Here is a 55,264-nt window from a genome sequence, read left to right on the forward strand (position 1 = left end):
CGTATCGTTCAGGCGGCCAAGGGCGCGATGCTGACCGACGTGTTCGGCGCCGTCGGCCTGTCGATGAAGTACATGATGAAGCCGAAGGCGACGGTGAACTATCCGTTCGAGCGCAACCCGCAGTCGCCGCGCTTCCGCGGCGAGCACGCGCTGCGCCGCTATCCGAACGGTGAGGAACGCTGCATCGCCTGCAAGCTGTGCGAGGCCATCTGCCCCGCCCAGGCCATCACCATCGAGGCCGAACCCCGCGCCGACGGCAGCCGCCGGACGACCCGCTACGACATCGACATGGTCAAGTGCATCTACTGCGGTCTGTGCCAGGAGGCCTGCCCGGTGGACGCCATCGTCGAGGGACCGAACAGCGAGTTCGCCACCGAGACGCGCGAAGAACTGCTCTATGACAAGGCCCGACTGCTGGACAACGGCGACCGCTGGGAACGGCTGATCGCGAAGAATCTGGAACTCGACGCTCCGTATCGCTAAACCGTGCCGCGATTCCGCGAGGGATCGCCGCGCAAGACTTTGAAGGGGGCTTTGTCCCACCCATGCTGCAAGGCATAGCGTTCTATCTTCTGGCGACGGTCGCCGTGGTCTCGGGCCTTCTGGTCGTGACCGCGCGCAATCCCGTGCACTCCGTCCTGTGGCTGATCCTCAGCTTCTTCTCGGCCGCCGGCCTGTTCGTCCTTCTGGGCGCAGAGTTCCTGGCCATGCTGCTGGTGGTCGTCTACGTCGGCGCCGTCGCGGTGCTGTTCCTGTTCGTGGTCATGATGCTGGACGTCGACTTCGTCCGCCTCCGCGAAGGCTACGCCCGCTACCTGCCGCTGGCGGGGATCGTCGCGGGCGTGCTGCTGGCCGAGATGATCATGGTGTCGATCACCGTGGTGCAGGGCGGGGCGGCCAAGGCCGCGGCCGCGCCGGTCGTCGCGGGCGCCGACGCCACCAACATCGAGACGATCGGCCGGGTGCTCTACACGGACTACGTCTACTTCTTCCAGGCTGCGGGCATCGTGCTGTTGATCGCCATGATCGGCGCCATCGTCCTGACCCTGCGCCACCGCCCCGGCGTCCGCCGCCAGGACCTGGCCGCCCAGGCTAACCGCGAACGCGCCAAGGCCGTCGAGGTCAAGTCGGTCGCCACCGGCCAGGGCGTCACCCCCGAGGAGCTTCTGTGATGGACATCTCGCTCCAGCACTATCTGGCGGTCGCCGCCATGCTGTTCACCATCGGGGTGTTCGGCATCTTCGTGAACCGCAAGAACGTCATCATCATCCTGATGTCGGTTGAGCTGATCCTGCTCGCGGTGAACATCAACTTCGTCGCCTTCTCGACCTATCTCAACGACGTGTCGGGTCAGCTGATGGCCATGTTCGTCCTGACCGTCGCCGCGGCTGAAGCCGCCGTCGGCCTGGCGATCCTGGTGACCTTCTTCCGTAACCGCGGCGACATCGCGGTTGACGACGCCTCCGTGATGAAGGGCTGATCGGAACCGTGACTATCCAGACTCTCGTCACTCTCGGCGTCTTCGCTCCCCTGCTGGGGGCCATGATCGCCGGCTTCTTCGGTCGCAGGATCGGGAACATCGCCTCGCAGTCGGTCACGACCGGCCTGCTGTTCTTCTCGTGCGCGGTCTCGTGGATCGTGTTCAGCCAGTGGACCTGGGGCGGGCTCGAAGCCTTCACCGTCCACATCGCGCCCTTCATCCACGTCGGCGACTTCCAGTCGAACTGGTCGATCCGCGTGGACGCCATGTCGGCCACGATGCTGATCGTGGTGACGACGGTGTCGTCGCTGGTTCACCTCTATTCCTGGGGCTACATGGCCGAGGACGACAGCCGTCCTCGCTTCTTCGCCTACCTGTCGCTCTTCACCTTCATGATGCTGGCGCTGGTGACGGCCGCCGACTTCCTGCAGATGTTCTTCGGCTGGGAAGGCGTGGGTCTGGCCTCCTATCTGCTGATCGGCTTCTGGTACAAGAAGGACACCGCCTCGGCCGCCGCCATCAAGGCCTTCGTGGTCAACCGCGTCGGCGACTTCGGCTTCCTGCTCGGCATGATGACCGTCTTCTGGATGTTCGGCACGATCGAGTTCGCCAAGCTGTTCCCGCTGATCGCCGGCAAGGCCGGCACGGGCTGGGACTTCCTGGGCCACACCTGGTCGGCGCTGGATCTGGCTGGCCTGCTGCTCTTCATCGGCGCCATGGGCAAGTCGGCCCAGTTCTTCCTGCACACCTGGCTTCCGGACGCCATGGAAGGCCCGACGCCTGTGTCGGCCCTGATCCACGCGGCCACCATGGTCACCGCTGGCGTCTACATGGTCTGCCTGCTGTCGCCGCTGTATGAGCACGCGCCCGTCGCGTCGCTGTTCATCGCCGTCATCGGCGGGATCACTGCCATCTTCGCCGCCACCGTCGGCATGATGCAGAACGACATCAAGCGCGTGATCGCCTACTCGACCTGTTCGCAGCTGGGCTACATGTTCTTCGCCGCCGGCGTCGGCGCCTATCAGCCCGCCATGTTCCACCTGTTCACGCACGCCTTCTTCAAGGCCCTGCTGTTCCTGGGCGCCGGCTCGGTGATCCACGGCATGCACCACGAGCAGGACATGCGGAACATGGGCGGCCTGTGGAAGCTGCTGCCCATCACCTATGCGGTCATGATGATCGGCACCATCGCCATCACCGGCCTGGGTCTGCCCGGCGTCGGCGGCTTCGCCGGCTTCTATTCCAAGGATTCCATCCTCGAGAGCGCCTATGCGGCGGCGGCGACGGGCCACTCGGCTGCGGGCATGTTCGCCTTCGTCATCGGCATCTCGGCGGCCCTGCTGACGGCTTACTACTCGTGGCGCCTGGTCTTCATGACCTTCCACGGCACGGCCAAGTGGAAGGAAGAGGAGGGCGCGCACCACGGCGACGCCCATGCTCATGATGCGCACGGTCACGACGACCACGCCCATGACGATCATGCGCACGACGACCACCATCATGGTCCGCTGTCGCCGCACGAGAGCCCGGCGCCCATGATTCTGCCGCTGCTGGTGCTGTCGATCGGCGCCGTTTTCGCGGGCATGATCTTCGCCCCGCACTTCATCGGTCACCACGAGGCCGAGTTCTGGCGCGGCGCCATCTTCGTCGGCAGCGCCAACCACGTCCTGCACGAGAGCCACAACGTCCCGACCTGGGTGAAGTGGGCGCCGCTGATCGTGACGCTGACGGGCACCTTCGCCGCCTTCTGGATCTACATCCTCAAGGAAGGCGTCGCCAAGCAGTGGGCCGAGCGCAAGGGGCCGCTGTGGACCTTCCTCTACAACAAGTGGTTCTTCGACGAGCTGTATGACGCCGTCTTCGTGAAGGGCGCCAAGGCGCTCGGCGACTTCTTCTGGAAGATCGGCGACGTGAAGATCATCGACGGTCTCGGCCCCAACGGCGCGGCCTGGGCTTCGCTGAAATCGGGCGGCTGGCTGTCGCGCTTCCAGTCCGGTTTCGTCTACTTCTATGCATTCGTGATGCTGATCGGCGTGGCTGTGTTCCTTGCCTTCGCCATCTTCACGTGGGGAGCCTGAGCCTCGTGCCTCACATTCTGAGCATCGTCACCTTCCTGCCGCTGGTCGGCGCCGGCCTGCTGCTTCTGGCCAGCATGCTGAACAAGGGCGGTCAGGACGCCGCGGCTCCGGCCGCGCGCTGGATCGCGCTTGGCGCCACGCTCGTGGTGCTGGCCGTGTCGGTCCTGCTTGTCGCCCAGTTCGATCCTTCGAACCCGGCCTATCAGTTCGTTGAAAACTACGTCTGGTTCGCCGGCGCCGGTTATCACCTGGGCGTGGACGGGATCTCGATCCTGTTCGTCCTGCTGACCGCCTTCCTGATGCCGATCTGCATCGTGGCCAGCTGGAAATCGATCGAGACGCGCGTCGTCGAATACATGATCGCCTTCCTGGTGCTGGAGACCCTGGTCATCGGCGTCTTCACGTCGCTGGACCTGTTCCTCTTCTACATCTTCTTCGAAGGCACCCTGGTGCCGATGTTCCTGATCATCGGCATCTGGGGCGGGGCGAACCGGATCTACGCCTCCTACAAGTTCTTCCTCTACACCCTGCTGGGGTCGGTGCTGATGCTGCTGGCCATGCTGTGGATGGCCCATGAGACGGGCACCACCAGCATCCCCGAGCTGAAGAAGTACGCCTTCGACCCAGCCGTTCAGCCGATCCTGTGGCTGGCCTTCTTCGCCTCGTTCGCAGTGAAGATGCCGATGTGGCCGGTCCACACCTGGCTGCCCGACGCCCACGTTCAGGCCCCGACGGCCGGTTCGGTCATCCTGGCCGGCATCCTGCTGAAGCTGGGCGGTTACGGCTTCATCCTGTTCAACCTGCCGATGTTCCCGCAGGCGTCGCAGATGTTCACGCCCCTGGTCTTCACCCTGTCGGTGATCGCCGTGGTCTACACCTCGCTGGTCGCCTTCCGTCAGACGGACATCAAGAAGCTGATCGCCTATTCGTCGGTCGCACATATGGGCTTCGTGACCATGGGCATCTTCGCCGGCAACGACACCGGCGTGCAGGGCGCCGTCTTCCAGATGCTGAGCCACGGCCTGATCTCGGGCGCGCTCTTCCTCTGTGTCGGCGTGGTCTATGACCGGATGCACACGCGTGAGATCGCCTTCTACGGCGGCCTGACGGCGCGCATGCCTTGGTATGCGGCCATCTTCCTGATGTTCACCATGGCCAACGTCGGCCTGCCGGGCACTTCGGGCTTCATCGGCGAAGTCCTGACCATGACCGGCGCCTACAAGGTCTCGACCTGGACGGCCCTGATCGCGGCCTCGGGCGTCATCTTCTCGGCGGTCTACGCCCTGACGCTGTTCCGCAACGTCATGTACGGCGAGATCAAGAACCCGGCGCTGCAGACCATCACGGACATCGACAAGCGCGAACTGCTGATCTTCGTCCCGCTGATCGTCGGCACCATCTGGCTGGGCCTCTATCCCAACGCCGTCCTCGACTACACCGGGCCAAGCGTTGAGGCCCTGACGACCGCCTATCGCGCAGCCATCGGCGGGTGAGAGCATAATGACTGATCTGTCTTCCGCCCTGAACCTCGCCGCCCCGGAGCTGACCCTTGCGGTCGGCGGGCTGGTGCTGCTCATGCTCGGCGCCTTCACCGGCGAGAAGTCGACGCGCCTGATCTCGGGCCTGTCGATCCTGCTGCTGGCCGCCGCCTCGGTGCTGGCCGCGGTCGGCCCGCTGGGCACGGCCTTCAACGGCGCCTATGTGGCCGACCCGCTGGCCGTCTACGGCAAGGTCGCCATCTTCCTGTCGGCGGCGGTCGCCATCGTTCTGGGCGACGGCTGGATCCATCGCAACGGCATCGCCAAGTTCGAATTCCCCGTCCTGATCGTGCTGGCCTCGGTCGGCATGTCGATGATGGCTTCGTCAGGCGATCTGATCTCGCTCTACATCGGCATCGAGATGCACTCGCTGGCCCTCTATGTGCTGGCCGCCTATCACCGCGACAATCTGAAGGCTTCGGAAGCCGGCCTGAAGTATTTCGTCCTGGGCGCCCTGTCGTCGGGTCTGCTGCTCTACGGCGCCAGCCTGATCTACGGTTTCGCCGGCTCGATGCGCTTCGTCGACATCGCCGCCTTCGCCACGGCAAACCCGGGTCCGGGCCTGATCTTCGGTCTGGTCTTCCTGATCTGCGGCCTGGCGTTCAAGGTTTCGGCCGCGCCGTTCCACATGTGGACGCCCGACGTCTATGAAGGCGCTCCGACCCCGGTCGTGGCCCTGTTCGCCACGGCGCCCAAGATTGCGGCCATGGTCCTGATCATCCGCGTCCTGGTCGAAGGCTTCGGCGTCGCCCACGGCCAATGGGCCCAGGTCATCATCCTGATCTCTCTGATCAGCTTTGCCGTCGGTTCGTTCGGCGGTCTGATGCAGAAGGACATCCAGCGCCTGCTGGCCTATTCCTCGATCATCAACATCGGCTACGCCCTGCTGGGCGTGGCGGCGGGCACCCAGGCGGGCGTTCAGGCCACCCTGATGTTCATGACGCTGTACGTCATCGACCAGTTCGGCTTCTTCGCCGTCCTGCTGTCGCTGAGCCGCAACGGTCGTCCGATCCGCAAGATCGCTGATCTGGCCGGCCTGAAGAAGGATCGCCCGTTGACGGCGGTGGCCCTGACCATCCTGTCGCTGTCGGCCGTCGGCATCCCGCCGATGTCAGGCTTCTGGGGCAAGTTCTTCGTCTTCGGCGCCGCCGCCGACGCGGGCTACTGGATGGCCGGCGCCGCCGGTCTGGTCGCTTCGGTCGTGGCCGGCTTCTACTACCTGCGCATCATCAAGGTGATGTGGTTCGACGCGCCTGAAACCGATGTCGCCACCGACAAGTCGCCGCTGGAAGCCAAGTGGATCGCCCTCGCGGCCGCCGCCTTCTGCTTCCCGCTGGTGATCGTCGCCCTGACCTGGCTGGAGCCGCTGACCCGCGCCGCCGCCTCCGGCGTCGGGGTCGGGTAAGGGTCTTTGGCCGCGCCGGTCCTGATCCTCGAGGAAACCGACTCCACCAACGCCGAGGCGCGACGCCGCGCCGAGGCGGGCGAGGTCGGACCGCTATGGATCACGGCGCGGCGCCAGACGGCCGGTCGCGGCCGTCGCGGACGCAGGTGGGAGAGCGAGAGCGACAACCTCGCCTCCACCCTGCTGCTGCTGACGCGGAAATCGCCGGCCGAGGCGGCCCAACTGACCTTCGCCGCCTCCCTGGCCGTGGCCGACCTGCTGGATCGCTATGTCCCGCCGGCCCTGGTCACGATCAAATGGCCCAATGACGTCCTGCTGGACGGGCGCAAGACCTCCGGCATCCTGATCGAGTCCGGTCCGGCGCCGTCGGGCGGCCTGTGGCTGGCGGTCGGCATCGGCGTGAACCTGAGCCAGACGCCCGGCGAGACCGAACGTCCCGCCACCTGCATCGCCGAACACCTGAACCAGGGCGTGATCGCGCCTCCCTCCGTAGATGGGGCGGCCCAGGCCCTGGCCGAGACCTTCGGCGTCTGGCTGGATCGCTGGACGACGCTGGGCTTCCAGCCCATTCTGGACGCCTGGACCGCGCGGACGCCGGGTCTGCACGGCCCCTGCACCGCGCGGCTGACAAATGAAACCCTGACCGGCGTGGCGGACGGGGTGGAGGCCGACGGTTCCCTGCGCTTGAAACTGCCGGACGGATCGCTGCGTGTGATCTCCGCCGGCGATGTCTTTTTCGGAGAGGCCGCCTGATGCTGCTGGCGATCGAGCAAGGCAACACCAACACCCTGTTCGCCGTCCACGACGGCGCTGACTGGATCTTCCAGTGGCGCACGGCGACCGATCCGATGCGGACGGCGGATGAGTACGCTGTCTGGCTGCACCAATTGTTCGAGATGCGCGGGCAGGGCATGACCATGGCCGACATGGACGGCTGCATTATCTCCAGCGTGGTGCCGCAGTCGATCTTCAACCTGCGCAACCTGGCGCGACGCTATCTGAGCGTCGAACCCCTGGTGATCGGCGAGAACGTCGAACTGGGCATCGAGGTGCGCATTCCCAAACCCAGCGAAGCCGGTGCCGACCGTCTGGTGAACGCCATCGGCGCCCTGCAGGTCTATGAGGGCGACCTGCTGTTGATCGACAGCGGCACAGCCACCACCTTCGACGTGGTTTCGGGCGCCGACGAACGGGGCCCGGGCGCATTCGAGGGCGGGCTGATCGCGCCGGGAATCAACCTGTCGCTGCAGGCCCTGCATGAGGCGGCGGCCAAGCTGCCGCGCATCGCCATCCAGCGTCCGCCCGTGGTGATCGGGCGCGACACCGTGACCTCCATGCAATCCGGCGTCTTCTGGGGCTATATCGCCCTGATCGAGGGCCTGGTGGACCGCATCAAGACCGAGTGGGGCAAGCCCATGACGGTCGTCGGCACCGGCGGCGTCGCCTCGCTGTTTGAAGGCGCCACAAATTCAATCGACCGGTTCGATCCGGACCTGACCATCCGCGGCCTACTCGAAATCTGGCGGCGGAACTCCCATCTCTGAGACCTATGACCAAAAATAATCAAAACGACGAACTCGTCTTCCTGCCCCTGGGCGGCTCGAACGAGGTCGGAATGAACCTCAACGCCTACGGCTTCGGCCCGGCGCACGACCGCAAGTGGATCATCGTCGATGTCGGCGTGACCTTCGGCGATCCGTCCACCCCGGGCGTGGACGTCATCGTGCCCGATCCGACCTTCCTGGAAGGCGAGAACATCCTGGGCATCGTGCTGACGCACGCGCACGAGGACCATATCGGCGCCCTAGGCTGGCTGTGGCCGCGCATCAAGGCGCCGCTGTACGCCACGCCCTTCACCGCCTTCCTGATCCGCGAGAAGCTGCGCGACGCCAACATCCTCGATGATGTCGAGCTGAACGAGATCCCGCTGGGCGGCGACCTGAACCTGGGTCCGTTCGACGTGACATTCGTCACCATCACCCACTCGATCGCCGAGCCAAACGGCCTGGCCATCAAGACCCCGCTGGGTACGGTCCTGCACACCGGCGACTGGAAGATCGACAACGATCCGGTCGTGGGCGAGCGTACCGACGTCGAGACCATCCAGCGCCTCGGCGACGAGGGCGTGCTGGCCATGGTCTGCGACAGCACCAACGTCTTCGTCGACGGCGTGGCCGGTTCCGAGGGCGACGTGAAGGTGGCCCTTGCCGCCCTGATCAAGGACCTGAAGGGGCGCGTCGCCGTGGGCTGCTTCGCCTCCAACGTCGCGCGTATGGACAGCGTGATCCGCGCCGCCGAGGCCGCCGGTCGCCGCGTGGCCCTGGCTGGGCGCTCGATGCACCGCATCACCGCCGCCGCCAAGTCGGTCGGTATGCTGAGCGACGTCAAACCCTTCCTGAGCGAGCAGGATGCCCGCGTCTGGCCCGAGGACGAGATCCTGTATCTCTGCACCGGCAGCCAGGGCGAGGTTCGCGCGGCCCTGTCGCGCGTGGCCGAGGGCACCCATCCGTTCATCAAGCTGGGCAAGGGCGACCACTGCATCTTCTCGTCGCGGGTCATCCCCGGCAACGAGCTGTCGATCGGCCGCCTGCAGGACAAGATGGCCGACCGGGGGGTGCGCCTCTACACCGAGAAGGACCATCCCGGCATCCACGTCTCGGGCCATCCGTGCCGTGACGAACTGCGCCAGATGTACAACTGGGCGCGCCCGCAGATCGCGGTGCCGACCCACGGCATGCGTCGTCACCTGATGGAACACGCCAATCTGGCCAAGGACATGCAGGTTCCGGAAACCGTGACGCCGCGCAACGGCGACATGGTGCGCCTGGCGCCCGGACCCGCGGCCATCATCGACGAAGTGCCGTCGGGCCGCCTGTTCGTCGACGGCGGCATGCTGGTGGAGGAGGCGGGCGAGGCCCTGCGCGAGCGCAAGCATGCGGCGTCGAACGGCGTCCTGATCGTCAGCTTCGCCATGGACAAGCGCGGCAAGATCGTCAGCGACATCGACGTGCGCGGCATCGGCCTGCCGGGGGATGAGGATCGTCCGCTGGGCGATGTTCTGGACGATCTGGCCGAACGGGCCGAAAACGCCGTGCGCAACCTCAAGGGTGAGGCGCTTGAGGACGAAATGGTCATTGAACAGGCCGTCAGCCGCGCCTTGAAGAAGGCCAGCCAGCAGGTCTGGGATCGCCGCCCCATCGTCGAAACCGTGATCCTGAGGCTCTGATGGCCGACCGCCTCTATCTGCTGAAGCCCGACTGGCACGACGACCAGGGCGGCCCCTGGTTCTGCCCGCCGGGGGCGCGGATCGAGGGCGTTCTGGGCCTCTATCCGCGTCTGCGCGATCATCTGACCATCGCCTATCTGGACCACCCGCGCCCGCGCGCGGCCGTCGTGGCGGAAGTAGGGGAGGCGAACCAGAGCTGCCCCCTGCTGGTGCTGGACGGCGAGTTCGACTGGCCCGAGGCCCAGGTCAGCGAAGAGACCGGCGCCCGCTTCCTTCAGGACGACGCCATTCTGCCCTACTGGGCGGCCCGCTACGGCATCGGGCGGCCGCATCCGTAAGCTTTTTCCTCCCCATTTCGTGGGGAGGGGGACCACGAAGGGGTGGAGGGGGCGGCTCGAAGTTTGCCGTTGCGTCGCCCCCTCGGTCTCGACGGCTGCGCCGCCGATCCACCTCCCCATGAAATGGGGAGAAAGGGTGAGTTCACCCGCCCAGCGTGACCTTCCGATAGTTGTCCTTGTCCAGAGCCCCGATCTCGACCGAGATCTGGGCCGGGCCGTCATACGGCTTCACTCCCGCCAGCAGGGTCGCCTGCACCGCCTCGCCCAGGGCCGTCTTCTGTTCCTGGGTGCGGCCGGTCAGGATGCGAAGGTCGCAGTGGACCATGGCCTGGGCCGGGTCGCCGTCGGCGATGATCAGGTCGTCGCAGCGCACGATCCGCGTCTTGCACGCCTGGGTCGTCGCTCCGACCAGATCCACGCACAGGCGATGAATCTCCACCGCCAGGGCGCGCCAATCGGTCCCGTCGAAATGGGGGGAGTGTTCCAGGGTGATCTGTGGCATGAGAGCGTCCTTGTTGCGTGTCCCGCTTTAGCCCGCTGACGGCGGCGTCGAAAGGCGGGAGCGCGCGAACCGACGAAGACTGGACCCCCGCCCATGCCTCTTGGCCCCTTCACCCTCGTGGCCCTGTATCTGACCTCATGGTGGATCGTGCTCTTCATGATCCTGCCGCTGGGCTCGTCGAAGCAGGTGGAGACGCCGCCGACCGACGGCAGCCAGTGGGGCGCGCCGGCCAATCCGCAGTTGAAGAAGAAGTTCATCACCACGACCTGGGTCTCGGCCATCGTCTGGGTCTTCATCGTCCTGCTGGTCTGGCAGGGGTGGATGCCTCTGCCGGACTTCTCGCGCGGTCCTGCGCTCTAGCTTTCGCCCCATTCGCCCGGTTAAACCTCGGGCCAGACTGATTTTGCAGAGATTCCCGCCATGCGCCTGTCGCGCTACTTCCTGCCCACCCTGAAAGAAGCCCCCTCCGACGCCCAGATCGTGTCGCATCAGCTGATGCTGCGCGCGGGCATGATCAAGCAGGAGGCCGCCGGCATCTACGCCTGGCTGCCGTTGGGCCTGCGGGTGCTGCGCAAGATCGAGCACATCGTCCGCGAGGAGCAGGTCAAGGCGGGCGCCGTCGAGCTGCTGATGCCGACCCTGCAACTGGCCGACCTGTGGCGCGAGAGCGGCCGCTATGACGCCTATGGCCCGGAGATGCTGCGCATCACCGACCGCCATGAGCGCGAACTGCTGTACGGACCGACCAACGAGGAGATGATCACCGACGTCTTCCGTGCCTATGTGAAGAGCTACAAGGCCATGCCGCTGAACCTCTTCCACATCCAGTGGAAGTTCCGCGACGAGCGCCGTCCGCGCTTCGGCGTCATGCGCGGCCGCGAGTTCCTGATGAAGGACGCCTATTCCTTCGACGTGGACGAGGCCTCGGCTCGCATCGCCTACAAGCGCATGTTCGCCGCCTATCTGAACACCTTCTCGCGCCTGGGCCTGAAGGCCGTGCCGATGCGCGCCGACACCGGCCCGATCGGCGGCGACCTGAGCCACGAGTTCATCGTCCTGGCTGAAACGGGTGAGAGCGAGGTCTTCTGCGACCGCAAGCTGGTCGAGATGGCAGCGCCGGGTCACGACCTCAGCATCGAGCAGCTGGAAGGCGTGTTCAACGAGCGCACGGCCCTCTATGCCGCGACCGAGGAAATGCACGACGCAGCCCAGTTCGAGGCCCAGACCGCCGAGGGCGACCGTCTGTCGGCGCGCGGCATCGAGGTCGGCCACATCTTCTACTTCGGCACGAAATACTCGGTCCCGATGAAGGCCAATGTCCAAGGTCCGGACGGCAAGGAAGCCCCGGTCCACATGGGCAGCTACGGCGTCGGCGTGTCGCGTCTGATGGGCGCCATCATCGAGGCCAGCCACGACGCCGGCGGCATCATCTGGCCGGACTCGGTCGCGCCGTTCGACGTGGTGGTGATCAACCTGCGCGCTGGCGACGAGGCCGTCTCGGCCGCCTGTGAAGAGGCCGTGGCCAGGCTGGAAGCCCAGGGCAAGGACGTCCTCTACGACGACACGGACGAGCGTCCTGGCGGCAAGTTCGCCACCGCCGACCTGATCGGCGTGCCGTGGCAACTGACCATCGGGCCCAAGGGTCTGGCCGACGGCGTGGTTGAATTGAAGCGCCGCGCCACCGGCGAGAAGCTGAGCCTGTCGCTGGACGCCGCCCTGGAGCTGCTGACGAAATGACCGACGCCGCGACGGCTTCCGCCCGGCCGCCCGCCAAGCCCGCCGGTCCTTTCTCCGCCTGGGAGATCGGACTGGCGCTTCGCTACCTTCGCGCCAAGCGCAAGGAGGGCGGGGTCGCCCTGATCGCCGTCATCAGCTTCATCGGCATCATGCTGGCCGTGGCGGTGCTGATCAGCGTGATGAGCATCATGGCGGGCTTCCGCAGCGAGCTGCTGGGGCGGATGCTGTCGTTCAACGGCCATATGTACGTCCAAGGACCTGTGCTGAACTCGCCCGACCGCGAAGGGGCGCTGAAGCGGATCGGCGATGTGCCCGGCGTGGTGTCGGTTACGCCCCTGACGGAATCCCCCGCCATGTTCCGTGCGGGCGGTCAGATGACCGGCGGCATCGTACGCGGCGTGCGGCCCCAGGATCTGGCCTCGACCAGGTTCGTCTACGACAGCCTGCCCGCGGAAGCGCGGGCCGCCTTCGGCAAGGGCGAGTATGGCGGCGACAAGATTCTGATCGGCAAGGCTCTGGCCGATCAGATGGGCCTGACGGTGGGCAGCCCCATCTCCATCTATTCTCCGACGGGCGCCGACAGCGCTTTCGGCAACTTGGGCGGTCTGGAAAAGACCTATGTGGTCGGCGGCGTGTTCAGCTCGGGCACGGCCGACTACGATCGCGCCTTCATCTTCATGCCGTTAGAACAGGCCCAACTCTTCTTCGGCAAGGAGGGGGTCTGGGACGTCATCGAGATGAAGGTGGCCGAACCGGATCAGATCGAGAAGATGCTGACGCCGGTGCAGGACGCCGCCGGTCCCGGCAGCATCGTCACCGACTGGCGCGTTCGTCTGGCCGCCTTCTGGGGCGCGCTGAAGGTCGAGCGCGTGGCCATGAGCATCATTCTGGGCCTGGTCGTCGCCATCGCGGCCATGAACATCATCAGCGGTATCGTCATGCTGGTGAAGAACAAGACCCGGGACATCGCCATCCTGCGGACCGTGGGGGCCAGTCCGTCGTCGATCCTGCGCATCTTCTTCATGTCGGGTGCGGCCATCGGCATCGGCGGCACCATCGCCGGTCTGATCCTGGGTCTGCTGTTCTGCCTGAACATCGGCGCGATCCAGCACTTCCTCGAGGCCCTGCTGGGGGTCCAACTGTTCAACGCCGACGTCTACATGCTGGACGCCATCCCGGCCCTGGTCGATCCGTGGGATGTGACCTGGGTGGCGCTCTTCTCCTTCTTCATGAGCTGCCTGGCCAGCCTGCCGCCGTCGTGGAACGCGTCGCGGATCGACCCGGTGGAGGCCCTGCGCTTTGAATAGTTCGTTGAAGAGCGTGGCTCCGACGCTGCGCCTGCGCGGCATCATTCGCACCTATCCGACCGCCTCGGGCGGGCTGACGGTGCTGAAGGGCGTCGACCTGGACATCATGCCGGGCGAGGTCGTGGGCCTGATCGGACCTTCCGGTTCGGGCAAGTCGTCGCTGCTGCACGCCGCTGGCCTGTTGGAACGGCCGACCAATGGCCAGGTCATGATCGACGGCGAGGACGTCGGCGGCCTGGATGAACGGGCGCGCACGCGCCTGCGCCTGTCGCGCATCGGCTTCGTCTATCAATTCCATCACCTGCTGCCGGAGTTCGACGCGCGGGACAATGTAGCCCTGCCGATGCGCATCGCCGGTCATTCCGAGGCCGAGGCGCGTCGTCGGGCGGAGGCCCTGCTGACCAGTCTGGGTCTTGGCGAGCGCTTTACCCATCAGCCGGCCCAGTTGTCGGGTGGAGAGCAGCAGCGCGTCGCCATCGCCCGTTCCCTGGCCAATAATCCGCGGCTGCTACTGGCGGACGAACCGACCGGCAATCTGGACCCCGCCAATAGTCACGCCGTCTTCGATTCCCTGCGCGAGCTGGCCAAGACCACGGGCGTCGCCGCCCTGATCGCCACCCACAACATGGAGTTGGCGGGGCATATGGATCGGGTCTTCGCCCTGAAGGACGGCCATCTGGAAGAACGGGCGGCCGAGAGCCAAGCCTACTGAAGTCAGGCCTCGGCGCGCGTCTTGATGATGTTCAGGACGTTGCGATGGAAGTCGCCCAGGAAGACGCCGCCCCACCAGGCGGCGTAGCCGTTCATCGGCGTGCGGATCCAGTAGCGCGTGGTGAGAATCAGGTCGGATCCACCGTCCGCCGTCGGCTCGATGCGATACCGGCCTTCTTCCAGGCGCAGGTAGTCGCTGTCGACCGTCAGATGCTCGTCCAGGATCAGGCGCGAGGCTTGCGCTCCGATATGGAAGGTCCAAGCGAGTTCATGCTCGGGCTTCCAGGTCGTGACATGTTCCTCGAAGCGAACCCCCTTGGCCCATTCCAGGCTGCGGACCGCGCCCGCGCCCTGGCCGATCATGTGGGCGTCCCTGGGCCGTGGCACGCCAACCAGATCATGCGTGAAGTTCCAGCTTGCTCGCCGTCGGTGATGGTGCGGATGTCGGTGACATTGGCCCAGACTTCGGCGGGCGGCGCGTCGATATGGATGCGGCTGATCACCTCGCGCGTCTGGGCCTCTGGCGGGCGATCGGCTTCGATAGGGACGCCGATCAAGGGCAGGGCCAGCAGGCCCAGGCACAGAACCCGGCCGGCGCGCGCCTTCATGACCTGGCCGGCGATCAGGCCTGCGATCAGGCCCGAGCCATAGAAGATGGGCGCCGCCATCACCAGGCAGACCGACCCCTCCCGCAGCACCACGCCAGCCGCGACCAGCATGACGGTGACGGTGAGGGCCGACACGCTGAGATGAGATCCAGTCCCTTTCGCTCCCTTGGGGTCGGACACATAGACGCTGATGATACAGGCCATGACCGGCGCGCCCAGCAGGAAGCCGATGAGCAACATGCCAGAGTCGGGCGCCTGTATGCGCGTCCAGGCGTAGATGGTCAGGGCGTAGACCAGACCAAATCCCAGGGCGGCGAGCCAGGTCGCCTTTCGGGATGACGCATGCGGCGGCGCGATGGGCGACAGGTCAGGCTTTTCGCTTGTCATGCGGTCAGTATTGCAACGCCGGGGCCGGACGCGCCATGGCGATGGCGCGGTTCGCGACCGATGGCCGCGTCGGAGGGGCGGAGCCTATCGTCGTCATCTGCGTTGAGCGGGAGAGGGGACGACAGTCGCGCCCCGGCACGAGGTCGCCGTATCCATTCCTTGAACCAGAGACCTGAGGCAGATCGCATTCTTGGCGTCCGCCCATCCGATTATCGGTCGCCCATGGCGGGCGCGGGATCAATTGCGTGGGACTACGAGGTTTTGCCTCGGCGCGGCTACGGTATCATCGACTCATGATGAGTGAAGACAGGGTCTCAGTCAGGGCGGTGTCCTTGGAGCGGGGGACGGCGCGGCCGGTCGGTGAAATCGCGGTCATCGACGATGATCGGGCCCTTCTGGAACTGACCCTCATGGCGGTGCGCGACAGCGGCTATCGCGCCATCGGCTTCTCGGATCCGCTGGACGCCCTGATGTGGGCTTCCGACGCCGACCCGACCTGCATCGTGGCTGATCTGAAGATGCCGGGCGTCGAAGGACTGGACCTGGTCGCGGCCTTCTGCGCCCTGAACCGTCACGCGGTCATCATCGTCAGCGCCTTCGTCGACGTGCGCATGACGGTGGACGCCATGCGCCTGGGCGTCGACAACGTCCTGCCCAAACCGACGACGGGCGAAAGTCTGATCCGCGCCATCGAACAGGGCGCGGCGGCGTTGCAGGTCGCGCCGCCCCGAGAGGAACTGACCTTCACCCGGCGCGAAAGCCAGGTGGCGGAAATGCTGGTGGGCGGCATGACCACCAAGCAGATCGCCCAGTCCCTGTCCCTCAGTCCGCGCACGGTGGAGTTCTTCCGCGCCAGCCTGCTGCGCAAGACCCAGTCGCCCAATTCCGCCGCCCTGGCCTCGGCCCTTACGCGAATCGGCTTCCGTGCCTCGTGATCTTGACGAGAACAAAAAGGCAACATAGAACAAATGGGCAACCTTTGAACTGGGGATAAGCTCATGTCGCGTTGGGTGAGGGATCTGCTGTCGCTTGCGTCGTGCGGCGGCTTCGTCTGGATGATCTGGCAGGCGTCCTTTCTGGTGACGTGATCATCGGACAGACTCCCTGCATGATCAGCGCCCGGTGAACATGGACCGGGCGAGAGGCCTCGGTCGCCGAGGTCAGCGGAGTTGGAATTGACCGAAACGGCCGAAGCTCGGGGATTTGTCCATCTGCGGGTCCGCAGCGCCTATTCCTTGCTGGAAGGGGCGATAAAGGCAGGGAAGATCGGCAAGATGGCCGCCGAGGCGGGCATGCCGGCCGTGGGCGTCGCCGACCGCGCCAACCTGTTCGGGGCTCTCGAATTCAGCCAGACGGCCAAGGATGCGGGGGTGCAGCCTGTCGTGGCCTGCGCCCTGCCGGTCCTGGGTATCGGCGGCCAGGTCGCGGAGAGGTGGGCCAAGACCCCGACCGTGGTCCTGTTGGTTCAGAACGAGCAGGGATGGCTCAATCTCTGCGCCCTGTCCTCCGCCGCCTATCTCGACGCCGGCGAACTGGCCGAGCCGGGCGTGCCCTGGGGACAGATTGTGGATAAGTCCGAGGGGCTGATCCTGCTGTCCGGCGGACCGGACGGTCCGATCGACCCCTTGTTCGTCCAGAACAAGGGCGAGGACGCCGTCGCCGCACTCGAAGAGATGAAGCGTGTCTTCGGTGACCGCTTCTATGTCGAGCTTCAGCGTCACGGCCTGCCGCAGGAGACGGCGGCCGAGCGCGGTCTGGTCGAATGGGCCTATGCCAATGATACGCCCCTGGTCGCCACCAACGACGTCTATTACGCCAAGGCGGCTCAGGCGAAATCGCACGACGCCCTGCTGTGCATCTCCGACGGCGCATTCACCGGTCAGGAGGATCGGCGTCGCATCACCGGAGAGCACTGGTTCAAGACCGCCGAAGCGATGCGGGAACTGTTCTCGGACCTTCCCGAGGCCTGCGACAACACCATCGACATCGCGCGCCGCTGCGCCTTCCTGGTCAATACGCACAAGCCGATCCTGCCGCGCTTCGACACCGGCGCCGGTCGCTCCGAAGCCGACGAACTGGCGCACCAGGCGCGCGAGGGGCTGAAGGCGCGGCTGGAGAAGAACGAAGCCTATGCGCCGGTGGAGGAATACTGGAGCCGTCTCGAATGGGAGGTCGAGATCATCCAGCAGATGGGCTTCCCCGGCTACTTCCTGATCGTGTCCGATTTCATCAAGTGGGCCAAGCTGCACGACATCCCGGTGGGGCCGGGGCGGGGTTCGGGCGCCGGCTCTCTGGTGGCCTGGTCGCTGACCATCACCGACTTGGACCCCTTGCGGTTCGGCCTGCTGTTCGAGCGCTTCCTGAACCCGGAACGCGTGTCGATGCCCGACTTCGATATCGACTTCTGCCAGGAGCGGCGGGAAGAGGTCATCGACTACGTGCAGGATCACTACGGCAAGGACCGGGTGGCCCAGATCATCACCTTCGGCACCCTGCAGGCGCGGGCCGTGCTGCGCGACGTGGGCCGGGTGCTGCAGATGCCCCTGGGCCAGGTGGACCGGCTCTGCAAGATGGTGCCGAACAACCCGGCCAACCCCGTGACCCTGGCTCAGGCCATCGACCTGGAGCCGCGCCTGAAGGAGGCGCGTGACGCCGAGGCCTCGGTCAAGACTCTGCTGGAGACGGCGCTCGAGCTTGAGGGCCTCTATCGCAACGCCTCGACCCACGCGGCAGGCATCGTCATCGGCGACCGTCCGTTGACGGAACTGGTGCCGCTGTATCAGGACCCGCGCTCCACCATCCCGGCCAGCCAGTTCAACATGAAGTGGGTGGAGCCGGCGGGGCTGGTGAAGTTCGACTTCCTGGGCCTGAAGACCCTGACCGTGCTGGACCGGGCCAAGGGTTATCTGGAACGGCGCGGCGCGGCGCCGGAATGGAACCTGCTGCCGCTGGACGATCCCAAGACCTATGAGCTGATGGCCTCGGGCCAGACGGTCGGGGTGTTCCAGCTGGAATCCCAGGGCATGCGCGACACCCTGCGCAAGATGCGCTGCGGCTCGATCGAGGAGATCACCGCCCTGATCTCCCTCTATCGCCCGGGACCGATGGAGATGATCGACACCTACATCGACCGGAAGTTCGGCCGGGCCGAGGTGGACTATCTGCACCCGAGCCTGAAGGAGGTGCTGACTGAGACCTACGGCGTCATCATCTACCAGGAACAGGTGATGAAGATCGCCCAGATCCTGGCGGGCTACAGCCTGGGCGAGGCCGACCTGCTGCGTCGCGCCATGGGCAAGAAGAAGAAGGAGGAGATGGACTTCCAGCGCCTTCGCTTCGTCAAGGGCGCGTCCGAGAAGTCCGTGCCGGAAAGCCAGTCCGGCTCCATCTTCGACCTGGTGGCCAAGTTCGCGGGCTATGGCTTCAACAAGTCGCACGCGGCGGCCTATGCCCTGATCTCGTTCCAGACAGGCTGGCTGAAGGCCAATCATCCGGTCGAGTTCTTCGCCGCCTCGATGAGCCTCGATTTGTCGAACACCGACAAGCTGGCGGTCTTCTATCAGGACTGCCGCCGGTTCGAGATCCCGGTCCTGGCGCCGGACATCAACCGCTCGTCCGCCGACTTCGACGTCCAGTGGAGGGAGGGGCAGGGCAGCGTCCTCTATGCTCTCGGCGCCATTCGCAACGTGGGCCTGGAGGCCATGAAGCATGTGGTGGAGGTGCGCGACGCAGGCGGACCCTTCGCCGACATCTTCGACTTCCTGGAGCGCGTCGATCCCAAGGCGGTGAACAAGCGGGCGCTAGAAGGCCTGGCCAAGGCCGGCGCCTTCGACAGCCTGAATCCTAACCGTCGCCAGTTGTTCGAACAGGCCGACACCCTGATGGCCTATTGCCAGAGCGTGGCGGCGGAGCGCGCCTCGTCCCAGGTCAGCCTGTTCGGCGCCGACCAGGCCGGCGCCGCGCGGCCGCGTTTGAAGAGCATCGAACCCTGGGCCGGGCCGGACAAGCTGGATCAGGAACTGTCCGCCGTCGGCTTCTATCTGTCGGGACACCCGCTGGAGGACCTGACCCCCGCGCTGAAGCGCAAGCGCGTGACCTTCGTCGCCGAGGCCCAGGACCTGGCCGAGGCGGGACATGAAGCCTTCCTGATGGCCGGCGTCGTGCGCCGCCGTCAGGAAAGGGCCAGCGCCCGGACGGGCGAAAAGTTCGCCTTCGTCACCTTCTCGGACCCGACCGGGGAGTTCGAATGCCTGTTCCCGCCGGAACAACTGCGGCGTTGTCGCGACATCCTGGAAGTCGGGACTTCGGTCCTGGTGAAGGTGCGGGCCAAGGCGGCGGACGGCGAGGTGCGCTTCTTCGGCGACGACGCCAGCCAGATGGACGTCCTGCTGGACGACGCCCAGATCGGTCTGCGGGTGGTGCTGTCGGCCCAGACGGCCGATGCGGAGGCTCTGAAGGCCCGACTGGAACGGGCGCGGGCCCAGGGCAAGGGCGGAGAGGTCTGGCTGCAGACCACATTGCCGGGACGCACCGAAATCGAAATCAAGCTGCCCGGTCGTTATCGACTGGACGCGGCCTTGCGGGGGGCGCTGAAGTCGGCGCCGGGAGTAGTCATGCTGGAGGACGCCTGATGACGGAGACCAAGACGCACAAGGGATCGTGCCATTGCGGCGCTGTGGCCTATGAGGTCGAGACGGGGATGGAGGGGCTGATGGAGTGCAATTGTTCGCACTGCTATCGGAAGGGCTTCGTCCTGGCTTTCGCGCCCCGGTCGGCCTTTCGCCTGACCCGGGGAGAGGAGGCGACGACCTCCTACTTCTTCAACAAGCACAAGATCGACCATCGCTTCTGCAAGACCTGCGGGGTCCAGCCCTTCGGCTACGGTGTCGCGCCGGACGGATCGGAGGTGGCGGCGATCAACATCCGGACCCTGACCGATATCGAGCCCTGGGACTGGACGGCGGAACGGGTGGACGGGCGCAGCTTCTGATCAGTTTGGTTCCGGCCGGAACTGTTCGCGCGGGGTTCCGTCCACGGCGTAGAGCCGTTCGACCGGGATCTTGACCACCAGTCCGGTGGCGGGCAGGCGCAGGTCGTATATGGCGCCCAGCAGGCCGGCCATGGGGTCGCCGACGACCCGCGCGCCCTGGGCGTGCAGGCCGATGGCCAGACCTTCCCCCATGCTGCCGGTCCAGCGCCCGACGCGAACGACGACCGGACCGCGGTGGCGTTTGTCGGGACGGGGCATGACCTGTTCGATCCAGCGGCGCTCGATCCCCGTCCGACGCGCCTCGGAAGGCAGGGCGTGAATCTGATAGGCGGAAGGGGCGTCGACGAACCAGCCCATGATCCCTCGCGCCACCACGGTGTTGCCGCCGCTGGGCGTATCTCTCAGGTCGATGATCACGGTCTGGCCGTCCCGAGCCCCAGCCATGGCGGCGTCGAAGGCGGCGATGGTCGCTTCATCGCCCAGGACGTCGTTGATGCGGATGACCCAGGCGTCGCCTTCCAGGCCGCTCTCGACCGCCGGGGTGTCGCGCTGCATCGAATAGAGGCTGGGCAGGTTCAGCCGACGAGTCGTCCCGTCCGCAGCGGTGATCGTCAGGTCGCGCGGGCGATCGCGGCGTCCGGCCGCCAGGACGCGTGCGGCGTATCCGGCGCGATCGTCGTCCGGGCTCAGACCCATCTCGCGCCAGAAGGCGGCGACGGCTTTGTCTGTCGACTGGTCGCCGACGGCGGTCAGACGATCGCCCGCCTTGACCCCGGCGGCCTGAGCGGGAGAACCGGCGCGGACAGATGTTACGGTCCACCCGCCGTTCTCAGGCTCGATCCACAGATCGGAATAGCTGGGCGTCACGGCCCAGCTGTCGGCGAAGGAGGCGCCGGTGATGGCGTGATGATCGGCCAGGGCGGTCAGGGCGTGCTCGGCGTAGCGCAGCAGCCCGGCGCGATCATGAACGGCCTGGGCCTCGGCCTTTAGGATGTCCGTGTTCGGAAAGGCGCCGCCGGGCAGCCGTTCGATGTAGGCGTAGTCAGCCTCGATCAAGGCGGGCAGGGCCAGGGCGTCTCGGCGATAGTCTTCCGCCGTCGGCGTCGCGGACGTCTGGGCTGCGGAGGACGTGGCCAGGGCCAGGACGGCGAACGGAACGGCGAAAAGCGAGGGGGAGGGGCGCATGGACCCATGTCATCGCGACGGGGGGCCCCGGGCAAGTTAAATCCCGATCATGTTCAGGCCCTTGCCTTTTCCGGCCATCCCGACTACATGCGCGGCGCACTTCGCACGTGGGCGTGGCGCGTTCCGGGGAGACATCCCGGACTGCACCGTTCCGAGGGACCGTCCGGTCCTTTAACCGCCCACGCTAGGTTAGATCGGAAAAAGGAAAAGACGATCATGGCTCTGCCTGAATTCTCGATGCGTACGCTGCTGGAAGCCGGCGCTCACTTCGGCCACCAGACGCACCGCTGGAACCCGAAGATGGACCGCTACATCTTCGGCTCGCGCTCGAACATCCACATCATCGACCTGTCGCAGACGATGCCGCTGCTGCACCAGGCCCTGGTCGCCGTTCGCGACGTCGCCGCCAAGGGCGGTCGCGTCCTGTTCGTCGGCACCAAGCGCCAGGCCGCCGATCCGGTCGCCCAGGCCGCTGCGCGCTGCGCCCAGTACTACATGAACAACCGCTGGCTCGGCGGCACCCTGACCAACTGGCGCACCGTCTCGGGCTCGATCGCCCGCCTGCGCGAGCTGGAAACTGTTCTGGCCGGCAGCGGCGAAGGCCGTAACAAGAAAGAGCTGCTGACCCTGCAGCGCGAGAAGGACAAGCTGGAGCTGTCGCTCGGCGGCATCAAGGACATGGGTTCGATCCCGGACATCATGTTCGTGATCGACACCAACAAGGAATCGATCGCGATCCAGGAAGCCCGCAAGCTGAACATCCCGATCATCGCCATCCTGGACACCAACTCGGATCCGGACGGCATCACCTACCCGGTCCCGGGCAACGACGACGCCGCCCGCGCCATCCAGACCTACTGCGACCTGATCGCCGACGCCGTCCTGGACGGTCTGGCCGCCGGCGCTTCGGCCTCGGGCATCGACCTGGGCGCCTCGGAAGCTCCGGTCGAGCCGATGCTGCGCGAAGCCGCCGCTGCTCCGGTTGAAGCCGAAGCCGCTCCGGCCGGCACGGAAGCCGTGGCTGAAGAGCTGCTCGCGACGACTGAAGAAAAGGTCGAGGGCTAAGTCGCCCTCAGGTCCGGTCGATGATCGGACCTACGCCAAACTGACATGCGGCCGGGCTATCCATGCCCGGCCGCTCATTTGAATTTTCAGGAGATTGAACATGGCCGAGATCACTGCCGCCCTCGTGAAGGAACTTCGCGAGCGTTCGGGCGTCGGCATGATGGACTGCAAGAAGGCGCTGGTTGAGACCAACGGCGACATCGAAGCGGCCATCGACTGGCTGCGCGCCAAGGGCCTGTCCAAGGCCGCCAAGAAGGCCGACCGCGTCGCCGCTGAAGGCCTGGTCGCCGTCGCCGTCCGCGCCGAAGGCAAGGGCGAAGTCGCCGCCGCCATCGAGTTCAACGCGGAAACCGACTTCGTCGCCCGCAACGAGCTGTTCCAGACGGCCGCCAAGTCGTTCGCCCAGCTGGGCCTGCACCACGACGGCGTCGACGCCATCCACGGCGCGACCCTGGAAAGCGGCAAGACCGTTCAGGACGAAGTGACCCAGCTGATCGCCACCATCGGCGAGAACATGCAACTGCGTCGCGCCGCCCGTCTGTCGGTCGATGAAGGCGTGGTTTCGACCTACGTCCACAACGCCGTTTCGCCGGGCGTCGGCCGCATCGGCGTGCTGGTCGCCCTGGAAGGCGCCGCCGACCAGGAAACCCTGCGCGAACTGGGCCGCAAGATCGCCATGCACGTGGCCGCCACGGCTCCGCTGGCCCTGGACACCTCGGACCTGGATCCGGCCGCCATCGAGAAGGAACGCGCCGTTCTGATCGAAAAGGCCAAGGAAGAAGGCCGTCCCGACAACATGATCGAAAAGATCGTCGAGGGTCAGATCAACAAGTTCCAGAAGGACGTGGTGCTGTCCAAGCAGCCGTTCGTCATGGATCCGGACGTGACCATCGAACAACTGGTCGCCAACACCGGCAAGGAGCTGGGCTCCTCGCTGAAGCTGGCTGGCTTCGTCCGCATGGCTCTGGGCGAGGGCGTGGAGAAGGTCGAAGGACCGGACTTCGCTGCTGAAGTCGCCTCCATGACTGGCGGCAACTAACACCGAAGCTTCTTCCTGAAAGGGAAGAATTTTCAAAAGGGCGCGTTCGGCTTTGAAGGTCGGCGCGCCCTTCGTCTATGATGAGCCGCCGATTCACATCGCGCGGATGCGTAACCCCTGTATCCACGGACCTATTCCCATGCCTGACGCCCCCTCCGAGTTCCGATATAAGCGCGTCCTGCTGAAGGTCTCGGGCGAGGTCCTGATGGGGGATCAGTCCTACGGCATCGACATGAAGACCGTCGACGTGGTGGCGGCCGCCGTGGCCCAGGTGGCGCGCGAGGGCGTCGAAATCTGCCTGGTCATCGGCGGCGGCAACATCTTCCGCGGCCTGTCCAAGGCCGCCGAGGGCATGGATCGCGCCAACGCCGACTACATGGGCATGCTGGCCACCATCATGAACGCCCTGGCCATGCAGGGCGCCCTCGAGAAGATCGGCGTCGACACGCGGGTCCAGAGCGCCATTCCCATGGCCGCCATCGCCGAGCCCTACATCCGTCGCCGCGCCATGCGGCACCTGGAAAAGGGCCGGGTGGTGATCTTCGCCGCAGGCGTCGGCGCGCCCTTCTTCACGACGGATTCGGGCGCCGCGCTCCGCGCCGCCGAAATGGGCTGCGACGCCCTGCTGAAGGGCACCAGCGTGGACGGGGTCTATACCGCCGATCCCAAGAAGGATCCGACCGCCACCCGCTATGAAACCCTGACCTATCAGGAGGTTCTGGCCAAGGACCTGCGGGTAATGGACGCCTCGGCCATCGCCCTGATGCGCGACAGCGACATTCCGATCGTGGTCTTCTCGATCCGTGAGGAGGGCTCGCTGCGCAAGACCCTGAGCGGCGAAGGCACCTTCACCGTCATCACCAACAAGGCCGCCTGAGCGGCCCTCGATCCGAACGACAGACCAGGAAGACCCCTATGGCCAAGCCCGAGCTCAAGACCTACCGCGACCGTATGGACAAGTCCGTCACGGCGCTGAAGGAAGAGTACGCCGGACTGCGCACCGGCCGCGCCAATGCGGGTCTGCTGGACCCGGTCCAGGTCGAGGCCTACGGCTCGACCTCGCCGCTGACCGCCGTGGCGGCCATCAGCGTGCCCGAGCCGCGCATGATCTCGGTCAGCGTCTGGGACAAGAGCATGGTCGTGGCGGTCGAGAAGGCGGTTCGCGCCGCCGGTCTGGGCCTGAACCCGATCGTGGACGGCCAGACCCTGCGCATCCCGGTGCCGCCTCTGACCGAGGAGCGTCGCAAGGACCTGGTCAAGCTGGCCGGCAAGTACGCCGAGCAGCAGAAGATCGCCGTGCGCAACGTGCGCCGTGACGCCAACGACGACCTGAAAAAGGCCGAGAAGGCGGGCGAGATCAGCCAGGACGAGCAGAAGAAGATGGAGGCTGAGGTCCAGAAGGACACCGACGCGGCCATCAAGCGCATTGACGAAACCTTGAAGGCCAAGGAAGTCGAGATCATGCAGGTCTGACGCAGGCGCGTCAGAAAGGGATTCTCACAATGTCGGCCGAGACCGTCGCCACGGCGCCTGAGAAGGGGCCTCGTCACGTCGCCCTGATCATGGACGGCAACGGTCGCTGGGCCGAGCGCCGGGGCCTGCCGCGCGTGGTGGGCCATCGCGAAGGGGTTCAGGCCCTGCGCCGCACCATCAAGGCCGCGCCGGATTTCGGCATCCGCTGCCTGACGGTCTTCGGGTTCTCGACCGAGAACTGGAGCCGCCCGGCCGACGAGGTGTCGGATCTGATGGGTCTGGTGCGCTCCTTCGTCGGCAGCGACCTGAAGCGGTTGGAGGCGGCGGGCGTTCGTGTTCGCGTCCTGGGGCGCCGCAAGGGCCTGCCGGCCGACATCGCCGCCATCGTGGATCGGGCCGAGACTCAGACCGCGCACAACGACCGCTTCCTGCTGCAGGTGGCCTTCAACTATGGCGGCCGCGCCGATCTGGCGGATGCGGCTCAACGCCTGGTGGATCTTGCTCGCGCGGGCGAGCTGTCCGGCGACGTGACCGAGGAGGATCTGGGCCTGGGTCTGTCCACCGCAGGCTCGCCGCCGGTCGATCTGATCGTGCGGACGTCAGGCGAGCAGCGCCTGTCCAACTTCCTGCTCTGGGAAGCCGCCTATGCCGAACTGGTGTTCCAGGACATCCTGTGGCCCGACTACGGCGCCGAGGCCCTGGGCCAGGCGGTCGCGGCCTTTGGCTCCCGTGAGCGTCGTTTCGGCGGCCGGGACGCCGTGGAGGATGCCGCGCCAGAGGCGACGACGGTGAAGGCGGCGGTCTGATGGGGTTGAAGGTCGGCGATATCGGGCTGAGAGCGGCGTCCGCCGTCGTCCTGGCGCCGGCGGCGGTCCTGGCGACCTGGGCCGGCGGCGGCTGGTTCTGCGCCCTTGTGGTCGTCGCTTGCGGCCTTCTGGCCTTCGAATGGGCGCGGATGAGCGCGCCGGGCTTCTGGCGCTCCATCGGCGCGGCCGTGGCCCTGGCCCTCATCGCTTCCGTCGTGGCGGCCCATGTGGGTCAGGTCTCGCTGGCCCTGATCCTGCTGGTCTTCGGCGCTATGGCGGCGGGCCTGTTCGCGCGATCGCGCGGGGCCGAGGCCCTCGATGCGGCCTATGGCGTGCTCTATCTCGGCTGGCCCTGTATCCTGCTGGTCTGGCTGCGCGACATGAACGAGGCGCAGGGTCTTTACTGGACCGTCCTGGTCTTCGCCGTCGCCTGGGCGTCGGACATCCTGGCCTATCTGGTCGGCAGCGCCGTCGGCGGACCCAAGCTGTGGCCTCGCTTTTCGCCCAACAAGACCTGGTCCGGCTTCATCGGCGGCCTGATCGCGGGCATGGCGGCGGGCGCGGGCATGGCGGCATGGCTGGACATGGGGCTGCTCAACGCCTTCTGGGGCGGAGTGCTGGGTCTTGCGGCGGCGCTCGCGACCATGGCGGGCGATCTGTGGGAGTCCGCTCTCAAGCGTCGTTTCGGCGTCAAGGACGCCGGCAATATCATTCCTGGCCATGGCGGCCTTCTGGATCGGGTGGACGGCTTGATGTTCGCCGTCGTCGTCGTCGCCGCGGGACGGGCCATCGTCCTGATGCTGGAGGCGGCGGCATGATCGTTCGCAAGGTCAGCATTCTCGGATCGACGGGCTCGGTCGGAACCTCCACCCTGGACCTGATGGATCAGGCCGAGAAGGCGGGGTCCGGCGCGTTCGAAGTCGAGGTCCTGACCGGCGGGGCGAACATCGCCCGGCTGGTCGAGCAGGCGCGACGCTGGAAGCCGCGTCTGGCGGTCACGGCGGACCCGGCGCGTCTGGCTGAATTGCGCGACGGGCTGGCCGGAACCGGCGTGGAGGCGGCGGCGGGCGCCGACGCCGTGGTCGAGGCGGCCAGACGGCCCGTCGACTGGGTCATGGCCTCCATCGTCGGCGCGGCGGGCCTGCGTTCCGCCTGGGCGGCGGCGGGTACGGGAGCGACCCTGGCCCTGGCCAACAAGGAAAGCCTGGTCTGCTGCGGCCCGACCCTGATCGAGCGCGTGAAGCGCAGCGGCGGGCGGCTGATTCCCGTCGATTCCGAGCATTCCGCCATCTTCCAGGTCTTTCCGGCCGAGGCGCCCGAGCGGGTGTCGAAGCTGATCCTCACGGCTTCGGGCGGGCCGTTCCGCGCCCTGCCGAGGACGGCCATGGAGCGGATCACGCCCGAGCAGGCCGTGGCCCATCCCAACTGGAGCATGGGCGCGAAGATTTCCGTCGACAGCGCCACCATGGCCAACAAGGGCCTGGAACTGATCGAAGCGGCTTACCTGTTCGGCATGGGCGAGGACCGCGTAGACGTGGTCGTCCATCCGGAGTCCATCATCCACAGCCTTGTGGAATATGTGGATGGATCGACCCTGGCCCAGATGGGGCCGCCGGACATGAAGACGCCGATCGCCTGCGCCCTGGCCTGGCCGGAGCGCATGCGCTGGCCGGCGCCCAGATTGGACCTCGCGGCCCTGGGCCGTCTCACCTTCGAGGCGCCCGATCAGATGCGTTTCCCTGCGCTGAAGCTGGCGCGGGAGGCTCTGGCGGCCGGCGGCGACGCGCCGATCGTCTTTAACGCGGCCAACGAGGTCGCCGCCCTGGCCTTCCTTGACCGTCGACTGGGCTTTCTAAATATTGCCGCAGTCGTCGCGGACACATTGGAACGTGCGACGAAGGCGGGGATGGGTTCCGGCTCCGGCGACGCTTGCGATGCGGCTCTGGCCGTGGACGCGGCGGCCCGGCGGATAGCGGACGAGATCATCGCCTCGCGCGCGATTGCTGCCTGACGGCGACTGGAGACCATGAACGGCATGCTGGGATTCCTTGGCCAAGCCCTGATCTATGTCGTGCCCTTCCTGCTGGTGCTGACCCTGGTCGTGACGGTCCATGAACTGGGCCACTTCCTGACCGCGCGCGCCTTCAAGGTGAAGATGGACCGCTTCTCCATCGGTTTCGGTCGCGCGATCTTTCAGCGCACGGACCGGCATGGCGTCGAGTGGCGTCTGGGCTGGCTGCCGCTGGGCGGCTATGTGAAGTTCTCGGGTGATCTGGACGCCACGGGCGTGCCGGACCGCGCAGGTCTTGAGGCCATGAAGCGCGAACTGGTCGCCGAACATGGGCCGGGGGCCGAGCGCGACTATCTGTATTTCAAGCCGCTTTGGCAGCGAGCCCTGATCGTGGCGGGCGGGCCGTTCGCCAACTTCGTCCTGGCCATCGCCATCTTCGCCCTGCTGTTCAGCCTGGTCGGCGTCGAACTGCGGCCTGCACGGGTGATGGAGGTGGCGCCGAACTCCCCCGCCGCCGTCGCAGGCTTCAGGCCCGGCGATCTGATCACCCAGGTCAACGGCAAGATGATCGCCGACGGAGGCGAGGTGACCCGCGTCGTGGCCCTGAGCAGCGGCACGCCGGTCGACTTCGTCGTGGAACGCGCCGGCGCGGACGTCCGGCTGACGGCGACGCCGGAGCGGGTGACGACGCAGGATCCGATCGCAGGCAAGGTCTCGATCGGACGCATCGGCCTGGGCCTGGGATCGAGCCGGGACGAGGTTCGCCACGTTCGCTACGGCCCGATCGCGGCCGTCGGCAGGGGCTTCACCGAGACCGGCGACATCCTGAAGACCACCTTCACCTATATCGGCCGCATGATCTCCGGTCGCGAATCAGGCGACCAGTTGAGCGGCCCCCTGGGCATCGCCAAGGCCTCGGGCGCCCTGACGAACGCCGCCGTGGCCGCCAATCCCGATCCCCTGGCCATGATCGGAAATCTCCTGCTGACGCTGACCAGCTTCGCAGCCATACTTTCGGTCGGAATCGGCTTTCTGAACCTGCTGCCCGTTCCTGTGCTGGATGGGGGGCATCTGATGTTCTACGCCTATGAGGCCGTGGCCCGCCGACCGGTGGCGGCCCGGGTGCAGGAGGCGGGATATCGGGTCGGGCTTGCTTTGCTGGCCAGTTTAATGTTGTTCGCGACGTGGAACGACCTGCAGAAACTCAATCTCTTCAAATTCCTCGGCGGGCTCGTCTCGTGAGCCGACGCCAGCCCCCGACGGGACCCCGAATGATTAAGAACGACAGTCGCATGATCCGAAACCGTGGCCGCATCCTTGGTCCCAGCGCTCTCGCCCTGGCCGTAGCCGCCGGCCTGGCCGGACCTGCGCTCGCCCAGACGGCGCCTGCCGCCGCTCCTGCCGCTGCTCAGCCGCAGGAGCCCCAAGTGACGGTGGCTGCGCCGGCCGAGGATCGCGCTGTCGTCAACCGGATCGTCGTGCGCGGCAACCAGCGCATCGATCAGACGACGGTTCTGTCCTATCTGCCGATCCAGCCGGGCGACACCATCGACGCCGGCGTCATCGACGTGGCGGTGCGCACCCTGTCGCGCACGGGGCTGTTCGCGGACGTGCAACTGGGCCTTCAAGCCAATGGCGACCTGATCGTCGAGATCGCGGAAAACCCGATCATCAACCAGGTGACGTTCGAGGGTAATAAGGCCCTGACCGAACAGAAGCTGCGCGACGAGGTCACCATCAAGCCGCGCGGCATCTATACCCGCGCCCGCGTTCAGGAAGACGTCGGCAAGATCATCGAGCTGTACCGCCTGTCCGGCCGCATCTCGGCCACGGTGACGCCCAAGCTGGTCCAACTGGAGCAGAACCGCATCGACGTGGTGTTCGAGATCGACGAGGGTCCGGAAACCGGCGTCTCGGCCATCACCTTCCTCGGCAACCGGGCCTTCTCGGACAGCGATCTGCGCGAGGTCATGGTGACCAAGCAGTCGCAGTGGTGGCGTCTGTTCAGCTCGAACGACAACTATGACCCGAACCGTCTGGACTACGACCGGGAGCAGCTGCGGAAATTCTATACGAACCGCGGCTACTACGACTTCCGCATCCTGTCTTCGGTCGCAGAACTGAAGCCGGACAGCAGCGCCTTCGGCATGACGCTGACCCTGGACGAGGGCGACCGCTATCACTTCGGCGAGGTCAAGGTCGTCACCGAGAACGACCGCCTGAACGGCGACTTCCTGCAACGCCTGCTGCCGATCCGCACGGGCGACCTGTACGAAAGCGACCGGATCGAAAGCGCGGTCGACACCCTGACCTTCGCGGCCGGTTCGGCGGGTTATGCCTTCGTCGAGATCAACCCCAGCTATCGCGCCAACCCGGAGACCGACACGGTCGACGTGACCTTCAACCTGAAGGAAGGTCAGCGGGTCTACATCGACCGCATCAACGTCGTCGGCAACACCCAGACCCTGGACTCGGTCATCCGTCGTGAGCTGATGGTGGGCGAGGGCGACGCCTTCAACCGCAGCCTGGTCGAGCGTTCGCGCAACAACCTGCGCGCCCTGGGCTTCTTCAAGGATGTGAAGATCGAGGAGACGCGCGGCAGCGCGCCGGACCGTTCGGTCGTCAACGTCACCGTGACGGAACAGCCGACGGGCGAACTGTCGGTCGGCGCCGGCTTCAGCTCTGTCGACTCCTTCGTGCTGAACCTGGGCGTGACCCAGCGCAACTTCCGCGGTCGCGGCCAGAACGTCGTAGCCCGCGCCGAGTGGGGCTCGCTGCGTCAGCAGATCGACTTCCGCTTCACCGAGCCCAAGTTCATGGGCCGCGACCTGCGCGCCGGCTTCGACCTGTTCCACACCCGCTACGATCTCAGCGAGTATTCGTCCTACGACTATCGCTCGACGGGCGGCGGTCTGCGCCTGAGCTATCCGCTGAACGGCTACACCCTGTTCAGCCTGCGCTACTTCCTGAAGAGCGACGAGGTCCTGATCCCGTCGGGCTACTGCTCCGGCACGGGTTCGTCGGCCCTGTGCGACCAGGCGGGCTCCTACATCAACTCGTCGGCGGGCTATACGCTGATGGTCGACCGCCGGAACGATCCGGTCCGACCGACGCGCGGCTGGACCGCCTCCCTGCGTCAGGACTTCGCCGGCATCGGCGGGGACGTGAACTATCTGAAGACTGAAGCCGACGCGTCCTGGTATTGGGGCATCCGTCCGAATTGGACCGTCAGCGTTCAGGGTTCGGCGGGCTATGTCGCCGGCTGGAACGGCGATCCGATCCGGATCAACGACCGCTTCTTCAAGGGCGGCAACACCTTCCGCGGCTTCGAAACGGCCGGCATGGGCGCGCGCGACCTGACCACGACCGACGCACTGGGCGGCAACTTCTACGCCATCGGGACCGTGGAACTGACCGTTCCCAACTACCTGCCCGAAGAATACGGCATCAAGACTTCGCTGTTCGCGGATTTCGGCACGATCGGCATGCTGGACGACCGCTACATGGTCAACTCCGTGACCGGTCAGCGCAATCCGAACATCGTCGACGACCTGGCCCTGCGCGCGGCGGCCGGCGTCAGCATTCACTGGCGTTCGCCCATGGGCCCGATCCGCTTCGATCTGTCCAAGGTTCTCGCCAAGGAAGACTACGACAAGACGGAAACCTTCCGCTTCTCGACCTCGACCCAATTCTAACCGCAGCCTGCACGACTGCCCAAAGGTTCAAGATGAAACTGTTCGCTATCGGCGCCGCCGCCCTCGTTTCGATGACCGCCACGGCGGCCATGGCCCAGACCCAAGGCCCGGCCAACCCCGGCCCCGTCATTCCGGGCGTCTGCGTCTATTTCAACCAGCAGGCGATGGCCCAGTCGACCGCCGGTCAGGCCTTGCAGACCCGCATGGAGCAACTGGCCCAGGAAGTTCAGGGCGAGATCACGCCCTATGCCACCCAGATCCAGACCGAGGCTCAGGCTCTGCAGCAGGGCGCTTCGACCATTCCCGCCGACCAGATGAACCAGCGTCGCCAGGCCCTGCAGCAGCGCGTGCAGGAAGCCCAGCAACTGGAAGCCACCCGCGACGCCGAGCTGCGTTACACCCTGGCCGAGCAGCGCAAGAAGATGTCGGAAGCTATCGAGCCCATCCTGGTCGCCGTCTATCAGGAAAAGGGCTGCGGCATCATGGTCGACCGTGAGAGCGTCTTCATCATGAACCCGGCCATGGACGTGACCTCGGTGGTGGTTCAGCGTCTGAACGCCGCCCTGCCGACCCTGAGCTTCAACCGCATGCCGGTTCCGGCCCAGCCGCAGTCGTAAGACCGGGCCATGCCCGATCCGAGGTTCTTCGAAACCCTGTCGCCCCTGACGGTCGCCGCCCTCGCCGAGCACATCGGCGGGGAAGTGGTCCGGGGCGGCGAGGTCGTCGTCTCGGCCGTCGCGCCCCTGTCCAGTGCGGACCGGGGCGCGATTGCGTTTCTGGGCGACCGCAAGTTCGCCGCCGCGCTGGCCGAAACCAGGGCCGGCTGCGTGATCGTGCCGGCTTCGGCGGTGGACCTGGCGCCGGCTGACGCCGCCGTCATCGTCTCGGGCGAGGCCCAGGCGTCATGGGCGCGGGCTTCGGCTCTGCTGCACCGGCCGATCCGCCTGGACCGCGCCATCAGCGCGGCGGAAGCCGCTGAGGACGACACCGTGGTGATCGAACCCGGCGCCGTCCTGGGCGAGGGCGTCCGTATCGGGCGCGGAAGCCGCATCGGCGCCAACACCGTCGTCGGGCCGGGCGTCCAGATCGGCCGCGACTGCCTGATCAGCCCAGGCGTCACCATTGGCTTCGCCCTGCTGGGCGATCGGGTGAAGCTGTTGGCGGGCGCACGGATCGGCGAGGCGGGTTTCGGCGCCGCCGGATCCAGGACGGGACCGGTGGACATTCCGCAACTGGGCCGCGTTATCCTGCAGGACGGGGTCACGGTCGGGGCGAACTCCTGCATCGACCGGGGCGCCTACGGCGACACCGTCATCGGCGAGAACACTAAGATCGATAACCTGGTCATGATCGGCCACAACTGCGTCATCGGCCGCAACAACCTGTTGGCCGGTCATGCAGGCTTGGCAGGCTCGGTCACGACCGGCGACAACTGCATCTTCGGCGGTCGGGCAGGCGTGGGCGACCACATCACCATCGGCGAAGGCGCGCGTGTCGCGGCCGGCGGCGGCGTCCTGGCCGATGTTCCCCCGGGCGAGACCTGGTCCGGCTATCCCGCCAAGCCCATCCGCCAATTCTTGCGCGAGACGGTCTGGCTGTCCAAACAGGCGTCCCAGAAGAAGGGCGCGAAGGAATCGAAAGAATGAGCGAAGACAACAAGATCGACTATGCCGAGGTGATGCGCCGCCTGCCGCACCGCTATCCCTTCCTGCTGGTGGACAAGGCTGAGGACTTCGTGGCGGCGACCTCCATCGTCGGCATCAAGAACGTCACCCACAACGAGCCCTTCTTCCCCGGCCACTTCCCGATCGATCCGGTCATGCCGGGCGTGTTGATCGTCGAGGCCATGGCCCAGACGGGCGCCCTGCTGATGTCCAAGTCGCTGGACGTGGCGGTGGCCGACAAGGTCATCATGTTCATGTCGATCGACGGCGTGCGCTTCCGCAAGCCCGCCCGTCCGGGCGACCAGCTGCGCATGGAGGTCAAGGTGATCAAGGCGCGCGGGGACGCCTACAAGTTCCGGGGCGAGACCTTCATCGACGGCAAGCTGGCCGCCGAGGCCGAGTTCATGGCCATGGTCGTGACCGTGGCGGAGCCCGCCCAGTGACCATCCACCCGACCGCCGTGGTCGACGCCTCGGCCCGGATCGCCGACGGCGTCGTGATCGGCCCCTGGTGCGTGGTCGGCCCGGGCGTGGCCCTGGCCGAGGGCGTCAGGCTGGTCAGCCATGTGGTGGTCCAGCAGGACGTCAGCGTCGGCGCACGGACGGTGATCCATCCCTTCGCCGTCATCGGCGGCGACCCGCAGCACAACGGCTACAAGGGCGAGCCGGTCCGGCTGGAGATCGGCTCCGACAACGTCATCCGCGAGCACTGCACCTTCAACCGCGGCACGCCGCAGGGAACGGGCGTGACGCGCATCGGGTCGAACGGCCTGTTCATGACCGGCGCCCATGTCGGCCACGACTGCGTGGTCGGCGACAATGTCGTCATGGCCAACAACGCCACCCTGGGCGGTCACGCCCAGGTCGGGGACAAGGTCTTCCTGGGCGGCCTGTGCGCGGTGCACCAGAACGGCCGGGTGGGGCAGGGCGCCATCGTCGGCGGTCTGGCCGCCGTGACACGCGACGTCATCCCCTACGGCTCGGCCTGGGGCAATCACGCCAGCCTGCACGGCCTCAACCTGATCGGGCTGAAGCGCAAGGGTTACGGCAAGGACGCCGTGCGCCGCCTGCTGGCCGCCTATCGCGACCTGTTCGAGGGCGAAGGCGTCTTCGCCGAGCGTCTGGATCAGGTCGAGGCGACCTATGCCGACCTGCCGGAGATCATGGAGATTGTCGCCTTCATCCGCGACGGGGCCAAGCGGCCGCTCTGCTTGCCGGGCAAGGAATGAAGCCGGTCCCCAAGCTGGGCCTGATCGCCGGCGGCGGCGATCTGCCGGCCCGCATCGCGGCGCGGTGCGAGGCCGAAGGACGGGCGGTCTTCATCATCCGTCTGGCCGGGTTTGCGGACGAGCATCTGGTGCGATGGCCGGGCGCCGACTTCGGCATGGCCGAGATCGGCCGTATCCTGAAGGCGATGAAGGCCGAGGGCTGCGAGGCCGTCTGCCTGGCCGGCTATGTGAACCGGCCCGATTTCAAGACCCTGAAGCCCGACTTCAAGGGGGCGACCCTGTTGCCCGGCATCGTCGCAGCGGCGACCAAGGGCGACGACGCCCTGTTGCGCAAGATCCTGTCGGTGTTCGAGGCCGAGGGCTATGCGGTCGAGGGCGCGGACGACATCCTGGGCGGCGAGGCCCTGGCGGCGGGGGCTCTGGGCGCGGTGACGCCGACGGCGGAGCAGTTGTCGGACCTGGCCAAGGCGCTGCATGTGGCGGAGAAGTCCGGCGAACTGGACATCGGCCAGGGCGCGGTCGTCTGCGACGGCCTGGTCCTGGCCGTCGAGGCGCAGGAAGGCACGGACGAGATGCTGCGCCGCGTGGCGGGCCTGCCCGCCGACCTGCATGGGGCGCCGGGCGCGCTGAAGGGGGCCTTGGGCAAGGCGCCCAAGCCGATCCAGGATCTGCGGGTCGACATGCCGGTGATCGGTCCGCGTACCGTGGAACTGGCCGCACAGGCCGGTCTGGCGGGGATCGGCGGCTTCGCCGGGCGACTGATCGTCATCGACCATGAAGGCCTGGTCGAGGCGGCCGACCGGTTGGGTCTGTTCGTCTGGGGTGTTGAACGATGAGCCGCCCGTTGAAGGTCATGCTGGTCGCAGCCGAGGCTTCAGGCGATGCGCTCGGCGCCGGATTGGCGCGGGCCTTGAAGGCGCGGCTGGGCAAGGACGTCGTCTTTGTCGGCGTGGGCGGACCGAAGATGGCCGCCGAGGGCGTCGCCAGCCCCTTCGACATCGCGGAACTGTCCATCCTGGGGTGGATCGAAGGGCTGAAGGCCTATGGCCGGGTCAAGAAGCGGGTCGCGGAGACTGCGGCCCTGGCGGAGGCGGAGAAGCCCGACGCCGTGGTCCTGATCGATTCCTGGGGCTTCACCATCCGCGTGGCCAAGGCGATCCGCGCGGCGCAGCCGAACATCCCCTTGATCAAGTACGTTGGACCTCAGGTCTGGGCGTCGCGGCCAGGGCGGGCCAAGACCCTGGCGGGGGCGGTGGATCACCTGCTGTCGCTCTACAGCTTCGACGCGCCCTGGTTCGAGCGCGAAGGCCTGCCGACGACGGTCGTGGGGTCGCAGGCCCTGCATGTCGACATGGGCGACGCGGACGGCGCGCGTTTTCGGGCTACGCGCGGGATCGCGGTCGACGCCCCGCTCTTGCTGGTGCTGCCGGGCAGTCGGCCCAGCGAGATCGAGCGGATGACGCCTGTCTATGAGGCGACGGTGAAGCGGCTGAAGGCGGCTGATCCGGGCCTGGAGGTCGCCGTCGTGGCGGCGGGTACCGTGGCTTCCGACGTGGCGGGACGGGTGGCGGCCTGGCCCTTCAGGGCGCATCTGGTCACGGAAGCCGAGAAGTATGATGCGATGAAGGCCGCGAGCGTCGCCCTGGCCACCAGCGGCACGGTCTCGACCGAGCTGGCGCTGGCGGGCGCGCCCATGGTCATCGCCTATCGGATCGACGGGTTGAGCTATCTGCTGATGAAGCGGCTGGTCACGGCCAAGCACATTACCCTGTTCAACATCGCCGCCGACGAGCGGATCGCGCCGGAGTTCATCCAGGGCGAGGCTACGCCCGAGATTCTGGCCAAGGCCGTCGGACGCCTGTTGGCGGATCCGGCGGAGGCGGCGGATCAGGCGACCAGACAGGCGGCGGCCCTGGACCTGATGGGGCGCGGCGGCGCGGACCCTTCGGAACTGGCTGCGGACGCCGTGCTCAGGGTTATCGCAGGACGTAGTCCTCGCCCCGCTTAGGGATGTGGAGCACCGGGCCAGTGGCGAAGCGCCATGCCGATGAAGAGGGCGGCCGCCAGCAAGGCAGGGCTGAACAGCAACACCCGGCGAAGCCGGTGCGCCCACCACAGCAGTTCTGCAATTGCAACATCAACCACGATAGCCTCCCCTGAAGCCATTGGTGTGTGACCTTGCGTCGCCTGTCCAGTGAGACGGGCGGTAAAATGTTAACAAATGTGTGAGCGGCGGCGTCAGCCGCAGCGAGCTGCTTGAGCTAGGCGGCTCTATTTCTTGCGAAATTGGTCAAGTGAGACGACCTTGGGAGCATCATCGTCGCCCGAGGGCGAAGGGGGCGTGGAGGCCGCCGGGTCCCGAGCGGGCGGCGACAAGGGGGCGATTTCGGCTTCCAGAATCTCAGGCTCGTCGAACTGAAGCAGGAACTGGACGCTGGGATCGTAAAACCGGGTGACGGCCGAATAGGGCATGGCCAGGACCTTGGGCATGCCGCCGAACTTCAGCATGACCGAGAAGCGGTCCTGTTCGACGTGAAGATCCCAGTACTGGTGCTGCAGGACGATCGTCATCTCGTCCGGGTACTTGGCCAGGATGTCGGGGGGCGTGGAGACGCCCGGCGCCCGGGTCTTGAAGGTGATGTAGAAGTGGTGCGCGCCGGGGATGCCGCCGGGACCGGCCGCACGCTCCAGGGCGGAACGGATCACGCCGCGAAGGGCGTCCTGGGCGAGGTGCTCGTAGAACATCTCGTCGACCGGGGGAGCTTGATCCGTCATCAGGGCCTCGAAACAGGGAAGGAGGCGACTGTTACCCGCGACAGGCGAATGACGGAAGACGTCGATTGCAGGAAAGCGACGAGATTCCGGCGCAGGATGGTCAAGGAATCTGGAAAGTGGGGGGCTTCTGTTGCCAGGCGCCCCCCGGGCCCCGCCTGAGGATCTGAACCCTCAGGACTTAAGTGTTCGAAATCAACCGAACCGCATTACGCGGCGAGGCGGACTTCTCCAGCGAAGTTATCGTTCGCAGTTAGATAATGGCCCGATACGGTGGGCCAGGACGAGCGAAAGCAATCCTCTTTACACGTCCGTCGATGCTAGTCGGCCCCATGCTGCCTCCGCCGATAACGCGGGGAAGAAGTTGGTGGAGCCGCCGGGAATCGCACCCGGGTCCGGTCCGCTTATTACAAGCGCGTTTATCGCCATAGTCCGGGCGAACCCGGACAGAACGAATATAGGTGTTCCCTAGCGGATAGGAAAGAGGTCAGCCGCCGCCTTTGGGAGCGCCTGCATCAGGGTTGTAAGGCTGATCCATCGCGTTGCGGTATTCGCGGCTTTCTTCACGGAGGCGCGCACGCTGTTCCGCGGTCATGCAGACCCGCTGACGGCGATTGGAGCCCAAAACCGGTTCGGTGCGGCAGATCAGGCGTTCGCCGGGTTGAGGCTGGTTCGGAAGCGCGCCCGGGTTATTGGCGGATGCGGGAGCAACCGCCGACACTTCCACTTCGCGCGGGGTTGCATCTTGGCCGGCCAGGAGGGCGGCTGCAAAAGCGATGAGGATCATACTGAACTCCATATGGATGCGGAGCAGCTTACGATGAACTGCGGTTTTTGGCTATACGCGTGTCTGTTAATAGGGAACGTGAGACATCAACTATAACGACGCCAGTTACGGGCCTGATTGCGGAACCAGGTCAACTGGCGCTTGGCGTAGTGGCGGGTAGACAGGCGGATGGCGGCAGTAGCCTGATCCAGGCTCGCAGCGCCGGACAGGAAGGCGGCCAACTCGGGCACGCCGACCGCCTTCATGGCGGGCAGGGCGGGATCGAGGTCGCGGGTCAGCAAGTCGCGAACCTCATCGACGGCGCCCTGTTCGATCATCTGGCTGACTCGAATGTCGCAGGCGGCGTAGAGGCGGTCGCGGGGCGGTTCGACCACCAGGGCGTCGTATGAGCCGGGCGTCAACAGGGGGCGGGTGTCGGCTTTCCAGGCGCTGAGGGACCGGCCGCTGACCTGGACCACGGCCTGAGCGCGGACCAGGCGCTGGCGGTCGCCGGGCGTGATGGCGGCGGCGGCGGTCGGATCGACCTCGGCCAGGCGACGACGGAAGGCGGCTTCGCCTTCAAGGTCATAGGCGGCCTGGAGAGCGTCGCGCACGGCGTTAGGGACAGGGGGAATATCGGCCAGGCCGCGCGTCAGGGCGTTGAAATAGAGGCCGGTGCCGCCGACCAGCAGGGCGGGACGATCCTGGGTCGCCAGTTCATCCAGCAAGGGCAGGACGGCGCGGGTCCAGCGGCCGACCGACCAGGCCTCCGCCGCGTCGGCCACGCCGTAGAGGCGGTGCTCGGCGCGGGATTCGTCCTCGACGGAGGGACGGGCGGTCAGGACGCGCAGGTCGGCGTAGAGCTGCTGGCTGTCGGCGTTGATGATGACGGCGCCGGTCCGTTCGGCCGTTTCCATGGCCAGACGCGACTTGCCCGAGGCGGTCGGGCCGGCGATCAGGGTCAGACGGGGCGCTTTGGGCAAGGAACGGGCTCGCGAACAGGACCGGAGGGCGATAGAACGCCGACGACCGGCCCGGCAAGGGCCAAGGAGCAAGACCTTGATCGACCGCACCGCCGTAATCGCCGCCCTCGACGCCGTTCTGGACCCGAAGTCGGGGCGGGGGCTGGTCGCCGCCGGACTGGTCCAGGGTCTGACGACGGCCGAGGATCGTGCGGGTTTCGTCATGGAGGTTCCGGCGGGCGAGACGGCTCTCTACGCCCCTGTGCGCGACGCGGCCGAGGCGGCGTTGAAGGCCATGCCGGGCATGGCGCGGGTCTCGGTCGTGCTGACCGCCGAGACGGCTGCGCCGGCGGCGCCGCGCCGCACGGCGAGCCTGTCCAAGGCGGCGACCGATCAGGGGCGGCCCAAGGCGCCGGTTCCGACCGATCGCCCCGCCCATGTGAGGCGGGTCCTGGCCGTGGCCAGCGGCAAGGGCGGCGTCGGCAAGTCGACGGTGGCAGTCAATCTGGCGGCGGCGCTCGCGGCCCGGGGCCTGTCGGTCGGGGTGCTGGACGCCGACGTCTATGGCCCGTCGCTGCCGACCATGCTGGGCCTGTCGGGCCAGCCCGCCTATGAGGACGGGGCCATGGTTCCCCATGTCGCCCATGGGTTGAAGGCTATGTCGGTCGGCCTGCTGACCAAGGCCGAGGACGCCATGATCTGGCGCGGGCCGATGGCGTCCCAGGCCATCACCCAGATGCTGACCCAGACGCGGTGGGGAACCGAAGAGGCGCCTCTGGACGTGCTGGTGGTCGACCTGCCGCCGGGCACAGGCGACGTGCAGTTGACCCTGATCCAGAAGACGCCGCTGGACGGGGCGGTCGTGGTGTCGACGCCGCAGGAGGTGGCCCTGGCCGATGCGCGGCGCGCCCACACCCTGTTCCAGAAGGTCGGCGTGCCGACCCTGGGCCTGATCGAGAACATGAGCGGGCCGATCTTCGGCCAGGGCGGGGCCGAGGCCGAGGCCGGACGGCTGGGCGTCGCCTTCCTGGGCGACCTGCCGCTGGACGCCGCGCTGAGGCAGGCGGGCGACGCCGGAAGGCCCCTGACGTCAGCCGAGCCGGACGGCGAGGTCGCCGGACGGTTCGCGGCGGTCGCTGCCCGGGTGGCGGAGAGCCTGGGGCTCTGACCCGCCCGGTCGCCGAAGCGCACTCAAAAAAACACAATGCACATCGTGCACTTTCTCAGGTTCGGGGGCGCCGGCGCGAGCCGAGTCCCGAAGATAACTCCGCCCACGGCTCAGGCTGGCGAAACGGGGCGGAAATCTCTCAATCCCTGAAAATCATTGGGATTGGCGCGTCGAGATAGGATGGCGGGCGGTCAGCCGCCCGCCGTTTGACGGCCTTCAGACGTCCAGATCCGCCATGGCGAAGCGGGCGTTGTCCTGAATGAACTGGTAGCGGGCCTCGGCCTTGCGGCCCATCAGGCGTTCGACCAGATCCTCGATCTCTTCCTCGCTGTCGGGCAGGGCGACGCGCGCCAGGGTCCGCTTCTTGGGGTCCATGGTGGTCTCCTTCAGCTGGGAGGCCATCATCTCGCCCAGGCCCTTGAAGCGACCGATCTCGGTCTTCTTGCCCTTGAAGACGGTGGCCAGCAGCTCGTCGCGGTGGGCGTCGTCGCGGGCGTATTCCGACAGGGGGCCGGCCGAGATGCGGTAGAGCGGCGGCAGGGCCATGTAGAGGCGGCCCTGACGGATCGTCTCGGGCATGGAGCGGTAGAAGAAGGTAATCAGCAGGGCCGCGATGTGGGCGCCGTCCACGTCGGCGTCGGTCATGATGACGATGCGCTCGTAGCGCAGGTCATCGATGTTGAAGCGGCTGCCGGGCTGGACGCCCAGGGCCAGGGCCAAGTCGGACAATTCGACGTTGGCGCGCAGCTTGTCGGCGGTGGCCGAGGCGACGTTCAGGATCTTGCCGCGCAGGGGCAGAATGGCCTGGGTGGTGCGGTCGCGCGCCTGCTTGGCCGAGCCGCCGGCCGAGTCGCCCTCGACGATGAAGAGTTCGGTGCCTTCGGCGGCTTGCCGTGAGCAGTCCGACAGCTTGCCCGGCAGGCGCAGCTTGCGGGTGGCGGCGGCGCGCTGGACTTCCTTGTCCTTGCGGCGGCGCAGGCGGTCCTCGGCGCGGTCGATGACGAAGCCGAGCAGGGCGTTGGCCTGCTTGGGGCTTTCGGTCAGCCAGTGGTCGAAGGGGTCGCGCAGCAGTTGTTCGGCCAGCTTCTGACCCTCGGGCGAGGACAGGCGGTCCTTGGTCTGGCCCTGGAATTCCGGGTTGCGGATGAAGATGGAGATCAGGGCGCCGGCGTTGGCGATGACGTCTTCGGCCGTGATCTGGGCCGCGCGCTTCTCGTTGATCAGTTCGCCGTAGGCTTTCAGCCCCTTGACCAGGGCGGCGCGGAAGCCGGCCTCGTGCGTGCCGCCGTCGGGGGTCGAGACGGTGTTGCAGTAGGAGGCGATGAAGCTGTCGGCGTCGCCGAAACCGATGGGCGACCAGGTGACGGCCCATTCCAGGGCGCCCGCCTCACCCTTGCGCTCGGCGCGGCCGGCGAAGACGGGGGTGACGGTTTCCAGTTCGCCCACACGCTCGGCCAGGGCGTCGGCCAGGCCGCCGGGGAAGTGCAGCAGGGCCTGTTCGGGCGTGGCGTCGGTGATGCGGTCGGCCGCACAGGTCCATTTGATCTCGACGCCGCGGAACAGATAGGCCTTGGCGCGGGCCATGCGGAACAGGCGGGCGGGCTTGAAGGCCGCGCCGACGCCGAAGATCTGCTCGTCCGGCTTGAAGCGGATCAGGGTGCCCTTCTTCTTCGACTGGCCGACCTGCTGGATGGGGCCGAGGACGTGGCCGCGGCTGAAGGACTGACGCCATTCGAAGCCGTCGCGCCAGACGGTGACGTCCAGATGCTCGGCCAGGGCGTTGACCACGGAGACGCCGACGCCGTGCAGGCCGCCCGAGGTCTCATAGGCCTTGCCCGAGAACTTGCCGCCCGAGTGCAGGACGGTCATGACCACTTCCAGCGCCGACTTGCCGGGGTGTTTGGGGTGGGGGTCGACCGGGATGCCGCGGCCGTCGTCGCGGACCGACAGATAGCCCTCGGCGTCCAGATCGACGGTGATCAGCTTGGCGTGCTTGGCCACCGCCTCGTCCATCGCATTGTCGAGGACTTCGGCGAACAGGTGGTGCAGGGCGCGTTCGTCGGTGCCGCCGATATACATGCCGGGGCGCTTGCGGACGGGCTCCAGCCCTTCCAGCACCTCGATCGAGGAGGCGGAATAGCCGGTGGCGGCGGCCGTCGCCGTGCTGGCGTGGCTGGCCAGCTCGACCTTGGGTTCATGCGGGGGCTGCGGGGCGACGACGGGCGTCGGCTGCGGCGGGACGGGCGCCTTCGCCGGCTCTTTGGGGCGGGTCGGTTCAGCGTCGTCGAATGAGAACAGGTCGGCCATCTGCATAGTCTGAGGCGATTCGGGGACCGGTCTGGTAGGCCCGCCCGCGCGGCGGCGCAAGCGTGGCCCGATCGACCGAGGATTCGCGATAGACGGCGCGGGCCAATATGGCCAGGCACATGGTCCAGGGCATGTTCTGCGCGCTGAGCAGGACGCTCTCCGAGAAGGTCAGCAGGATGTAGACCGTCAGATAGGCGATGCCCCAGAAGCCTTCGCGAACGCCTGCCGTGGGCAGACGCACCAGATTCAGCACATAGGACGAGGTCATGACGGTTCCGACCAGGATCGCGCCCGGCCAGCCCAGTTGCACCAGCAGGTCGATCCAGCCGTTGTGGGCGGAGGGCACCAGCCAGCCGGTCTGGTAACGGACCCAGTTGGCGGGCGCGGAGTCGGGGCCCCAGAAGGCGTTGTAGCCGTAGCCGGTCCAGGGCCGTTCATCGATCATCCGGAACAGGGCTTCCCAGATCTCGGTGCGGCCGGTCAGGGTCGGGTCCTTGCCCAGGGCCTTCAGGATTTCGGCGGATTCGAAGGTCCAGAGCCACCAGCCGACGGCGCAGCCGATGACGCCGATCCAGACGGCGGCGACGATCAGGGCCGGGCCGACGCGCTTCAGCGCCCACAACGCGCCGATGATGCTGATCCCCAGCATGATGCAGAGCAGGGAGGTCTTGGACCGCGTCGCCAGGACCAGGCCCAGGCAGACGACGAGGCTGAGGATCGGGATGATGCGGATGCGGTTCCCCGAGGCCAGCCAGGCGGTCGCGGCGATGCCGCCCGCCACCATGACGATGCCCATCTGGTTCTTTTCGTACCAGATGCCGCGCCACATGCCGGCGTTGACGTCGTGGTGGACGCCGATGGACGGCACGGCGAAGACCATGAAGACGCTGAGCACCCCCATGATCAGGGCGCAGGAAGCCAGGAGCCGCGGCAGGTTCGGCCCATGGAACCGCGATCCCAGGTACATGGCGAAGGAGCCGCTGAAGACCATGGCGATGACCCGGCGGCCGGTAGTCGACGGGTCGATGGACCAGTATTTGGAGGCGAAGGCCAGGCCGATGATGCAGCCCAGGGCGATCCAGGCCGGCCAGACGCGGACAACGGTCTTGAACCGCGCCACCGACAGGCCGACGATCAGGGCGTAGATGGGCAGCCAGAACAGGCGCAGCAGGGGCGTTTCGCCCTGGTTCGGCGCCAGGACCGGGCCGATCAGGGCGCCGGTGAGCATGCAGATGACGAGGCCGGCCGCCGCCTGTTCCCACAGGGGCGGATCGCTGAGGATCGATTCCGGCTCTGGACGAACGGCGTGCACGGCGGCACGGTCGCCTAACAGGGTTAAGGAAGGGTAGGGCATGGTTGGTGGTCTGATGCGCGTTCGTCGCTCCGGCGAGCACGCCAGGGTCGGGTTTGTCGAGCTTTTCTTCGACCTGGTCTTCGTTTTCGCCATCACCCAGGTCAGCCATCTGTTGCTGGCGCACCTGACGCCCTTGGGGGCGCTGGAGGCGGCCATTCTGCTGGCGGCGGTCTGGTGGGTGTGGATCGACACCAGCTGGATCACCAACTGGCTGGACCCGGAGCGCGGGCCGGTGCGGCTGATGCTGTTCGGCCTGATGGCGGCCGGGCTGATCATGTCGACCTCCCTGCCTGAGGCCTTCGGCGACAAGGGGCTGGTCTTCGCCTGCGCCTTCGCGGCCATACAGACGGGGCGCAGCCTGTTCACCCTGTGGGCGGTTCGAAGCTCTCCGGTTCAGAAGGCCAATTTCCAGCGGATTTCAGCCTGGGCCCTGATGGGGGCCGTGTTCTGGATCGGCGGGGGCCTGGCAGAGGGACAGGCGCGGCTGGCGATCTGGCTGATCGCCCTGGCGCTGGAGTTCACCGCGCCCGCCGTCGCCTTCTTCGTGCCGGGACTGGGTCGCTCCAACACCACGGACTGGGATGTGGAGGGCGCGCACCTGGCCGAGCGGGTCGGCCTGTTCGTCATCATCTGCCTGGGCGAATCCATCATCATCACCGGGGCCACCTTCGCCGAACTGGCTTGGACGACGCCGGTCGTGACGGCCTTCGCCTCGGCCCTGGTCGCGACGATCGCCATGTGGTGGCTCTTCTTCAGCGAGGCGCACGAGGCGGCGTCGGAAACCTTTGCGCACGCCGCCGACCCGGGCGCGATCGCGCGTCGGGCCTATACCTATTGCCCCATCATCGTGGTGGCGGGGATCGTCGTGACGGCGGTCGGGGACGAGCTGGCCCTGGTCCACCCCCTGGGCCACACGGCGCCGGCGACAGCGGCCGTGCTGATCGGCGGACCCATGCTGTTCCTGCTGGGGACCAGCCTGTCGATCCTGGCGGTGTGGGGCAAGGTCGCATGGCCCCGCGTGGCGGGCATGGCGGGGCTGGTCGTCGCGGCCTGCGCCTCGCCCTATCTGGCGCCTGTGGTCTTGACCCTGCTGTCGACCTCGATCCTGGTGCTGACGGCGACGTGGGAGTCGCTGGCGCGACGGAAATCCTAGGGGGCCTTCTCCACGAAGGTGTCGATGACCTTCTTCTCGCCGGCCTTGTCGAAGGCGACGACCAGCTTGTTGCCCTCGATGGAGCGGACGGCGCCATAGCCGAACTTCTGGTGGAAGACGCGGTCGCCGCGAGACCAGCCTGAACCGGACTTCGGATCGGCGGTGGCGATCAGGCGGCCTTCGCCCTCGATCACGGCGCGACGAGCGTAGGCGGGCTTGGGCGTCTGGGCGGCGGTGAAGGTCTGGGCGCGTTTCCAGCCGGGGCTGGAATAGCCGCCGCTGAAGGAGGGGGCGTCGTCCCAGCGGTTCTTGGCCTCCTTCATGCCGTTCGAGGCGTTGTAGTAGCCGGTGTCCGACTGCGGCTCGACGTGGGCCAGGGGCAGTTCATCGACGAAGCGGCTGGGCAGTTGCGAGGTCCAGCGGCCGTAGACCATGCGGTTGGCGGCGAAGCTGATGCGCGCGTCCTGCTTGGCGCGGGTGACGCCGACGTAGGCCAGGCGGCGTTCCTCCTCCAGGCCCTTCACGCCCTTCTCGTCGATGCTGCGCTGGCTGGGGAAGACGCCTTCCTCCCAGCCGGGCAGGAAGACCAGGGGGAATTCCAGTCCCTTGGCGCCGTGCAGGGTCATGATCTGCACCGAGCCGGCGCCGTCGGGATCGGCCTCGCCCCGCTCCAGGTCCATGACCAGGGAGACGTGCTCCAGATAGGCCTGCAGCGTCTCGAATTGCTGCATCGACTGGGTCAGTTCCTTGAGGTTGTCCAGCCGGGTCTGGCCGCTGGTGCGGTCGGCCTTCTGCATGGCGGTGTAGCCGCTCTCGTCCAGAAGGGTCTCCGTCACCTGCCAGTGGGGCGTGCCCATGGCCATCAGGTCGCGCCAGCGGTCCAGATCACGCACGAAATTGGCCAGGGGCGTGCGGGTGCGGGCCTGAAGCTCGTCCGTGGTGATCAGGTGGCGCACCGCCCGCATGGCCGAGACGCCGTTCTCGCGCGCGATGTGCAGGATCTTCTGAACACTGGTGTCGCCGATGCCGCGCTTGGGGACGTTGACGATGCGCTCGAAGGCCAGGTCGTCGTCCTCGGACTGGATCAGACGCAGATAGGCGTGGGCGTCGCGGATTTCCGCCCGCTCGAAGAAGCGCGGGCCGCCGATGACGACATAGGGAATGGCCAGCATCAGGAAGCGTTCTTCAAACGCCCGCATCTGGAAGGATGCGCGAACAAGGACGGCCATATCCTTGTAATTCATGCCCTGCTTGCGCGCGGTCTCGATCTCGTCGGCGATCAGGCGGGCCTCGGCCTCGCCGTCCCAGACGCCGCGCACGCGGACCTTGTCGCCGCTGTCGTCCTCGGTCCACAGGGTCTTGCCCAGCCGGTCCTGATTGGCCGCGATCAGGGCCGAGGCGGCGCCCAGGATGTGCTTGGTCGAGCGATAGTTGCGCTCCAGCCGGATGACCTTGGCGCCGGGGAAGTCGCGCTCGAACCGCAGGATGTTGTCCACCTCGGCCCCGCGCCAGCCGTAGATCGACTGATCGTCGTCGCCGACGCAGCAGACATTGCCAGTCGAGGAAGTCAGCAGCCGCAGCCACAGATACTGGGCGACGTTGGTGTCCTGATACTCGTCCACAAGGATGTAGCGGAAGCGACGGCGGTATTCTTCCGCCAGATCAGCATGTTTCGACAGGATGGTGATGTTGTGCAGCAGCAGGTCGCCGAAGTCGCAGGCGTTCAGCGTCGCCAGCCGCGCCTGGTAGGCGGCGTAGAGAGAGGGGCCCTTGCCGTTGGCGAAGTCCTCGCCCGGCGGCAGCTTGTCGGGCGTCCAGCCGCGGTTCTTCCAGTGGTCGATCAGGTGGGCCAGCGACTTGGGCGTGAAGCGCTTGGTGTCGATATTGGCGGCTTCCAGAAGCTGCTTCAGCAGCCGCTCCTGATCGTCCGTGTCCAGGATGGTGAAGCTGGACTGCAGGCCGACCAACTCGGCGTGACGGCGCAGGATCTGGGCGGCGACCGAGTGGAAGGTGCCGAGCCAGCGCAGCCCTTCGGCCGAAGGGCCGATCAGGTGGGTGATCCGCTCGCGCATCTCGCGCGCGGCCTTGTTGGTGAAGGTGACGACCAGCAGTTCCCACGGCTTGGCCCGGCCGGTGGCCAGGATGTGCGCCAGGCGGGTGGTCAGGACGCGCGTCTTGCCCGTGCCGGCGCCGGCCAGGACCAGGACCGGGCCTTCGGTCGTCTCCACCGCCTCGCGCTGTTCGGGGTTGAGGCCCGACAGATAGTCGGCCGCCGCGCCCTGAGGCGGCTGGGCGCGAGCGAGATCGGAAATGCGGGGAGCGGTCAGGTCGGTCACGGTCGATGCTTACTGAGGACGGGGCGGAAGACGGAGTCGGCCCTTGGAATCTGTTGGCGAGAACATAAGCAGCACAAAGGCCAAAGTCAGTCCCAAACGCACACAGGGGCCACGGAACCGTGTCGTACGAAGGTCCGTTCCCCTGCAGACAGGGAAACGAGGGAAGGAAGCCGTCATGACTGATCCCAACCTGCCGCCGCCCGATCGCGTGATTCACCAGACCACGATCAACGCCGCGCGCGAGCCGCGCAGAGGCGGGGGAATGGGGATGGCCTTCATCCTGGGCGCGCTCGTGGTCGCGGCGGCGGTCCTGGCCTGGTTCGTCTTCGCCGACGGACGCGCCCCGGCGCCGGAGACGCCCGAGCTGAATGTGGACATCAACGTGCCGGCGCCGCGTCTGCCCGATGCGCCGGACCTGCCCAAGCTCCCGGACCGGGTCACGCCGCCGGAACTGCCCAAGCCGGCCGCCCCGCCGACCGTCGTAGCGCCCGAACCCAAGGGGTAGGCGGATGAAGCCGCCGAGGATCAAGCGCGTCTATGAGGCGCCGGCGGCGTCCGACGGGATGCGCATCCTGGTGGATCGCCTGTGGCCGCGCGGCCTGAGCAAGGAAAAGGCGCACGTCGACCTGTGGTTGAAAACTATCGCGCCCAGCACAGAGCTGCGGAAATGGTTCGGCCATGAGCCGGAACGATGGGACGAGTTCCGTCGTCGCTATCAGGCGGAACTGGAGACGAACACAGAGGCTGTCGGCGAGCTGAAGACGGCGCTCGGCAAGGGGCCGGTCACTCTGGTCTATGGCGCGCGGGATGAGGCGCACAACGACGCCGTCGCCCTGGCGGAATGGCTGACTACTTCAGGCGATAGCTGATGGTCGTGACGACCCGCACCTTCTTGTTCAGGGAGGTGGCTTCGTCGCCCGCGCCGTCGCGGGGCAGGATTTCAAAAGAGCCCTGGCCCGCCGACTTGATCGGCCCCAGGGGCGCGCCCGAATCCTTGGCGAACTGTTCGGCGCCGGTGCGGGCGGCGGCCGTCGCCTCGGCGATCATGGCGGGGCGGACGTCGTTCAGCTTGGTGAAGAGGTAGGACGGTCCCTGGAAGTCCTGCAGCACCACGCCCTGACGCACCAGGTCGTTCAGGCTGCGGGTCGTGGTCTGGACGCGGTCCACGTCGTTGGTCCGCACGATCACGGTCTGGGCCAGGATGAAGCGGGGCCCGCCGTTCTGGCTGGCGTATTCGCGGGACCGGGTGTCCGCGACCTCCAGACGGCCCAGGTCGACGGCCGTGTCGGGATAGCCCTGGGCCTTCAGGAACTGACGCACGACGGTCAGGTCGCCGTCGATGCGGGCCTGGACCTCCGACAAGACATCGCCCGAGGCGGTGAAGCGGATCGGCAGGACGGCCAGATCGGCCTTCACGTCCTTTTCGGCCAGACCGCGCACGGTGACGGAGCGGTCGCCGGCGCGGGCGTTGACCACGCCCTGGCCGATCAGGGCGCCGCCGCCGATCAGGCCCAGCGCCAGGAGGCCGCCGAAGGCGACGGCGGGGATCAGGCGGTTGTCGGCGGTCATGTCGGGTCTCCGGCGAAGCTACGGTCGCCTCCTGCCCATTGCAGGGCCAGGACCCGGCAGGCGGAAGCGAGAGGACGGCGGCCGCGCCAGTCGTCGATGCGGATCAACAGACCGGCGCGGCCCAGGTTCAGTTCAGCCCCGATGGCGTCCAGCACGGCCCAGAACTCCGGCTCCAGCGCCACGGAGGTGGCGTGGCCGGACAGCAGGACGGAACGCTTGGCGAGGCTGCTCAAGGCCTTAGCGGACGCCGACCATGACGATGTCGACCTTGTTCGACGCGCCCTGGGTCAGGACGGAGTGGCGGGTGTCGGTGGTGAAGCGCAGGGCGCCGGCCGGATCACGGATTTCCGCGCGCACGGCGTAGGTGTTGCGCGGATTGATCTGGGCCGTGGGGACCGACAGGGAGACCGCGTAGGGCGGAGCCCGGCCCTCCAGGGGCTTGCTGGTTTCGGCCACGACGCGGGAAGGGGCGTCCATCAGGCTGACGTCCTCGACCTTCACCGTCAGGACATGGCCGGGCGGCAGCATGATGCGTTCGCGATAGGTGGCCGTGACCTCGACCGAGGTGCTGCCGGCGTCGGGGCCGGCCACGCTGGAGCAGGCGGCGACCACGAGGGCGAGCGGGGCGATCAGCGGAAGAAAGCGCATGGCGAAGGTCCTGTTCGGAGGAAATAGCTTAACAGAACGCGCGAGCGTCGCATAAGGCTGCAATATGTCAGGCGCGGCGTTTGCGATCCGATGCTAACGAGAGTTCCTGTTTTGTTTTCGTCGAGTCGTCCCGAGGCCCGTTCGTGACCCAGTCCGCCAAGTCCATCACGTCTCCGGCCGCTCTGGCCCTGGGGGGCATCGGCGTCTGCGCCCTGATCTGGGGCACGACCTGGTATGCGATCACCTTCCAGTTGGGGGCCGTCGACGCGGTGGTGTCGGTGGTGATGCGGTTCGCCATCGCGGCGGCCGTCCTGGCCCTGGTCGTCAAGGCCACGGGCGGACGACTGGCCATGACGCGGCCGCAGCACCTGAGAGCCATGGGGCAGGGGTTGTTCTCCTTCGCGATCAGCTACGCCTTCGTCTATGCGTCGGAGGAGAAGATCGCCTCGGCCGTGGTGGCGGTGATCTTCGCGGCCCTGGCCTTCCTGAACCTGATCCTGTTCAGAGTCGCGTCGGGACAGAAGGCGGCGCCGGCGGCCTGGCTGGGCGCGAGCATGGGGGTGATCGGGGTGGCGGTCCTGTCCGGCGGCGAGGTCATGGGCGCCGGCCTGGGCGCGCATGCGGTCGAGGGCGTCGTCTTCGCCGTCATCGCGGTGGTCGCCTCGGCCTTCGGCAACTGGTTTGCCTGGAAGGGACAGCAGGCGGGGGCGGAAGTCCTGCCCGGCACGGCCTGGGCCATGGCCTACGGCACGGCGGCGCTGGCGCTGTACGGCGTCGTGACGGGGGTGTCGTGGTCGGTGGCGTGGAGCCCGGCCTATGTCGTTTCGCTGCTGTACCTGTCGCTGTTCGGTTCGGTGATCGCCTTCGGCCTGTATTTCACCATCGCCCGGGCGCGAGGCTATGCCCTGGCCAGCTATATCTCGGCCCTGACGCCGCCGATCGCCATGCTGGTGTCGGTCTTGTTCGAGGGGGCGAAGTTCGGCGTGACAGCCCTGATCGGCCTGGCCCTGGTGCTGGCGGGGCAGTTGTTCCTGATCCGCGCGCCGAAACGATCGGCGGCCTAGGTTTCAGGTTCGTCCAGTTTGTGACCGTCCAGGCGAGCGGCGTCGCGATCCTGTTCCTTCTGCGTCGCATGGCGTTCCGACTTGGTGCGGCCAAAGGTCAGGCGGTTGGCTTCGGCCGTGCGCCTGGCGGCGGCCTTGTCGCGAGCCTTGCGCGCCTTGTTCAGATTGACGACCTCGCCCATCAGACATGACCCTCGGGGCTGTCCTTGGCCCAGGCGCGTTTCAGCGCCGGGCGGGCGCCGATGCGCTGGACATAGGAATCATAGGGTTCGCCCGCGGGCATGGCGCCCCGGAACCATTGCAGCAGGCTGCCGAACAGGATGTCGAGCGCCGAGAAGTCGCCCAGGATGAAGCCCCCGTCCTGGATCGCCGCACGCCAGCGCTGATCCAGGGCGCCGTAAGCCGTCTTCTGCGTCTCGGTCCAGCCGGTGGAGGGGCCCGACGTCAGCACCGTCTCCAGCACATTGTTGTAGAGGCCCAGCCAGGACAGATACTCGGCCCGGCGTGGATCGGCCGGACCCGGCGCCAGTGCGGCCTCGGGATGGCGGTCGGTCAGGAAGAGGAATATCAGCACGGATTCGATCAGGACCTGACCATCGACCTCGACCGCCGGGACCTGCTTCAGCGGATGGGGATTGGCCGGGTCGGTGCGGCCCTGGCCGTCGCGTCGCTGAATCTCGACATAGTGGACGCGGTAGTCGGCGCCCAACTCCTCCAGCAGCCACAGGAGGCGGGTCGAGCGAGACTGAGGCGCGTGATGCACGATCATCGACATTGTGAACTCCATGGCCGGGCTTTGCCGTGAACCCCCGCCGACACGAGCCGTTCAGGACGGGGCCCCGCAGTATGAGGAGAAGGTCATGATAAACGCCTCGATGATCAAGGAACATCAGGAAGTCGTCGGCTCGGACGGCGGCCATGTCGGACGAGTGGATCATGTGCTCGGCGATCAGATCGAGCTGGCCAAGCTGGACCTGGGCGCCGGGTTGAAGCACCACATGATCCCCGTCAGCTGGGTCTCGCGCGTGGACGAGCATGTCCACCTGAACCTGAGCCAGGACGAGGCCAAGGCGCGCTGGACCGAGAAACACTAGACGCCGCCTTACCGCGATTTCACCCGAGGCCCTGCTGCAATCAGCGGGGCCTTTCGCCATATGTACGGGGGTGACTGACGCGAAGGGACGACCGACTTGATCCGACTGATCCTGAACCTGCTGTGGTTCTTCCTGGGCGGGTTCGCCTCCGGCCTCGCCTGGCTTCTGGGCGGGCTGTTGCTGGCGCTGACGGTGGTCGGCCTGCCGTGGGCCTTCTCGGCGTGGCGGATCGCCAGCTATTCCTTTTGGCCGTTCGGGCGCGAGATCGTCTGGCGCGATCCGAATCCGGCCGATCTGGGCGCGGGCTGCCTGGGCGTGGGCCTGAACGTGATCTGGCTGGTGCTGGCGGGATGGTACATCGCCCTGGCGCACATCCTGATCGCCGTGCCGCAGTTCGTCAGCCTGATCGGCATTCCCTTCGCCCTGAAGAACGTCGAACTGGCCAAGCTGTCGCTGGCGCCGGTCGGGCGGACGATCCGGGATCGGCGATAGATCAGGTCTCTGAGCGTTCGACGCCCAGCCATTCGAGATCGTTCGGCAGCGCGTCGGCCGCATAGTCGATTTGCAGGATGCGCCGTCGCCGGCCGCTGACGGATCTGGCGGAGGCGTGCAGTATGGGGGTCGAATAGGCCCAGACGTCGCCGACATCGGCGTGGCAAGCGTATACCGGGCGTTGACCGGCCGCAGCCTCGACGGCGTCAGAGGCGACCTGCCCGAGTTGGTGAGAACCCAAAGCGATCAGCAGGGGCGCATTGTCGTCGTCGCAGGCGTCGATGTGGAGCCGCAGCGTCACCATCTGCTCCAGAACGGCGATGGGCGGGGCGACATGGGTGATGCCGTCCTTGACGGACCAGGGGCCGAAGCCCGGCGCATCCAGGCGTTGGCGAACGGCGATCGTGCGGTCCTGGTGCCAGGCCACCATCCAGTTCATCGCCTGTGTCTTGTCGAAGAGTACAGCCCGCACAGGCTGGGCGGTCGGTCCCAGGAAACGGGCGGCTATGGAGCCGATCCGGCCCGTCGCCGCCAGCATCTGAACGGTGAAGGCATCAAGCAACAGGCGCCGGCCGGGACGGCCTTGCAGGTCGTCGTCGAGCCGGGCCGCCAGGTTCGCGACCTCGTCTTCCGGCAACACAGCACGAAAATGCGCCGCGCCGTGCGTGGAAAGATCGAGGTCGCCGGCCTGCATGATCGCAGCCTTACTGCGGCGAGATCATCTTCTCGGGGCGGACGTATTCATCGAACTCGGCGTCCGTCAGATAGCCGCCGCCGACGGCTTCCTGGCGCAGGGTGGTGCCGTTCTTGTGCGCCGTCTTGGCGATCTTGGCGCAGGTGTCGTAGCCCAGCTTGGCGTTCAGGGCGGTAACCAGCATCAGGCTGTTTTCCAGGCCGTGCTTGATGTTGTCCTCGCGCGGCTCGATGCCGACGACGCAGTTGTCGGTGAAGCTGACGGCCGCGTCGGCGACCAGGCGGACCGACTGCAGGAAGTTGTAGGCCATGACCGGGTTGTAGACGTTCAGCTCGAAGTGGCCCTGCGAGCCGGCGAAGGACAGGGCGGCGTTGTTGCCGAACACCTGGACGCAGACCTGGGTCAGGGCTTCGCTCTGGGTCGGGTTGACCTTGCCCGGCATGATGGACGAGCCGGGCTCGTTCTCCGGCAGCGACAGTTCGCCCAGGCCGGCGCGCGGGCCGGAGCCCAGGAAGCGGATGTCGTTGGCGATCTTGAACAGAGAGGCGGCGACCGTGTTGATCGCGCCGTGGGTGAAGACCATGGCGTCGTGGGCGGCCAGGGCCTCGAACTTGTTGGGCGCCGTGGTGAAGGGCAGGCCGGTGATGCCCGCGATCTGGGCCGCGACCTTCTCGGCGAAGCCGATCGGAGCGTTCAGGCCGGTGCCGACGGCGGTGCCGCCCTGGGCCAGTTCCATCAGCTTGGGCAGGGTCTGCTCGATGCGCTCGATGCCGTTGGCGACCTGTTGCGCATAGCCGCCGAACTCTTGGCCGAGGGTCAGGGGCGTGGCGTCCTGGGTGTGGGTGCGGCCGATCTTGATGATGTGGGCCCAGGCCTTGGACTTGGCGTCCAGGGCGGCGTGCAGGTGCTTCAGGGCGGGCAGCAGGTCGTTGACCACCTGCTCGGCGCAGGCGACGTGCATGGCCGTCGGATAGGTGTCGTTCGACGACTGGCTCATGTTGACGTGGTCGTTCGGGTGGACCGGCTTCTTGGAGCCCATCTCGCCGCCCAGGATCTCGATGGCGCGGTTCGAGATCACCTCGTTGGCGTTCATGTTCGACTGGGTGCCCGAGCCCGTCTGCCAGACGACCAAGGGGAAGTGGTCGTTCAGCTTGCCCTCGATCACTTCATTGGCGGCGGCGATGACGGCGTCGGCCAGCTTGGCGTCCAGCTTGCCCAGGTCGCGGTTGGTCTCGGCGGCGGCGCGCTTGACGATGCCCAGGGCGCGCACGACCGGCAGGGGCTGCTTTTCCCAGCCGATCTTGAAGTTGCCGAGCGAACGCTGGGCCTGCGCGCCCCAATAGCGATCGGCGGCGACCTCGATGGGGCCGAAGGTGTCGGTTTCGATACGAACTTTGCTCATCTGCGCGGGACTCGTCTCTCAGGCGTGGCGGGAAGATGCCGGGCGGTGTAGCACGCAGGCGCGGCGGAGCAAGGCGAGCCGCGCATCGACGAAAGGCGGACGGCGCGTGGACGGCTGGATCGGAACCGGAAAGGTCAGGGCGCGCGAGCAGGGCGAGGCGGTCGAGATCGCTATCGACGGCCTGACCACCCAGGCCAAATACTACAAGCCGCTGGTCTATGAGTTCATGCGCAAGGAGTGGGCGTCGCGCCCGTCCTGGGGCGACTATGTCGTCGAGATCGTGATGGAGCACGTCGGCGATCCGCCGTGGATGGATCTGGACAACCTGGCCAAGGCCCTGCTGGACGCCATCAAGGGCTATCTGTTCCACGACGACAGCCAGGTCGCCCGCCTGCTGGTCGAACGCCGCGAAGGCGAGCGCGAGCGGATCACGATCCGGGTGTTTCCGAGGGCGTAATAGGGCGCGATTCACGAGGTTGCGGAAGCTTAACTTGTAGGGCCGCCGCGCCCCCATATCGTCGATCTCTTTCCAGGAGAGATTGTCGATGCGAAGCCTTGCCGCCGTCCTGTTGCTGCTGTCCGCTGCGCCCGCCTGGGCCGAGCCACAGACCTGGGTGCTGTCCGTTGATCGGTGGGGCAACGCCGAGCGCAGCACCCTGGTCCTGGAGGGCGAAGGCCAGACGCTTTCGGGGCGGCTGAACGCCATGACGGTCGAAGGGCGGCGTGAAGGAGACGCGCTCGTCTTCTCGGCCGTGGACGCCGACGGAGCCCGCTATCGTTTCGAGGCGGCGCAGGCCGGAGACCGGCTTGCCGGCTGGGCTGACTATCCGGACACCAATATTGCCGATGCGCGGGCGAAGCACGCCTTTACGGCGCAACGACTGGAGATTCCCGCCGGTCCGCCGCAACGACGCGTCTATGATCCGGATAGCTTCTCCAACGCCTTCACCGCCGAGCGGCCGCCCGTCATGGTGGTCCGGCCTGGAGACGTCATCGCGACCCGGACGATC

General features: G+C 66.9%; 58 protein-coding genes and 1 other RNA gene (2 of these 59 running past the window's edge). 41 read left to right on the top strand and 18 right to left on the bottom strand.

The window, feature by feature from the left end:
* From nuoI to ABIE19_RS12335, 10 genes are all read left to right on the top strand, one after another.
* Positions 1–483: the 3' portion of an NADH-quinone oxidoreductase subunit NuoI gene (gene nuoI / locus ABIE19_RS12290; protein ID WP_040345161.1), read on the top strand. 9 nt of this gene lie to the left of the window's left edge; only the last 483 of its 492 coding nucleotides appear in the window; its start codon lies off the left edge, out of view; its stop codon occupies positions 481–483.
* A gap of 62 nt (positions 484–545) precedes the next feature.
* Entirely contained in the window at positions 546–1,172 is a 627-nt protein-coding gene (locus ABIE19_RS12295) for an NADH-quinone oxidoreductase subunit J (RefSeq protein ID WP_354089482.1), read from the top strand.
* A complete protein-coding gene (nuoK, locus tag ABIE19_RS12300) occupies positions 1,172–1,480 on the top strand; it encodes an NADH-quinone oxidoreductase subunit NuoK (RefSeq protein WP_105563431.1) in 309 nt (102 codons plus the stop codon). The genes ABIE19_RS12295 and nuoK overlap by 1 nt, the downstream gene beginning before the upstream one ends.
* Before the next feature lie 14 nt (positions 1,481–1,494).
* Positions 1,495–3,558 (top strand): NADH-quinone oxidoreductase subunit L, encoded by a 2,064-nt coding sequence (gene nuoL, locus ABIE19_RS12305; RefSeq protein WP_354089694.1) that lies wholly within the window; start codon positions 1,495–1,497, stop codon positions 3,556–3,558.
* A 5-nt stretch (positions 3,559–3,563) separates the two neighbouring features.
* Complete coding sequence (locus ABIE19_RS12310; RefSeq protein ID WP_354089483.1) at positions 3,564–5,051, top strand: NADH-quinone oxidoreductase subunit M; 1,488 nt, start codon at positions 3,564–3,566, stop codon at positions 5,049–5,051.
* Between the two features lie 7 nt (positions 5,052–5,058).
* Positions 5,059–6,501, top strand: a complete 1,443-nt coding sequence (gene nuoN, locus ABIE19_RS12315) for an NADH-quinone oxidoreductase subunit NuoN (protein WP_354089484.1) — start codon at positions 5,059–5,061, stop codon at positions 6,499–6,501.
* Positions 6,502–6,507: 6 nt separating this feature from the next.
* A complete protein-coding gene (locus tag ABIE19_RS12320) occupies positions 6,508–7,254 on the top strand; it encodes a biotin--[acetyl-CoA-carboxylase] ligase (RefSeq protein WP_354089485.1) in 747 nt (248 codons plus the stop codon).
* Entirely contained in the window at positions 7,251–8,045 is a 795-nt protein-coding gene (locus ABIE19_RS12325; RefSeq protein ID WP_354089695.1) for a type III pantothenate kinase, read from the top strand. The genes ABIE19_RS12320 and ABIE19_RS12325 overlap by 4 nt, the downstream gene beginning before the upstream one ends.
* Positions 8,046–8,050: 5 nt before the next feature.
* On the top strand, positions 8,051–9,727 hold the full coding sequence (locus ABIE19_RS12330; protein WP_354089486.1) for a ribonuclease J: 1,677 nt from the start codon (positions 8,051–8,053) through the stop codon (positions 9,725–9,727).
* Entirely contained in the window at positions 9,727–10,065 is a 339-nt protein-coding gene (locus ABIE19_RS12335; RefSeq protein WP_354089487.1) for a DUF3088 family protein, read from the top strand. The genes ABIE19_RS12330 and ABIE19_RS12335 overlap by 1 nt, the downstream gene beginning before the upstream one ends.
* Positions 10,066–10,207: 142 nt before the next feature.
* Here ABIE19_RS12335 and ABIE19_RS12340 read toward each other — a convergent pair whose 3' ends face one another.
* A complete protein-coding gene (locus ABIE19_RS12340; protein WP_354089488.1) occupies positions 10,208–10,567 on the bottom strand; it encodes a 5-carboxymethyl-2-hydroxymuconate Delta-isomerase in 360 nt (119 codons plus the stop codon).
* A gap of 93 nt (positions 10,568–10,660) precedes the next feature.
* Between ABIE19_RS12340 and ABIE19_RS12345 the strand changes: the two genes are divergently transcribed.
* The 4 genes from ABIE19_RS12345 to ABIE19_RS12360 are packed head-to-tail and all read left to right on the top strand — an operon-like array spanning position 10,661 to position 14,323.
* A complete protein-coding gene (locus ABIE19_RS12345) occupies positions 10,661–10,927 on the top strand; it encodes a DUF1467 family protein (RefSeq protein WP_354089489.1) in 267 nt (88 codons plus the stop codon).
* A gap of 60 nt (positions 10,928–10,987) precedes the next feature.
* Entirely contained in the window at positions 10,988–12,304 is a 1,317-nt protein-coding gene (gene proS / locus ABIE19_RS12350; protein ID WP_354089490.1) for a proline--tRNA ligase, read from the top strand.
* A complete protein-coding gene (locus ABIE19_RS12355; RefSeq protein ID WP_354089491.1) occupies positions 12,301–13,611 on the top strand; it encodes a lipoprotein-releasing ABC transporter permease subunit in 1,311 nt (436 codons plus the stop codon). The genes proS and ABIE19_RS12355 overlap by 4 nt, the downstream gene beginning before the upstream one ends.
* Before the next feature lie 13 nt (positions 13,612–13,624).
* The gene (locus ABIE19_RS12360; protein WP_354089492.1) at positions 13,625–14,323 is read left to right on the top strand and encodes an ABC transporter ATP-binding protein; all 699 of its coding nucleotides are present in this window, start codon (positions 13,625–13,627) and stop codon (positions 14,321–14,323) included.
* A 2-nt stretch (positions 14,324–14,325) separates the two neighbouring features.
* On the opposite strand, the gene ABIE19_RS12365 is transcribed toward ABIE19_RS12360, so the two are convergent.
* Positions 14,326–14,685, bottom strand: coding sequence for an SRPBCC family protein (locus ABIE19_RS12365; protein ID WP_354089493.1), 360 nt, complete (start codon positions 14,683–14,685; stop codon positions 14,326–14,328).
* Complete coding sequence (locus ABIE19_RS12370; RefSeq protein WP_354089494.1) at positions 14,682–15,317, bottom strand: hypothetical protein; 636 nt, start codon at positions 15,315–15,317, stop codon at positions 14,682–14,684. Before ABIE19_RS12370 ends, ABIE19_RS12365 begins: the two co-directional genes overlap by 4 nt.
* A gap of 332 nt (positions 15,318–15,649) precedes the next feature.
* On the opposite strand from ABIE19_RS12370, the gene ABIE19_RS12375 reads away from it, so the two are divergent.
* The 3 genes from ABIE19_RS12375 to ABIE19_RS12385 all read left to right on the top strand — a co-directional run bounded on the left by ABIE19_RS12375 (position 15,650) and on the right by ABIE19_RS12385 (position 20,307).
* Positions 15,650–16,252, top strand: coding sequence for a response regulator transcription factor (locus ABIE19_RS12375; RefSeq protein ID WP_354089495.1), 603 nt, complete (start codon positions 15,650–15,652; stop codon positions 16,250–16,252).
* 240 nt (positions 16,253–16,492) lie between these two features.
* Positions 16,493–19,948 carry a DNA polymerase III subunit alpha gene (gene dnaE / locus ABIE19_RS12380; protein ID WP_354089496.1) on the top strand — a complete coding sequence of 1,152 codons (3,456 nt, stop codon included), beginning with the start codon at positions 16,493–16,495 and terminating at the stop codon, positions 19,946–19,948.
* Positions 19,948–20,307, top strand: coding sequence for a GFA family protein (locus tag ABIE19_RS12385; RefSeq protein ID WP_354089497.1), 360 nt, complete (start codon positions 19,948–19,950; stop codon positions 20,305–20,307). The genes dnaE and ABIE19_RS12385 overlap by 1 nt, the downstream gene beginning before the upstream one ends.
* Here the strand turns inward: ABIE19_RS12385 and ABIE19_RS12390 are convergent, their stop codons facing one another.
* Positions 20,308–21,492: a S41 family peptidase gene (locus tag ABIE19_RS12390; RefSeq protein WP_354089498.1), complete on the bottom strand. Its 1,185-nt coding sequence runs from the start codon at positions 21,490–21,492 to the stop codon at positions 20,308–20,310. It lies immediately after the preceding gene.
* 216 nt (positions 21,493–21,708) lie between these two features.
* Here ABIE19_RS12390 and rpsB point away from each other — a divergent pair, with 216 nt between their 5' ends.
* The 15 genes from rpsB to lpxB all read left to right on the top strand — a co-directional run bounded on the left by rpsB (position 21,709) and on the right by lpxB (position 36,481).
* A complete protein-coding gene (gene rpsB / locus ABIE19_RS12395) occupies positions 21,709–22,557 on the top strand; it encodes a 30S ribosomal protein S2 (RefSeq protein ID WP_354089499.1) in 849 nt (282 codons plus the stop codon).
* Positions 22,558–22,657: 100 nt separating this feature from the next.
* Entirely contained in the window at positions 22,658–23,596 is a 939-nt protein-coding gene (tsf, locus tag ABIE19_RS12400) for a translation elongation factor Ts (protein ID WP_354089500.1), read from the top strand.
* A 139-nt stretch (positions 23,597–23,735) separates the two neighbouring features.
* The gene (gene pyrH / locus ABIE19_RS12405; protein ID WP_354089501.1) at positions 23,736–24,473 is read left to right on the top strand and encodes a UMP kinase; all 738 of its coding nucleotides are present in this window, start codon (positions 23,736–23,738) and stop codon (positions 24,471–24,473) included.
* Between the two features lie 38 nt (positions 24,474–24,511).
* Positions 24,512–25,069 carry a ribosome recycling factor gene (frr, locus tag ABIE19_RS12410; RefSeq protein ID WP_354089502.1) on the top strand — a complete coding sequence of 186 codons (558 nt, stop codon included), beginning with the start codon at positions 24,512–24,514 and terminating at the stop codon, positions 25,067–25,069.
* Between the two features lie 29 nt (positions 25,070–25,098).
* Complete coding sequence (gene uppS / locus ABIE19_RS12415; protein ID WP_354089503.1) at positions 25,099–25,875, top strand: polyprenyl diphosphate synthase; 777 nt, start codon at positions 25,099–25,101, stop codon at positions 25,873–25,875.
* On the top strand, positions 25,875–26,693 hold the full coding sequence (locus ABIE19_RS12420; protein ID WP_354089504.1) for a phosphatidate cytidylyltransferase: 819 nt from the start codon (positions 25,875–25,877) through the stop codon (positions 26,691–26,693). Before uppS ends, ABIE19_RS12420 begins: the two co-directional genes overlap by 1 nt.
* Positions 26,690–27,886 (top strand): 1-deoxy-D-xylulose-5-phosphate reductoisomerase, encoded by a 1,197-nt coding sequence (dxr, locus tag ABIE19_RS12425; protein ID WP_354089505.1) that lies wholly within the window; start codon positions 26,690–26,692, stop codon positions 27,884–27,886. The genes ABIE19_RS12420 and dxr overlap by 4 nt, the downstream gene beginning before the upstream one ends.
* Positions 27,887–27,910: 24 nt before the next feature.
* Complete coding sequence (locus ABIE19_RS12430) at positions 27,911–29,128, top strand: M50 family metallopeptidase (protein ID WP_354089506.1); 1,218 nt, start codon at positions 27,911–27,913, stop codon at positions 29,126–29,128.
* A gap of 50 nt (positions 29,129–29,178) precedes the next feature.
* Positions 29,179–31,581, top strand: a complete 2,403-nt coding sequence (gene bamA, locus ABIE19_RS12435) for an outer membrane protein assembly factor BamA (RefSeq protein WP_354089507.1) — start codon at positions 29,179–29,181, stop codon at positions 31,579–31,581.
* Positions 31,582–31,613: 32 nt separating this feature from the next.
* Positions 31,614–32,198 carry an OmpH/Skp family outer membrane protein gene (locus ABIE19_RS12440; protein ID WP_354089508.1) on the top strand — a complete coding sequence of 195 codons (585 nt, stop codon included), beginning with the start codon at positions 31,614–31,616 and terminating at the stop codon, positions 32,196–32,198.
* Positions 32,199–32,207: 9 nt separating this feature from the next.
* On the top strand, positions 32,208–33,227 hold the full coding sequence (gene lpxD / locus ABIE19_RS12445) for a UDP-3-O-(3-hydroxymyristoyl)glucosamine N-acyltransferase (RefSeq protein ID WP_354089509.1): 1,020 nt from the start codon (positions 32,208–32,210) through the stop codon (positions 33,225–33,227).
* On the top strand, positions 33,224–33,688 hold the full coding sequence (gene fabZ / locus ABIE19_RS12450) for a 3-hydroxyacyl-ACP dehydratase FabZ (protein WP_121483203.1): 465 nt from the start codon (positions 33,224–33,226) through the stop codon (positions 33,686–33,688). The genes lpxD and fabZ overlap by 4 nt, the downstream gene beginning before the upstream one ends.
* A complete protein-coding gene (gene lpxA, locus ABIE19_RS12455; RefSeq protein WP_354089510.1) occupies positions 33,685–34,473 on the top strand; it encodes an acyl-ACP--UDP-N-acetylglucosamine O-acyltransferase in 789 nt (262 codons plus the stop codon). The genes fabZ and lpxA overlap by 4 nt, the downstream gene beginning before the upstream one ends.
* Positions 34,470–35,309: a UDP-2,3-diacylglucosamine diphosphatase gene (lpxI, locus tag ABIE19_RS12460; protein ID WP_354089511.1), complete on the top strand. Its 840-nt coding sequence runs from the start codon at positions 34,470–34,472 to the stop codon at positions 35,307–35,309. Before lpxA ends, lpxI begins: the two co-directional genes overlap by 4 nt.
* The gene (gene lpxB, locus ABIE19_RS12465) at positions 35,306–36,481 is read left to right on the top strand and encodes a lipid-A-disaccharide synthase (protein WP_354089512.1); all 1,176 of its coding nucleotides are present in this window, start codon (positions 35,306–35,308) and stop codon (positions 36,479–36,481) included. The genes lpxI and lpxB overlap by 4 nt, the downstream gene beginning before the upstream one ends.
* 263 nt (positions 36,482–36,744) lie before the next feature.
* On the opposite strand, the gene ABIE19_RS12470 is transcribed toward lpxB, so the two are convergent.
* The 4 genes from ABIE19_RS12470 to miaA all read right to left on the bottom strand — a co-directional run bounded on the left by ABIE19_RS12470 (position 36,745) and on the right by miaA (position 38,994).
* Positions 36,745–37,248 (bottom strand): SspB family protein, encoded by a 504-nt coding sequence (locus ABIE19_RS12470; RefSeq protein WP_354089513.1) that lies wholly within the window; start codon positions 37,246–37,248, stop codon positions 36,745–36,747.
* 115 nt (positions 37,249–37,363) lie between these two features.
* Positions 37,364–37,732: a transfer-messenger RNA gene (ssrA, locus tag ABIE19_RS12475) on the bottom strand.
* Positions 37,733–38,032 (bottom strand): hypothetical protein, encoded by a 300-nt coding sequence (locus ABIE19_RS12480; RefSeq protein ID WP_354089514.1) that lies wholly within the window; start codon positions 38,030–38,032, stop codon positions 37,733–37,735.
* A gap of 86 nt (positions 38,033–38,118) precedes the next feature.
* On the bottom strand, positions 38,119–38,994 hold the full coding sequence (gene miaA, locus ABIE19_RS12485; protein ID WP_354089515.1) for a tRNA (adenosine(37)-N6)-dimethylallyltransferase MiaA: 876 nt from the start codon (positions 38,992–38,994) through the stop codon (positions 38,119–38,121).
* Between the two features lie 76 nt (positions 38,995–39,070).
* Here miaA and ABIE19_RS12490 point away from each other — a divergent pair, with 76 nt between their 5' ends.
* On the top strand, positions 39,071–40,141 hold the full coding sequence (locus ABIE19_RS12490) for an Mrp/NBP35 family ATP-binding protein (RefSeq protein WP_354089516.1): 1,071 nt from the start codon (positions 39,071–39,073) through the stop codon (positions 40,139–40,141).
* Between the two features lie 216 nt (positions 40,142–40,357).
* On the opposite strand, the gene parE is transcribed toward ABIE19_RS12490, so the two are convergent.
* Both parE and ABIE19_RS12500 read right to left on the bottom strand, forming a co-directional pair.
* Positions 40,358–42,454 (bottom strand): DNA topoisomerase IV subunit B, encoded by a 2,097-nt coding sequence (parE, locus tag ABIE19_RS12495; protein ID WP_494337640.1) that lies wholly within the window; start codon positions 42,452–42,454, stop codon positions 40,358–40,360.
* A complete protein-coding gene (locus ABIE19_RS12500; RefSeq protein ID WP_354089518.1) occupies positions 42,417–43,760 on the bottom strand; it encodes an O-antigen ligase family protein in 1,344 nt (447 codons plus the stop codon). The genes parE and ABIE19_RS12500 overlap by 38 nt, the downstream gene beginning before the upstream one ends.
* Positions 43,761–43,815: 55 nt before the next feature.
* Between ABIE19_RS12500 and ABIE19_RS12505 the strand changes: the two genes are divergently transcribed.
* Positions 43,816–44,955, top strand: coding sequence for a low temperature requirement protein A (locus ABIE19_RS12505; protein ID WP_354089519.1), 1,140 nt, complete (start codon positions 43,816–43,818; stop codon positions 44,953–44,955).
* Here ABIE19_RS12505 and ABIE19_RS12510 read toward each other — a convergent pair.
* On the bottom strand, positions 44,952–47,291 hold the full coding sequence (locus ABIE19_RS12510; RefSeq protein WP_354089520.1) for an ATP-dependent helicase: 2,340 nt from the start codon (positions 47,289–47,291) through the stop codon (positions 44,952–44,954). The genes ABIE19_RS12505 and ABIE19_RS12510 overlap by 4 nt on opposite strands.
* 175 nt (positions 47,292–47,466) lie before the next feature.
* On the opposite strand from ABIE19_RS12510, the gene ABIE19_RS12515 reads away from it, so the two are divergent.
* The gene (locus ABIE19_RS12515; RefSeq protein ID WP_354089521.1) at positions 47,467–47,796 is read left to right on the top strand and encodes a hypothetical protein; all 330 of its coding nucleotides are present in this window, start codon (positions 47,467–47,469) and stop codon (positions 47,794–47,796) included.
* A gap of 4 nt (positions 47,797–47,800) precedes the next feature.
* A complete protein-coding gene (locus ABIE19_RS12520; protein WP_354089522.1) occupies positions 47,801–48,160 on the top strand; it encodes a DUF488 domain-containing protein in 360 nt (119 codons plus the stop codon).
* Here ABIE19_RS12520 and ABIE19_RS12525 read toward each other — a convergent pair.
* The 3 genes from ABIE19_RS12525 to ABIE19_RS12535 are packed head-to-tail and all read right to left on the bottom strand — an operon-like array spanning position 48,141 to position 49,508.
* Positions 48,141–48,860 (bottom strand): SIMPL domain-containing protein, encoded by a 720-nt coding sequence (locus ABIE19_RS12525; RefSeq protein WP_354089523.1) that lies wholly within the window; start codon positions 48,858–48,860, stop codon positions 48,141–48,143. The two genes, ABIE19_RS12520 and ABIE19_RS12525, sit on opposite strands and share 20 nt — an antisense overlap.
* Complete coding sequence (locus ABIE19_RS12530) at positions 48,857–49,093, bottom strand: ribbon-helix-helix domain-containing protein (protein ID WP_354089524.1); 237 nt, start codon at positions 49,091–49,093, stop codon at positions 48,857–48,859. Before ABIE19_RS12530 ends, ABIE19_RS12525 begins: the two co-directional genes overlap by 4 nt.
* Positions 49,094–49,097: 4 nt before the next feature.
* Positions 49,098–49,508, bottom strand: coding sequence for a YbaY family lipoprotein (locus ABIE19_RS12535; protein WP_354089525.1), 411 nt, complete (start codon positions 49,506–49,508; stop codon positions 49,098–49,100).
* Between the two features lie 143 nt (positions 49,509–49,651).
* On the opposite strand from ABIE19_RS12535, the gene ABIE19_RS12540 reads away from it, so the two are divergent.
* Positions 49,652–50,572 (top strand): DMT family transporter, encoded by a 921-nt coding sequence (locus ABIE19_RS12540; protein WP_354089526.1) that lies wholly within the window; start codon positions 49,652–49,654, stop codon positions 50,570–50,572.
* Here ABIE19_RS12540 and ABIE19_RS12545 read toward each other — a convergent pair.
* Both ABIE19_RS12545 and ABIE19_RS12550 read right to left on the bottom strand, forming a co-directional pair.
* Entirely contained in the window at positions 50,569–50,754 is a 186-nt protein-coding gene (locus tag ABIE19_RS12545; protein WP_354089527.1) for a DUF4169 family protein, read from the bottom strand. The genes ABIE19_RS12540 and ABIE19_RS12545 overlap by 4 nt on opposite strands.
* Entirely contained in the window at positions 50,754–51,347 is a 594-nt protein-coding gene (locus ABIE19_RS12550) for a glutathione S-transferase family protein (RefSeq protein WP_354089528.1), read from the bottom strand. Before ABIE19_RS12550 ends, ABIE19_RS12545 begins: the two co-directional genes overlap by 1 nt.
* A gap of 85 nt (positions 51,348–51,432) precedes the next feature.
* Here ABIE19_RS12550 and ABIE19_RS12555 point away from each other — a divergent pair, with 85 nt between their 5' ends.
* Both ABIE19_RS12555 and ABIE19_RS12560 read left to right on the top strand, forming a co-directional pair.
* On the top strand, positions 51,433–51,666 hold the full coding sequence (locus tag ABIE19_RS12555) for a DUF2171 domain-containing protein (protein WP_354089529.1): 234 nt from the start codon (positions 51,433–51,435) through the stop codon (positions 51,664–51,666).
* A gap of 96 nt (positions 51,667–51,762) precedes the next feature.
* Entirely contained in the window at positions 51,763–52,158 is a 396-nt protein-coding gene (locus tag ABIE19_RS12560) for a YccF domain-containing protein (RefSeq protein WP_354089530.1), read from the top strand.
* Position 52,159: 1 nt separating this feature from the next.
* On the opposite strand, the gene ABIE19_RS12565 is transcribed toward ABIE19_RS12560, so the two are convergent.
* Together ABIE19_RS12565 and fumC are read right to left on the bottom strand one after the other, a co-directional pair.
* Complete coding sequence (locus ABIE19_RS12565) at positions 52,160–52,852, bottom strand: phytanoyl-CoA dioxygenase family protein (protein WP_354089531.1); 693 nt, start codon at positions 52,850–52,852, stop codon at positions 52,160–52,162.
* Between the two features lie 10 nt (positions 52,853–52,862).
* Positions 52,863–54,254 carry a class II fumarate hydratase gene (gene fumC / locus ABIE19_RS12570; protein WP_354089532.1) on the bottom strand — a complete coding sequence of 464 codons (1,392 nt, stop codon included), beginning with the start codon at positions 54,252–54,254 and terminating at the stop codon, positions 52,863–52,865.
* 106 nt (positions 54,255–54,360) lie between these two features.
* Here fumC and ABIE19_RS12575 point away from each other — a divergent pair, with 106 nt between their 5' ends.
* On the top strand, positions 54,361–54,711 hold the full coding sequence (locus ABIE19_RS12575) for a RusA family crossover junction endodeoxyribonuclease (RefSeq protein WP_354089533.1): 351 nt from the start codon (positions 54,361–54,363) through the stop codon (positions 54,709–54,711).
* Between the two features lie 88 nt (positions 54,712–54,799).
* A protein-coding gene (locus ABIE19_RS12580; protein ID WP_354089534.1) for an acetamidase/formamidase family protein crosses the window boundary here: on the top strand, positions 54,800–55,264 show its start. Its footprint extends 831 nt past the window's final position; 465 of the gene's 1,296 nt are visible here — the first part of the coding sequence; it begins with the start codon at positions 54,800–54,802; the stop codon falls past the right edge of the window.

It is taken from the genome of Brevundimonas faecalis, from assembly GCF_040549405.1.
Classification (GTDB): domain Bacteria; phylum Pseudomonadota; class Alphaproteobacteria; order Caulobacterales; family Caulobacteraceae; genus Brevundimonas; species Brevundimonas faecalis.

Excerpts from the sequence above, each read along its gene's own strand:
- ABIE19_RS12295 (WP_354089482.1), top strand. The coding sequence starts at position 546 with ATGCTGCAAGGCATAGCGTTCTATCTTCTGGCGACGGTCGCCGTGGTC.
- nuoK (WP_105563431.1), top strand. The coding sequence starts at position 1,172 with ATGGACATCTCGCTCCAGCACTATCTGGCGGTCGCCGCCATGCTGTTC.
- nuoN (WP_354089484.1), top strand. The coding sequence starts at position 5,059 with ATGACTGATCTGTCTTCCGCCCTGAACCTCGCCGCCCCGGAGCTGACC.
- ABIE19_RS12330 (WP_354089486.1), top strand. The coding sequence starts at position 8,051 with ATGACCAAAAATAATCAAAACGACGAACTCGTCTTCCTGCCCCTGGGC.
- ABIE19_RS12335 (WP_354089487.1), top strand. The coding sequence starts at position 9,727 with ATGGCCGACCGCCTCTATCTGCTGAAGCCCGACTGGCACGACGACCAG.
- ABIE19_RS12340 (WP_354089488.1), bottom strand. The coding sequence starts at position 10,567 with ATGCCACAGATCACCCTGGAACACTCCCCCCATTTCGACGGGACCGAT.
- ABIE19_RS12345 (WP_354089489.1), top strand. The coding sequence starts at position 10,661 with ATGCCTCTTGGCCCCTTCACCCTCGTGGCCCTGTATCTGACCTCATGG.
- proS (WP_354089490.1), top strand. The coding sequence starts at position 10,988 with ATGCGCCTGTCGCGCTACTTCCTGCCCACCCTGAAAGAAGCCCCCTCC.
- ABIE19_RS12355 (WP_354089491.1), top strand. The coding sequence starts at position 12,301 with ATGACCGACGCCGCGACGGCTTCCGCCCGGCCGCCCGCCAAGCCCGCC.
- ABIE19_RS12365 (WP_354089493.1), bottom strand. The coding sequence starts at position 14,685 with ATGATCGGCCAGGGCGCGGGCGCGGTCCGCAGCCTGGAATGGGCCAAG.
- ABIE19_RS12370 (WP_354089494.1), bottom strand. The coding sequence starts at position 15,317 with ATGACAAGCGAAAAGCCTGACCTGTCGCCCATCGCGCCGCCGCATGCG.
- ABIE19_RS12385 (WP_354089497.1), top strand. The coding sequence starts at position 19,948 with ATGACGGAGACCAAGACGCACAAGGGATCGTGCCATTGCGGCGCTGTG.
- ABIE19_RS12390 (WP_354089498.1), bottom strand. The coding sequence starts at position 21,492 with ATGCGCCCCTCCCCCTCGCTTTTCGCCGTTCCGTTCGCCGTCCTGGCC.
- rpsB (WP_354089499.1), top strand. The coding sequence starts at position 21,709 with ATGGCTCTGCCTGAATTCTCGATGCGTACGCTGCTGGAAGCCGGCGCT.
- tsf (WP_354089500.1), top strand. The coding sequence starts at position 22,658 with ATGGCCGAGATCACTGCCGCCCTCGTGAAGGAACTTCGCGAGCGTTCG.
- pyrH (WP_354089501.1), top strand. The coding sequence starts at position 23,736 with ATGCCTGACGCCCCCTCCGAGTTCCGATATAAGCGCGTCCTGCTGAAG.
- frr (WP_354089502.1), top strand. The coding sequence starts at position 24,512 with ATGGCCAAGCCCGAGCTCAAGACCTACCGCGACCGTATGGACAAGTCC.
- uppS (WP_354089503.1), top strand. The coding sequence starts at position 25,099 with ATGTCGGCCGAGACCGTCGCCACGGCGCCTGAGAAGGGGCCTCGTCAC.
- ABIE19_RS12420 (WP_354089504.1), top strand. The coding sequence starts at position 25,875 with ATGGGGTTGAAGGTCGGCGATATCGGGCTGAGAGCGGCGTCCGCCGTC.
- dxr (WP_354089505.1), top strand. The coding sequence starts at position 26,690 with ATGATCGTTCGCAAGGTCAGCATTCTCGGATCGACGGGCTCGGTCGGA.
- ABIE19_RS12430 (WP_354089506.1), top strand. The coding sequence starts at position 27,911 with ATGCTGGGATTCCTTGGCCAAGCCCTGATCTATGTCGTGCCCTTCCTG.
- bamA (WP_354089507.1), top strand. The coding sequence starts at position 29,179 with ATGATCCGAAACCGTGGCCGCATCCTTGGTCCCAGCGCTCTCGCCCTG.
- ABIE19_RS12440 (WP_354089508.1), top strand. The coding sequence starts at position 31,614 with ATGAAACTGTTCGCTATCGGCGCCGCCGCCCTCGTTTCGATGACCGCC.
- lpxD (WP_354089509.1), top strand. The coding sequence starts at position 32,208 with ATGCCCGATCCGAGGTTCTTCGAAACCCTGTCGCCCCTGACGGTCGCC.
- fabZ (WP_121483203.1), top strand. The coding sequence starts at position 33,224 with ATGAGCGAAGACAACAAGATCGACTATGCCGAGGTGATGCGCCGCCTG.
- lpxI (WP_354089511.1), top strand. The coding sequence starts at position 34,470 with ATGAAGCCGGTCCCCAAGCTGGGCCTGATCGCCGGCGGCGGCGATCTG.
- lpxB (WP_354089512.1), top strand. The coding sequence starts at position 35,306 with ATGAGCCGCCCGTTGAAGGTCATGCTGGTCGCAGCCGAGGCTTCAGGC.
- ABIE19_RS12470 (WP_354089513.1), bottom strand. The coding sequence starts at position 37,248 with ATGACGGATCAAGCTCCCCCGGTCGACGAGATGTTCTACGAGCACCTC.
- ABIE19_RS12480 (WP_354089514.1), bottom strand. The coding sequence starts at position 38,032 with ATGATCCTCATCGCTTTTGCAGCCGCCCTCCTGGCCGGCCAAGATGCA.
- parE (WP_494337640.1), bottom strand. The coding sequence starts at position 42,454 with ATGCAGATGGCCGACCTGTTCTCATTCGACGACGCTGAACCGACCCGC.
- ABIE19_RS12505 (WP_354089519.1), top strand. The coding sequence starts at position 43,816 with ATGCGCGTTCGTCGCTCCGGCGAGCACGCCAGGGTCGGGTTTGTCGAG.
- ABIE19_RS12515 (WP_354089521.1), top strand. The coding sequence starts at position 47,467 with ATGACTGATCCCAACCTGCCGCCGCCCGATCGCGTGATTCACCAGACC.
- ABIE19_RS12520 (WP_354089522.1), top strand. The coding sequence starts at position 47,801 with ATGAAGCCGCCGAGGATCAAGCGCGTCTATGAGGCGCCGGCGGCGTCC.
- ABIE19_RS12525 (WP_354089523.1), bottom strand. The coding sequence starts at position 48,860 with ATGACCGCCGACAACCGCCTGATCCCCGCCGTCGCCTTCGGCGGCCTC.
- ABIE19_RS12535 (WP_354089525.1), bottom strand. The coding sequence starts at position 49,508 with ATGCGCTTTCTTCCGCTGATCGCCCCGCTCGCCCTCGTGGTCGCCGCC.
- ABIE19_RS12545 (WP_354089527.1), bottom strand. The coding sequence starts at position 50,754 with ATGGGCGAGGTCGTCAATCTGAACAAGGCGCGCAAGGCTCGCGACAAG.
- ABIE19_RS12550 (WP_354089528.1), bottom strand. The coding sequence starts at position 51,347 with ATGTCGATGATCGTGCATCACGCGCCTCAGTCTCGCTCGACCCGCCTC.
- ABIE19_RS12555 (WP_354089529.1), top strand. The coding sequence starts at position 51,433 with ATGATAAACGCCTCGATGATCAAGGAACATCAGGAAGTCGTCGGCTCG.
- ABIE19_RS12565 (WP_354089531.1), bottom strand. The coding sequence starts at position 52,852 with ATGCAGGCCGGCGACCTCGATCTTTCCACGCACGGCGCGGCGCATTTT.
- fumC (WP_354089532.1), bottom strand. The coding sequence starts at position 54,254 with ATGAGCAAAGTTCGTATCGAAACCGACACCTTCGGCCCCATCGAGGTC.